Raw genomic sequence first — 56,044 nt, 5'->3', positions numbered from 1 at the left:
TCAATGTCGGCGGATACATCAATGGCGTATTCTGCGACGGTTGGCGCGAGCCCAAGCCCGGCGAGCCAGAGATTATCTACATCGACGATCGGCAGCAGTCGGCACAGCAGCCCGCGAAACCGGCGCCGCAGGACGCTAACAGCCCGTCCAACAGCGAACCGATGCTTGAGCCGCTGTTTAACATTGGCGGTTTCGTCAACGGCTGGATGCGCGACGGCTGGCGCGAGCCCAAGCCGGGCGAGCCAGAAATCATCTACATCGACGACACGCAGCAACCCGCACAGCAGCCCGCGAATCAACCCACACAGGGCGACGATTCAGCGCCCGCGCAAGAGCAGTGAGGCAGCCAGCATGGCGGACAAAAACATGGGAGACAACCAAAAGCCCAAGAAACAGCCGCGCCAGCAAACTCCCGAAGAACGCGCCAAGCGGTTCGCCATGCAAAGCGCAGGCGAGATGAGCGTTTGGGACGAACAAGAAAAGCGCTGGGTCAAACTGTCGGAAATGGCCAAGCTCAAGGAAGATCGCAAGGCCAATGGCGACAAACAAGCGGGCCAGGATCAGGCGCAAGCCCCGCCTCCGTCTTGACCAGCAAGACCACCAGCAAGCAAGCGCGTCGGAACCGCCCACCTCCGCGATGCGATGGATCGCGTCGGTGTAGGCGTCGGCGTTGCGGACGGTGCGTTCGGCGACGCCAAAATGCTCGGCGACTGCTTGGGCGACATTGCCGTTCGTGGCGCCATTCGCGACAGAATCGTCAATACTCTGCTCTGCGTTTTCAGCGCGACAATTGGAATCACTTTCGCTGAGCGAACGGCAAGTTTTGCCGTTTGCTTTTTCCTGCGTATTTTCCGTGTTTGGCGCGCTTTTTACCCAAAAATTTCCGAAAATCGACTTGACTTTTTTGCCCGCATTTGGGGCGGCTTTTTGGTTCGCGCGCCGTCAGGTCGGTAGTGTCCTACGACGGTCGTCGCCAGCGCGATTCAGACCACTCTGCTTAGACCACCAAGATGCTTCCGCCTGTCGGTGGTGGCGCGGTGGGCGAGATCGCGCGCAAGGCAATCATCCGCTTGGCCACCATCCCAGCGCCTTGATAGGCGTTGCTGTCGGGCGCGGTGTTGGGATGCGTGAAGTCTTGCCAGAAGCCGCCGCTGCCTCCCGTGTTCGGATAGTAGCTCGGATTGTCGCTCGCGTCCTGCGCAACGTCCGACAGGCTCACTAGCCCCCGCTCGCCGTTGGCGTAAATCGCGGCTTTGAGGTTCGCGTTGAACGTGGTGATGGCGGCTAGCTCTTGCGTGCTGAATCCCGTCACCGTGCCGGCGGTGTAGCTGCCGGTTCCGCTCGCGCCGGTGATTTGAAAACTGTTGGCGTTGGGGATCGACACGCCAGAAAGCCACAGCCCGTCGATGTTGCCGCCGAAACCGGCCAGGAACAACCGCCCCGCGACCGCCACGCCATGCGCGGTCGAGGTGAGCGTGATGGTTCCCGTGCCGCTGGCGGTGGCGCTGGCGCTGCGCCCGCGCGGAAGCATGGTCCCGAACCAGATAGCGCAATCGTTCTCCATCGCGGTCTTGATGAAGCGGCTAATCGCCGCCTTGCAAAACGACAAGGTGGGGCCGCTGTCGCCCGTTTGCACTTGGGCAATGTCGTTGATGCTGCCGCCGTCCAGGCAGAGATATTCCACGCCGGCGGTATGCTCCAGGCCGCTGGTCGCGACCGGCATGACCTGCCACCGCGCCGCCCCGCTCGCCCCGAGCGGACAGACGATAACCCGCCGCTTCAGGCCAAACTCTTGCCCCGGCCAGTAGCCCCCCGGAATGATCGTCGTTTCTTCGCCGCAGGGAAACGACGCGGCGACGCAACTGGCGGTGCGAATGTTCGGCGTCGCCGCCGTGTAGCTGGTGGCCGTCAACGAATCCATCAGGCTAAACGTCGGTCGGCGACAGACCAGCACTTGCCCCACTTCGATGTTGCTGGCGGTCGTGGTCGCGGTCAGCGTGACCTGCCCGATGATTTGCGGAGTCCAAGACGGCAGCGGAAAACTGAACACGGTCTTGGTGCTGGCGTCGTAGGGCGCCTTGGTGAGATTGACCAGCGTGCCTCTGGCGCGGCCGTCCATGCCCAGATGCACGACCAACAGGTAGCGGTTCGTCTCCGTCCAGTCGGCCAACCCCAGCGGCGCGCTGCCATCGTAGTAGACGTACAGTTTGCCGCCGGTCACGTAGAACGTGTATAGCTCACTGGCGTTGTCGCTCTTGTTGAGCCGCATCCGCAGCGTGGTGCCCGCTGGGGCCGACACGTCCTGAAAAACAATGCTCGCCCAGTCATGGTCGTCGAACGGCAAGCCGCCAATTTGCGGTATGCTGGTGGCAATCGGCGTGCTGCCGTTGCCGGAGAACACCAACCGCGAGCGGAGCGGCGAACTACCGGTGAGGTTGTACTGGGTCGAGGTGACGGCGCCCGTGCCGCTGGTCAGCCAGCAGCGGCCTTGCTGGCGGGCCGTGTCGTTGGTCGCGCCGACGCAACTGAAAACGCGCGTGACCAGATTGCCGGCGTCCGCTTCGTCCAGCGACCACATCGGCGCGAGCGAGAAGTCGGTCCCCTTCCAACTTTGGATGTTGGCGACGCGCCATTGCACGCCCGCGCCCCAGGCGGGAAACCGCAGTTGCATCGCCTGCGCGCTCCAGCCGCCGCTCACGGTCGTGGTGTCCGCCGCCGCGCTCGTGACCAGCATCCCGTTGACATAGACTTCGTACACGCCCGGATTGCCGTACAGGACGTGAAACGTCACGCGACACCACTTGCCCCAAGGGACATGCACCGTGCCGGCGCTCGATCCGCTCATGGTCATTTCGGAGAGGGTGGCCGCTGGCTGGCCATTGGCGTAGAAGGCGAAGCCGGGCGGGTCGTAACCGCTCGCCGAATTGAGGTACAGCTTGGAATAGAGATAGGGTCCGCCGCCGCACAGGATATGAAAATCGCTCTGCGCCGCCCCGAGCGGAGTGACGCCATCCCAAACCCCCATGAGCCAGTAATCGAGCCAGTAATCGAGATTGTCTCCCGTCGGCGGGCCGCCCGCTAGCGCCGTGCCGGTGGGATCGAGTTGAATGTTGATGGGGTCCGTGCCGCCGTTGTTCGCCGCGCCTTCCAGGTAGCCGGTCGCTATCATGTCGGCGGGCATCGCGGCCAGCACAGCAGAGTCGGCGCGCACGGTCCATTTGGCGTCGGTCACGGTCGCAAGGCCCAGCGCGCTGGCGTTGACTTCGCCCGCGCCAGCGCCGCTGGCCTTGACCAGCTTGCCGGCCTGCGCGCTCCAGTTGGCGCCAATGGGATTGGTGATGACTGGCATGCGGTGACTCCGTTATTTTTGGGTTCTGTTCTTGGTCATTCAGGGCTGTTTTCAGAGCCGTTTTCGCCGATCAAGAGGAAAGTTTTTCCTCTTGATTTTTCGTGCGTATTTCCCGTGTTTGGCGCGTTTTTGTCCTGAAAATTCGCAAACCGCGCGAGGGCGGAAAATCGGCGGTTTTACATCGACCGCGCCGGCACGATTCGCGCCGAGTAACCTTCTCCCGCAACGCAATTCAGGAACGAATCCACGAGCGATTTCGCTTCCCGCTCGGAATGGATGGCGGCGGTGGTTTCGATGACGCGCTGGCCGCGCTGGATTTCAACCGCAAAGCGCGGCGCGTCATGGGCTGTGTCATAGGCAGCGCCATGAGCAGCGTCGGCCAACAGGGCCAACAGGTAGTCCAGTTGCGCGCGAGTGAAGTGCAACGCCGTGGCTGAAACTGGTTGCTGGTCGCTCGAATCATGGTCGCGCATGCCGGCGAAGAACTCATGATCGGCCACCAAGAAGCGACCGCGTTTGCAAGACTCAAGCATCCTCTGGAGCACGCTACGAACGTGCTGGGAATGATTGCTCGAAACGCCGCGCTTCTCGACTGGAGTTGCGGTTGCCATGTTGGTCATGCCTTTCGTTGGGGGTTCAGCCTTCTTCAACCTTCGTGCTTCAACCATCGTGCCGCCGAACGTCGGCGCACGGACTTGCTAGCAACTAGCCGCTCGGATCATCGCCAGGATGCCCGCTCGGATTGCATCGGGCAGGGCCGGCCACGCCTCGACCACGCGCGTTAGGTCCGCGTCGATGGGCTTGTCGATAGACAGGTCGATGCCGCTGTCGCTGTTGGCTTCGGTGGGCGTGCCGATGCTGGCTTCGATGGGCGTGCCAGCCGCCTCAATGGGGATCGTCGCTGCGGCCTTCGATGTTGGCTTCGATGGGCCGGCTTGTGGGCCACGGACGGGGCCGGAATTGACCGTCGCCGAGTCGCTGGAATGTCCCCCTGACTGCGCCGCGCCGTGCGCCGCGTGCGCCGCATTTTGCGCCGCTTCGGTGGAGACACCCACTATTTCTCGCGTTTGGCGCACAGGTTCGAGTCCTGTGTTGCCCATTCCGGCGTCTCGCAACGAGGCGCACGTTTCAGAAAACCCCGGAATATCCGGGGTTTTCTGTTGCGCCTCTAAATCGGGTTTCTTCCCATTTCTCCCAGTTCCGTGCATTGCGTGCGTCGCTTTTTGCGTCGCTTTTTCGGAAGCGTCGTTTGACGCCGCGACGTTCCCTCGAGCTGCCGCCTCGAAATCGCCATCGGTTACTTGCCAGTAATGCTTGTTGGCCACAATGACCGAATAGCCAAGCCACGCCGCCGCGACATGGGCCGGGTATTCGTTGGCCAGATCGGTCGCTCGGCTGGCGCGAAGATTTTGGAACATCTTGGGCCAGGCCGGCACGACAGCCCGATGGAGTGTGCGGCCGTGCTACGATCGCAGATTGGCGCTGATCGACGTGACGCCGTGCGCCTCGTCATGCGCTCTTGGGGCCGCGGCGTCAGGCCAAGATCTGGCGAATGACGCGCCCCTCGACGTTCGTCAGCCGCCGCTGAAAGCCGTTGTGCGTGAACGTCAGCCGTTCGTGGTCCAGGCCCAATAGGTGCAAGATCGTGGCGTTGAAATCGTAGAGTGGATGAATGTCCTCAACCGCCTTCTGACCAAAGGGGTCGGTCACGCCGTGGCTGATGCCGTGGCGAACGCCGGCCCCCGTCATCCAGCAGGTGAAGCCGTCTGGATTGTGGTCGCGTCCCTGGGCGCCCTTTTGGAAAAACGGCATGCGGCCGAATTCCGTGCACCACACCACCAGAGTCTGGTCCAACAGGCCTCGTTGTTTGAGGTCGCGAATCAGCGCCGCTGCTGGCTGATCCAAGATGGCGGCATGCACATCGTACTGTTCCCGCAACGCGTTGTGGCCATCCCAATTGAGCTTACCGCCGCTGGCATACGCGCCATTGAAGAGTTGCACGAAGCGCACGCCGCGCTCGATCAGCCGTCGCGCCAGCAGACAGTTCCGCGCGAAAGCCGCTTTATGCGGATTCGACTGGTCATCGGCGCCGTACGCCCGCCACACGTGCGCCGGCTCGCCGCTCAAATCGCTGATTTCTGGCACGCTCAACTGCATCCGCGCCGCCAACTCGTAACTGGCGATTCGGGCCGCAAATCGCTCGTTGCCCGGATGCGACTCCAAGTGCCGCGCGTTGAGCCGCTGCAACAGCCCGCGAGCGGCACGATCCGCCTCGACCGACACGTCGGGCGCGGTCAGATGACGCACGGGCTCCTGGGAACTGAGCGTCGTGCCTTGAAACGCGGCTGGCAGAAACCCGGGGCCCCAGTTGTTCGATCCATTCTGCGGCACACCGCGTGGATCGGGAATTGCGACGTAAGCCGGCAGGTTGTTGTTCTCGCTCCCTAGCGCGTAGGTCACCCATGAGCCGAGACTCGGAAAACCGTCAAGCACGAACCCGGTCGAAAGAAAGTTCTCCGCCGGTCCGTGGGTGTTCGACTTGCTGGTCAGCGAATGCACGAAGGCGATTTCGTCCGTCAGTTCGGCCAGATGTGGGATCAAGTCGCTCACCCACTTGCCCGTCTCGCCGCGCTGGCGGAACGGGTATCTGGGCCGCGCCAAGTTGCCCGCCGGTCCCTGAAACGTGACCGTCGGTCCACCCGGCAAGGGCTTATCGTCCCAGGCGATCAACTCTGGCTTGTAGTCCCACGTCTCTAGTTGGCTCACGGCGCCCGCGCAAAAGATCACAATCACCTGTTGGGCGGGTCCCGCGAAATGCGGCTGTCGCGGCGCGAAGGGCCGAACCGGGTCGATCACCGGTTCGCCGGTGGCGTCCGCCGGCGCGGATTCCGCCGCCAACAATCGGTCGGTCGACAGCAATTGCGCTAGCGCGATCGCCCCCAGTCCTTCGCCGGCGCACGACAGAAAGCGCCGGCGATCGAGCAGCGCTCGGCCGGCTGGCGACAGGAGTTCGGCGAGGTGTTCCATCGCGGGTTTGTTCTCTCGTTCACGGCAAGTGCAGAAACTCATTGCTGTTCAACAGCGCTCGGCACAGGGTCGCTAGGCTGTGCTCGGCCGCGACTGCCTGCGCGTCATCCAGCTCGGCCGGACTTGGCTCGCGGGAGTAGACCAACTGAAAGGTCCGCCGCACTTGCGCCGCCAATTCGTCCCCCGCATCGCGCCGCGCTCGCTCGGCCAGCGCCGCCGACGCGTCCAGCGTGAAGCGACTGTTCAACAAGTTCAGCGCCTGGATCGGCGTCGTGCTCTCGCGCCGCCGGGCGGCGCTTTGGCCGCCATCGGGACAATCAAAGGCGCCGAACACGGCGTCTCGTTCACGACGCACTTTGTGTGCGTAGATCATCCGCCGCAGCCCCTCGCCGCGAAACGATTCGATCGGCTTGAAGCCGCTTAACCCTCCTCGTTGTTCAAACAAATCGAAGCCCGGTCCGCCCATTTTCAAGTTCAGTTGCCCGCTCACGGCTAGCATCGTGTCGCGAATCGCTTCCGCCTCCAGCCTTCGCGGTGGATAGCGCCACAGTAGTCGAGTGTCGCCATCGCGAGCGGCGGCCTCCGCTTGCGTCTCGCTCGCTTGACGGTACGTCGCCGACAGAACGATCCGCTTGTGCATCCGCTTGAGCGACCAGTCCGAGCGAATCAACTCGACCGCGAGCCAGTCCAATAGCTGCGGGTGCGTTGGCGCCAAGCCACTATGGCCGAAGTCATTCGCGGTCTCCACCAGCCCAGCGCCGAAATGCCCCTGCCAGAGTCGATTTACCATTACCCGCGCGGTGAGCGGGTTGTCCGAGCTGGCGATCCAATCGGCCAGCGCCTGGCGGCGCTGCTGTTCGCCCGCGGTCTCGGGCAACGTCACATTCCCCAGCACGCGGGGCGTCGCCGGGGTCGCGGCCTCGCGTGGCTGCTCTGGATCACCGCGGAACAGCACATGAATCTCATCGGGTTGCCGAAATGTTCCCGCGAACGCCAGCCTCCCGTCCTCAGCCGCTTTGACTCGTCGCTCCAATTCCGCCCGTTCTTGCCGCCAAGTTTCGGCCGCGCGAGTTTCCTCCGGCGTCGCTCCCAATTCGGCCAGCGCCGGCGCAGGTCCTGCCAGCAACGGTTGCCGATCACTCGCGTCGGCCACTAGCCGCCAGCCTCCCGCGGCGTCCTCTACCTCGATGGTGTAGTCTGTCGCCAAGCGATCCGTGAACTCGCCCTGACGATCACGACTCCACGTCACTCGATCGATGGTCTGCTCGGCCGGCCACTCCACGATCAGCCAACCGCGCTCCTTTTCGTTCGACATCCAACTCCGCGAGTTGCCATAGTTGCCATCGTTGGCGAACCGCAGTTCGTGCCGGTCGGCCACCACCGTGTCGCCGGACGAAGTGACCGTCGCTCCCAAGCTGGCTAGCGCCACGTTGACGCCGTCGACATCGAACGCCTCCAACTCGTCAATGCACGGTTCCAGCGAATTGGTCGCGATGATCGTCAGCCGCACGCGCGGCGTGGCCACCGCCGCGAAGCGCTCGCTGTTGCCTCGTGGATTCACTGGCGGTCGCGACGGAGCTCCGGTCGCGCCGGGCCGCGCCAACGGCGCGAGTCGCGCCAGCTCTCGATCGATCTCGGCGATCCGTCGCCGCTGCTGCTCGGCTTCCGCCCGTAGCGCCTCGGCCCGTGGCGTGTGCAGTTCGCGATCGGCGTATTCGACGCCGGCCACAAATGCTTGCATCGCGTAATAGTCGCGCGTGGTGATCGGATCGAACTTATGGTCATGACACCGCGCGCAGCCGATGCTGAGCCCCAAGAACGTCTGACCAATGTTGGTCACGATCTCGTCCAGCGCGTCTTGCCGCGCCAGCCGCTTCGACGCGTCGTCGGCCCCAATCTGGCCCGGCAACAGCACGCTGGCCGTCAACAGAAATCCCGTGGCCGCGTCCTGTCCTAGCGCGTCGCCCACAATCTGCTCGCGAACGAACTGATCGTAAGGCGTGTCGCGGTTCAACGCCTCGATTACATAGTCGCGATAGGGCCAGGCGTGTTCTCGCTCGGTATTCACCTCAAAACCATGCGTGTCGGCGTACCGCGCCACATCCAACCAATGTTGCCCCCAGCGCTCGCCATACCGGGGGGACGCCAACAATTGATCCGCCACTCGCTCGTAAGCAGCGTCGCTAGGATTCTCGGCCAGCGCGGCCGCCTGCTCGGGCGTGGGAGGCAACCCCGTCAAGTCGAAGCACACGCGCCGCAGCCACGTCACCGGCGGCGCTTGCGGCGCGTGGCGCAATTGCTCGCGCTCCAGCCTAGCCAGAATGAAACGGTCCAAATCGTCGCGAGGCCAAGTGGTCTCCCGTACGGCCGGTGGTTCGTGCCGCGTCAGCGGTTTGAAGCTCCAGTGGTCGGCCAGGTCGGGCAGTGTGGCCCGATCCACGCCCTCCGGCCAAATCGCGCCTTGTTCGATCCAGTCCTTGAGCGTGGCAATCTCAGTCGCTGTGAGTCGCGCTCCCTCGGGGGGCATGCGCAGGTCGGCCGTCTCATCGGCCACAAACTTCCACAACGGACTTTCCGCCGCGTTGCCGGTCACCAGCGGCGCTCCGTAGGCTTCGCCGCCGCGTAGCGCGCTGCGTTTGATGTCCAGCCGCAGGCCGCTCTTTTGTTTCTCGGGCCCGTGACACTCGTAACAATGCCGTTCGAAGATCGGTCGCACGTCGCGCACGAAGTCGATCTCGCCGGCCGCCGTCCGTGCGAGGCCACACCACGGCATCGCCGCCAGCAGCGAGATTAGAGTTCGCATTGGCGATCCCATGCACGACCACTCCCTTTAGCGGCGAGAACTGACCCCGGCTAGTTTAACCGACGATTCCCCGGATCGCTCTGCCTGGCGCCGTTCCCGGCACAGTCTGGCGCTCATTTTCACCACCGCGGCGGTTGGAACTCTTCCGCGCGCGAATCGCCTTGGTCTGTTGCCTAGGAAATTGAGGCGGCACTTACGCTGAGTTCGGCGGCTTGATATGGTTGCATCGGCCGCTGAATTTGCCGTCCTGGCCTTTTTGGGGGCCGTCCATTTTTGTTTCCTGTTGAGTAGGGACTCGCAATGAACGTCGCTTCGCGCGCGATCGTGTGCGGATTGGTGTTGCTCGTGGGCTGCGCGGCGCAAGGCTCGGATTGGCCGCAGTTTCGCGGGCCAGGTGGCAGCAGCGTTTCGATGGATACTGGGCTGCCGACCACGGGCGAGTTGGGAAGCCAGGTCGCCTGGAAGCAGGAAGTGCCCGGACGCGCGGTGTCGGGACCGATCGTCGTGCAAGGGCGGGTGATCTGCACCGGCTCGGGGGGCGCAAACGACGATCGGTTGTTCGTGACCTGTCACGACGCCAAGACGGGTGAGCTAGTTTGGCAACGCGAGTTTTGGGCCACGGGGCGCACGCAGCGCCACCCCACCAGCGCGGTGGCGGCGCCCACGGCGGCCAGCGACGGCGAATCGATCTACGCGTTCTTCTCGTCCAACGATCTGGTGTGTCTGAGTCTGGATGGCGACCTGCGCTGGCTGCGCGGGCTGACCGCCGATCATCCGGCTTCTTACAACGACACCGGCATGGCGTCGTCGCCGCTGGTGATGGGTGATACCGTGGTGGTGCAGATGGAATGCCAGGGGGATTCGTTCGCCGCCGGCATCGACAAGCACACCGGCGAGACGCGTTGGCGCCGCGATCGGCTGAAGAGCGCGAATTGGGTTTCGCCGGCCGGCTACTCGCGCGCGGGGCGCAATGTGGCGCTGTTGCAATCGTCTGACCAGCTCACCGCGCACGACGCGCTGACGGGCGAGGAGCTTTGGCGGTTTGGCAAATCGTGTTCGACCATCCCTTCGGTCTGCGTCGGCAGCGACACGCTCTACGTGCCGAGCGACGGCATCACCGCGCTGGCGCTAGGCCAAGGCAATGAGCAACCCAACGAGCGGTGGCAGGTGTCGCGATTGGCGCCCGACAACGCCAGCCCGGTGGTGGCGGGCGATCGCGTGTATGTGATCAATGGCGCGGGCGTACTGGTGGTGGCGTCGGCGGACGATGGCAAGATTGTCTGGCAACTGCGGCTGACGGGCTCGTTTTGGGCCACGCCGGTGGTGGCGGATGGGCACCTGTTCGCGGTGAATCAGGACGGCATGCTGCAGGTGATTCGGCTTGACGACGCCGGGGGCAAAGGAGAGGTCGTGGCCAAACATGAGCTTGGGGAGGCGGTGTTGGGATCGCCCGCTGTGGCGGATGGGGCGCTGTTTATTCGGGGCGATGGCCATTTGTGGAAGTTTGGAAAATAATTGGCGCGGCGCGGCGCGAAGTCGCGGCGGGTGATTGCTTGAAAACGGGACCCGCCTTGAGACTTGAGCGCTGGGGCTTCTTAAATCGATTAACTCCGCAGCGCAACAGGCAAATCGATGACTTCCACACCTAGCATTGCCATGGAGCCGTGTGGCCCCGTTTCTGGTTCGATCCGTCCACCAGGATCGAAATCGATCACCAATCGAGCATTGGTGTGCGCTGCGCTGGCCAAGGGGCGTTCGACGCTGGTCGACGTACTGGACAGCGAGGACACGCGCGTGATGTTCGAGGCGCTAGGGCAGCTTGGCATTGCGATGGCGTTTGATCCGGCTGAGCGCGTGATCACCGCGACCGGTTGCGACGGGCGACTGCCAGCGAATCGGGCCGATGTGTTCGTGGCCAACAGCGGCACCACGGCGCGCTTCTTGGCCGCGATGCTCTGTTTGGGAGAAGGCATCTACCGCCTGGACGGCGTGGAGCGGATGCGCGAACGACCGATTCAGGATTTGATCGACGCGCTGCGGCAGCTTGGCGCCGATGTGTCGAGCGACGCGGACAGCGGTTGCCCGCCGCTGTTGATTCGGGCGCATGGACTGAATGGCGGTCCAGCGCGGATGCGTGGCGCGATATCGAGCCAGTTCTTGAGCGGGCTGTTGATGGCGGCGCCATACGCCAAACAGCCGATCGAGGTGGTGATTGAGGGAGAGCTAGTCTCCAAGCCGTATGTCGCAATGACGTTGGCTGTGATGCGCGCGTTTGGCGCCGAGATCGACGCACGCGACTTGACGCGGTTTCGAGTGCATACCGAGCGAGGCTATGCGGCGCGCGAGTACACGATTGAGCCCGACGCCTCAGCGGCGAGTTATTTTTGGGCGGCGGCGGCAATCACCGGCGGCGAGGTGCGGGTGGAGGGGCTAAATCGCCAAAGCTTGCAAGGAGACGTGCGGTTCGTGGACGTGCTGGCGCAAATGGGATGCAGCGTGCGCGACGATGGCCAATCGATCACGGTGCGCGGCGGCCCGCTGCGCGGCGTGACGGTGGACATGAACGCCATCTCCGACACGGTGCAGACGTTGGCGGCGGTGAGCCTGTTCGCTGAAGGTCCCACGCGGATCACGCATGTGGAGCACATCCGTCACAAGGAAACCGATCGGCTGGCGGCGCTAGCGACCGAACTGCGAAAGCTTGGCGCCGAAGTGCGCGAGAACGCCGATGGCTTGGAGATTACGCCGGGGCCACTGCGCGGAGCGCGAATCGCCACGTACCACGATCACCGGATGGCGATGAGTTTGGCCCTGGTGGGGCTACGGACGGCGGGCGTGGTGATCCTTGATCCGGACTGCACCGCCAAGACCTATCCGCAGTTCTTTAGCGACTTGGCGGCGCTCACTGCGACGTCGCGATAGCGCCGCCTTCAAAACGGCATCAGTCGCGCCAAGCGGCTGTTCTCGGCCAGAGCAAGCAGTTCATCGGCGCGAGCCAAGAGCGAGCTTGGCGTGCCGGTAACCGCGCGGGGGGGCGGGGCCACATTCTCCGCCGCGACAAATTGGCCACGGCAATGGCGGCAAGAAACCGTTCGACCGAGATACTCCACTCGGATTTCCAGGTTGCGTCCGCAGGTCGGGCACTCCTGGACGAAAAAAGTCGGCATTGCCATAGCGGTATCTCCCTCTACCGACAACCAGCCGAAAAATCGGCCGAGCGAAAGTGTACCTATGAAAGGCGCCATTTGACCATCCCCCATACGGGTGGAATTTTCTAGATGGCGGCCGGTTCCTTTGTGCAACTGGCGTGCCTCGGTTTTGAGGCCGGGAGTCGGAATGCCGATAACTCGTTTGGTGGCAAAACGATGTGGCGATATCGGCATCGCCAGCGACCGCTGAGGTATGGTTAAGAAGTTGCCAGTCGTACATGTTCAATGCCATGAGTTACCAACCACTGGAGCCAATCCTCCTGCTCTTCGCTGAGCTCGATCTCGGTCTTGGATTGGCTGTCGAGGGGTGAAACCAGGGTGAACACGCCGTCTTGCAGCCACGTTTGGGCCGCTTGCTGGTCGATCCAATATTCATCGGGACCGAGCAGCGGCACGCCATCGCGACCAGGAATGCTCATGAAGTAGGTGATTTCGTGACGGAACCGCGACGGCATCGGGTAGGCGTCGAGCTCGTCGCGGCCCACGGCTTGGACCAATAGACTCATACAAATGCGTTCCTCAAAGAAGCCGGCGGCGCCAAGGGAATCGACTATGAAAACCATCGCGCTTGTGACATGTCTTCGCGTTCGGCTTGGTGTCATTGTACTGGTTCTGGGCGCCGCGCAAGTCGCCGGCGCTGCCCAGCCCCAGGAGGAACTGCCGACGTACAAAGAGATCGCACAACTGACGCGGCAACAATTCGCCGAGAAAAAGCTTGGCCAGTCGACGTTGATCTCGCGAGGAGACGTGACGCCGCTCTTTGAGCAGTTCGCCAAGTTGGGATGGAAGGTGGCCGACCAGCGCGCGATTTTGGAGGAGGTGCTGCCCGACAATGACTTCATGGTGCGGCAGTTGCGGCGATCGGACGCGGGGCGCTTTGTGCGGAATATCGAAAAAGATCCGCAAGGCTACGACCGCATCGACCGCATGCGGCGTCTGCCGCGAGGGCATATCTTCTTGAGCGACCTGATCACGAACCCCGGCGGCTACAAGCTGATTGACTACATGACCAACTCGCCTGGCGGCTACAACCTGGGCACGATGGTCTCGAAGACGCCGGACGGCAAGAACTTCAACAAAGCGACCGGGCGCATCTACACCGTGGCGCAGTTCGAGGCGCGATTGGCGACGAGCTACCAGCAGGAGTTGGCGCGCCGCAAGCGGCAAGGCCCCAATGCCGGGATTGTGGTGCTACCGTAGCACCTGGGCCGACTGGATCATCACCGCCCGCACCGGCATCATCTCGAAGTCGGCGATCGACTGCACCTCGGCCGAGCCGAGTTGGTCGACCACGTCGAGACCCGACGTCACCTCGCCAAAGACGCAGTAGCCGAAGCCTTCGGGCGTGTTGTCGATGTGATCGAGTTGCGGATTGTCGACCAGGTTGATGAAGAACTGCGAGCCGGCGCTATCGATCGATTCCAGCGGGCGGGCCATGGCGATTGTCCCGCGGCTGTTCGATAGGCGGCAGGTCGCGGCCTCGTTGGGCACTGGCGCCCCGGCGGGCTTCTCTAGTAACTCAGGCGTGAAGGCGCCGCCGAGGATCAAGCAACTATCGACGACTTGATGGAAGATGGTGCCGTTGTAATGTCCTGACTCGACGTATTTGAGAAACTGCGCCACCGTGCGCGGGGCGCGATCGGGGAAGAGTCGCAGGGTGATGTCGCCGGCCGACGTATGCAGCACCACGTTGTTGGCGGCCTGTGGCGCGGCGGGCACTGGCTTGGCCGCCGGGGCGCGCGAGGCAGGACGTTGGGCCGTCCGCCGCACGGCCGAGCGTGAAGGGGATTTTTTCCTGGCAGTGGCGCTCGGCGCCGAATCGCAGCCAATCGCTAGCAATATCAAGAACAGACCGAGCACACGGACCACGCGCATCGTCGATTACCCTCCTTGGCAATCTTGGGTGCAATTTCAATGGTGATTGTTTCTCGCGGCTAACGCTGCGAGGCGCCGTTGGGGCTGGTTTTTGGCCATCTGCTCAACGGCGGTGTTGGTTTCTCGCGACGTTTGCTGGTATTGGGTGGGTATTGCGGCAGGTCAGACGTGGAACTCGTTTCCACGGCGGGGCGGGTATCTTGGACCAGTTCGCGGCATTACGCAAGATCGCTATCGTTAAGATGGGTTGTTGGCGTGGGGTGCGTCGCGTGCGTGCTATCGCGCGATGATTGCTACAATCGGTTTAACTTCAACTGGCATCGACGGGAACAGAGCGGCCATTGGCATGGGAGGAGTTTGGTACAAGTCGGCCGTGGTCGTGTTTTGGCTGGTCTCCATGTCCTGGCTGCTCGGAACCAAGGTGCTGCCGCCATTGATGCTCGGCACGCCGCCAACCTATAGCGCCATTCTCAAGGATCAGCCCGAGCGAAGAGTCGGCTGGGATCTCTTTTGGAACGACCGGCCGGCGGGGACGGCTCTCAGTGAGACCAAGCACACCGACGATGGCATCACCGAGGTGCATAGCCGGGTGCGGATCGACGGATTGACGCTGGCCGATCTGAGTCCGCTGCGGATCAATCTGCTCGGCGGCGCTTTTGATCCAGAGAAGCAAAAAGTTTCGATGCTTGCCGATTCGGAATTCGACATCGATCCGCTGGGTCGACTGTTGTCGTTCGAGGCGACATTGCGCATGAGTCCGCTGCCCGAGCCGATAAGGGTGCTTGGCAACGTCGAAGGCAATCAGATGGTGGTGACAGTGCGGTCGGACGATTTCAGCTATCGTACGACGATGTATATGCCGCCCGACCGCCCCGTGGGGGACACGTTGGCGCCGCAGTTGCGCTTGCCGAGGCTGCGATTAGGACAGACCTGGACCGAGCCGGTATACAATCCTTTCATGCCGGCGACGCAGCCAATGGAATTGGTTCAGGCCACGGTGGAGCGGGAGGACTATTTGAACTGGAACGGAACATTGCAACCGGTGCTACTAGTGACCTATCGGCCCGAACGGGGACTGCGCAGCGACGGCACGCCGCTGGCCGAACCGCGCGGCCGGGCATGGGTGCGACCGCGCGATGGCGAAGTGTTGCAGCAGGAGGCGCGCGTGGGGTCGGCGGTGCTGCGGTTTGTGCGGCAAACTGGCCCTGTTGCTGGCGCGGGGATGCCCGAGAGTTCGGGAGCGGCGCCATGATCGAAATTGACCAGGTGACGCGTCGTTATGGCGCCAAAGTGGCCGTGGAGCAGTTGTCGCTGGCGATCCCCGCCGGAGAGTTGTTCGCCTTTTTGGGGCCCAATGGCGCCGGCAAGACGACCACGATCAAGATGCTGGTCGGTTTGTTGCGCCCCACGACGGGACAGATTCGCCTGTCGGGGCACGATCTGTTGTCGTCGCCGCGCGACGCGCACCGTGAGATGAGCTATGTGCCGGACGTGCCGTATCTGTACGACAAGTTGACCGGGCGCGAGTTTCTGCAGTTCATCGCCGACATGTATGGACTTGCGCCGCGCCTGGCAAGCGAGCGGATTGCGGAAGAGATCGAGCGTTTCGAGTTGTCCGACTTTGTCGACAACCTGGCGGAGAGCTATTCGCATGGTATGAAACAGCGGCTGGTGTTCGCGTCGGCGCTGATCCACGATCCGCGGATCCTGGTGATCGATGAGCCGATGGTGGGACTCGATCCGCGGAGCGCGCGGCTGCTCAAGGACTTGCTGCGCCAGAAGGCGAGCGGCGGCACAACGATCTTCATGTCGACGCATACGTTGGATGTGGTGGAAGAGATCGCCGACCGGATTGGCGTGATCCATCGGGGGCGCTTGCAGTTTTTGGGCACGATTGGCGAACTGAAACAACGATTGCAGCGGCACGACAGTTCGCTCGAACGCTTGTTTCTGGAATTGACCGACTCGGGCGATTTACTGGAAGCGGCCGACCGCCATCACCAATCGCTGCACGAGCCTCAACCGCCGCGAGCCCGCGCCAGCTAATGCAACCGCGCTTGCCCAGCTTGGTGGAACAGACAGCGCGGCGGACCGCGCCGTTATCGCGGCGTTTGACGGCGCTGGAGGAGGCTGCGGCGTTTTATCGTCTGCGGCGCTTTTTGACGCTGAACCTGCTGCGGCAGACCTTTCGCGAGGCGCGACTGAGGCTGCTGCTGGTGGTGGGCTTGTCGGCGCTGTTCTGGTTGGGGCTGTTTTGGCTGTTCGCCGATGGCTTTCATTTCTTGGCAAGCTCTTTGCCGTACGCGGCCACGCGGGCCCAAACCGTGTCGGCGGTGTTCAATTTGTTCTTTCTGTCGCTGCTCACGATGCTGATCTTTTCGTCAGGCATCATCTTGTACAGCGGCTTGTTTCGCTCGCGGGAGACCGAGTTCTTGATGGTGTTGCCGGCCAGCGCCGAGCGCGTGTTTTTGCACAAACTGCAAGAGTCGCTGGTCTTCAGCAGCTGGGGGTTCTTGCTGCTAGGCAGCCCCATGCTCGTGGCGTATGGATTGGTGGATGCGGCGCCGTGGAGCTACTTTCTGATGTTGGCGCCGTTCATGTTGGCGTTCATTCATATTCCGTGCGCGCTGGGAGCGATCGCCTGTTTGGTGATTGTGCGCTGGTCGCCGGCGCGGAAGTTTCATTTGTTGATCTGCGCCGTGCTGGCGGTTGGCGCGCTGGCCGCGCTGGCGGCCGGGTCGCTGTTGAATGGCCCGGCGGGCGACTTGCTCACGCCAGCGTGGTTCAACGACCTGTTGGGAAGATTGGAGTTCAGCGAGCAGCGATTGCTGCCAAGTTGGTGGCTGACGAGTGGACTGTTGAACGCGGCGCAAGGCGAAACCTCGGAGAGTTTTTTGTTCTTGTGCCTGCTGCTCGCCAACGCGCTGTTCTTTCAGCAATTGGCGGTGAGCTTGGCGGGGCGCTTGCTGTGGCCGGCGTATCGCGGATCGCGCGGGGTGAAGAACACCGGCGTCAGCGCGCCGATGGCCTGGCTGGACCGGCTGTTTCAGCGATCGCTATTTTTCTTGCCGCGCAAGCCGCGGTTGCTCATCACCAACGATTTGCGGGTCTTTCGGCGCGATCCGGTGCAGTGGACGCAGTTTTTGATCTTCTTTGGACTGTTGGGACTCTATTTCTTCAACATTCGCCGCTTGAGCTATGATCTTAGCCATGCCACCTGGGTCAACATGGTGAGCTTTTTGAATCTCACGGTCGTGGGGCTGATTCTGTCGACGTTCACCAGCCGGTTCGTGTTTCCGATGATCAGTCTCGAAGGGCGCCGGTTTTGGATCTTGGGGCGATTGCCGATTCGGCGCAGCACGATCTTGTGGAGCAAGTTCGCCTTCGCGGCCATCGGGTCGCTGGCGCCTTGTCTGACGTTGGTTTTGGTGAGCGATTGGATGTTGGAGGTGCTGCCAATGATTCTGGCGCTGCATCTGGTGACGTGCGCCATGTTATGCGTTGGCCTGGCGGCGCTGGCGGTGGGGATGGGCGCGCGGATGCCGAACCTGCGCGAAGATTCGCCCTCGAAGATCGCCGCGGGCTTTGGCGGAACGCTGAATTTGGTGGCGAGCACGATCTACATCGTCGCGATAGTGTTGTTGACCGCGCTGCCATGCCATTTTTACCTGGGAGCATTGGAGGCCGACCCGCACGGCGCGCTGTTCAATCTGGAACGGCTACGCCTATGGATCGCGCTAGGGGCGGCGGGGAGCGTGGTATTGTGCCTGATTGCCACGATCGTGCCCTTGACGATGGGGATCCGCGCGTTCAATCGCCTGGAGTTTTGAGCGATTAATTGGCGATCTGATCACGGCGCCGTTGCCGAATCGGCGCGCCTCTCGTATGATTCTGTGAAAGATTTCACAAGGTTATCTGGCGTGGCTTTCGGCGAGTGTGCACCGCGCGGCGGCCGCGCAAGAAGGGCGCTATGGCGGGGAATCGCAATACGATTCGCGTCGGGGCGGTCAACTATCTCAATACCAAGCCATTGGTTCACCAGTTTGAATCGCTGGCCGCCAATGCCGAGTTGGTGTTCGACCTGCCCAGCCGATTGGCCGACGGCCTGGCGGCGGGGCGCTTCGATGTGGCGCTGATTCCCTCGGTCGAGTTTTTTCAAGACGCCGGCTACACCATTGTTTCCAACGCCTGCATCGCCTGCCGTGGCCCAGTGCTGAGCGTCAAGCTGTTCAGCCGCGTGCCGGTGGCGGAGATTCGTACGCTGGCGCTCGACGAGGGATCGCGCACCAGCGTGGCGCTGTCGCGGGTGCTTTTGGCTGAGCGATTCAGCGTCGAGCCGCGGTTGCAATCGTTGCCGATTGGAGCGGATCCGTTGAGCGTGGAGGCCGACGCGGTGTTGCTGATCGGCGATCGGGCGATCCACTCTCCGCTGTCGCCGTGGGTCGAGGTTTGGGATCTGGGAGACGAATGGGTGCGATGGACCGGGCTGCCGTTTGTGTTTGCCGTATGGACAGCTCGCGCCGGCGCCGATTTGGCGGGGATTGATGCCGCGCTGGTCGAGGCTCGCGATCGAGGCGTCGCCGGTCTGGTCGAAATAGCGGCCCGCGAGGCGGCCCCGCTGGGGCTGACTCAGCCCGAGTGCCTGTCGTACTTGCGCGACAACTTGTATTTTTATCTTGGTCCGCGCGAGTTGCGCGGCTTGGGACTTTTCCAACAAATGGCTGCCCGGCATGGCCTGGCGCCAGGAGACTCGCGCCTTGAGCAGTTCGATAGCGCCTATTTTGGATAAAGCGGTCGCAGGCGAGCGCATCTCAGCGGCGGAAGGTCTGCGGTTGCTGGAGTCGCGCGATCTGGCGGCGCTGGGCCGGGCGGCGGACGCCGTGACGCGGCGCTTGCACCCCGAGTCGTATCGCACCTACAACATCGACCGCAACATCAACTACACCAATATCTGCACGGCGGTGTGCGACTTTTGCGCGTTCTATCGCAAGCCGAAGCACGCCGAGGGATATGTGCTGGAGCGGGAGGAACTGTACGACAAGGTGCGCGAGACCATCGAACTGGGGGGCGAACAAATATTGATGCAGGGAGGACTGCATCCCGAGTTCAAGCTCGAGTGGTACGAAGAATTGCTACGCGACATCAAGAGCCGCTTTCCGCAGGTCAATATCCACGGCTTCAGTCCGCCCGAGATTCATCACTTCACCAAAGTGAGCAAGTTATCGCTGCGCGAGGTGCTGACGCGGCTACAGGCGGCTGGACTCGGGAGCCTGCCCGGCGGTGGGGGCGAGATTTTGGTGGACCGTGTGCGGCGCGAGATCACGCGCGGCAAGGTGCTGACCGACGACTGGTTGAACGTGTGCCGGGTGTGGCACGAACTGGGGGGCCGCGGCACGGCGACGATGATGTTCGGGCATGTAGAAACGCTGGCCGAGCGCATCGAGAGTCTCGAACGATTGCGTCAATTACAAGACGAAACGGGAGGCTTCACGGCGTTCATCTGTTGGACCTTTCAGCCGGAACACACGGACCTCGCGCATCTGCCGCCGGCCGGCGCGTTCGAGTATCTCAAAACGCAGGCGGTCAGCCGGTTGTATTTGGACAACTTCACAAACATTCAGTCGAGCTGGGTGACGCAAGGGCTCAAGGTAGGGCAACTGGCGCTGCTTTACGGCGCCAACGACATGGGCAGCCTGATGATCGAAGAAAACGTGGTGGCGTCGGCCGGCACGGTGCATTGTCTGTCGCTCGAACAGATGAAAGACGCGATTCGCGAAGTGGGATACACGCCGCGGCGCCGCAACGTCTTTTACGAGCTGATGGACGCCGAGCCCGCCACCGAGACGGTGTTGGCTTAGCAGTCTTGGGGAAGAAAGCCGTCGTGGCTTTCTTCCCACTTGCCGCGACCGCAGCTACGCTGCTGCGGCTTGCTTCCTGCAATTCACGCAGCCCGGCGAATAATTCCCCGGACTGTCAGCCGCTGGCGTCGTCGGCAATCGCGAAAGCTGGCGGGGCGCCTTGGTTCCGATGGCGCCGGCCGTAACGATCGCGCGGAATTACTGGTCCACGATGCGCGCCTGCACGCGCTATGCGAACCAGGCGATTGGCGTTAGAACGAAAGTCGGCCGCGCGAAGGCTGGGGTGAGCTAGGTTTTGGGGTAGGTTCTCGCGCGCCGTGCCCCCGCCGCTCCGCCGGTTGGAGAGGTGGCCAAGCGGTATCTTGTCGTGGCATTGGTCGGCGCATGATTCATGTTCGCGAATTGACGAAGACCTACAGCGACCTGCGTCGCGGACGATTTGTGGCGCTCGATCGACTCAGCTTCTATGCGATGCCCGGCGAGATCTTTGGCCTGCTGGGCCCCAATGGCGCTGGCAAAACGACGGCGCTGCGAATCTTGAGCACGGTGCTACGGCCCACCAGCGGCAGCGCCACGGTCAACGGTTACGACGTGGTGACGCAATCGGGGGACGTGCGGCACCAGATTGGCTTTGTCTCGGCCAACACGGGCGTCTACGACCGCATGACCGCCTGGGAGATGGTCGAATATTTTGGCCGCCTGTACGGGTTGCAGGGAGATCGCCTGACCGAGCGTATGGAAGACGTCTTCACGCGACTGAAGATGAACGAAATGCGCGATCTGTTGGGCGCGAAGATGTCGACCGGCATGCGGCAGAAGGTGTCGATCGCCCGGGCGATTGTTCACGACCCGCCGGTGCTGGTGTTCGACGAGCCGACCAACGGGCTGGACGTGCTCGTGTCGCGGGCGCTATTGCGAACGGTGCAGGAGCTTTCGGATCACGGCAAGTGCGTCATTTTCTCCACGCACATCATGCGCGAGGTGGAAAAGCTGTGCGATCGCGTGGCCATCATGCACCGCGGCCGCATTCTGGCCGAGGGAAGCTTGGACACGCTACGCGACCAGCACAGCGAAGCGGACCTGGAAGAACTGTTCTTTCAGTTGATCTCGCGCGACGGCGATCTGGACCCGATCGAAGCATTGGACGTGCTGGGCAACACGCCCGTTGAGTGAAGCGATGAGCTGGACGAACGTCAAACTGATCTGCCAGCGCGAGATTCGCGATCAACTGCGCGATCGCCGCACGCTGTTCATGATCTTCGTCCTGCCGGTGCTGCTCTATCCTTTGTTGGGATTGAGCTTTTTTCAGGTGGCGCAGTTTGTGCGCGAGCAGCCAACCAAGGTGTTGATTCTCGGCGCCGACGAGGCGCCCAAGTCGCCTCCCTTAATCGAAGACCAACGTTTCGCCGACGAGCTGTTTTTCGACGAGCACGACGCTCACCTGCTGGAGCTGGAACTGCGGTCGACCGCCGCGGTGAACAAGCAATTGCCGGGCGGCGGCGCCGCGGACGAGGGGGCGGTGGTCGAGCATGCGCAATCGCTGATCCGCAATGGTCAGCAGCAAGTGGTGATCTGGTTTCCGCCAGGGTTCGCCAAGCAACTGGCGGAGCACAATAGCGGTCTACTGAGCCACGATGGCGAAGCACGCGGCGATTACCCGCGACCGTTGGTGTTTCACAACTCGGCTCAAGAGAAGTCGCGGCTCGCCTATCTGCGAGTCAGCGAGGTGCTCGACCGCTGGCGCAAGGCGATCGCCAGCCAGAACCTGGAATTGGCGGGCATCGACCCCAGCGTGGTCAAACCGTTCGATTTACGCTCGGAGGATCTGGCGGATCAGGAAGAGCGCGAAGCGGCGATGTGGTCGAAGATTTTCCCGTTCTTGCTGTTGATCTGGGCGCTGACGGGGGCGTTTTATCCGGCTATCGACTTGTGCGCGGGCGAGAAGGAACGCGGCACGCTGGAGACGCTGCTCAGCAGCCCAGCCACGCGCAGCGAGATTGTGTGGGGCAAGCTGCTGACGGTGATGAGCTTCAGCATCGCCACGGTGGTGCTGAACATCGTGAGCATGGGGGTGTCTGGCATGTTCATCCTGAGCCAGTTGCCGCAGTTTGGTCCGCCACCACTGGCTGCGTTGTTTTGGTTGGTGATTGCGGTCGTGCCGGTGTCGGCCATGTTCAGCGCGCTGTGCCTGGCGCTGGCGGCGTTTGCGCGCAGCACCAAGGAGGGGCAGTATTATCTGATGCCGCTCATTTTGGTGACAATGCCGCTGGTGGTGATCCCGATGGCGCCGGGCGTGGAGATGAGCCTTGGGAACAGTCTGATTCCGATCACGGGCATCGTGCTCTTGCTGCGCTATCTGGTCGAGGGCAATTACGCGCAGGTGTTGCCGTATGTGGCGCCGGTGGTGTTGGTGACGCTCTTGTGCTGTCTGTTCAGCATTCGCTGGGCTGTGGATCAGTTCAATACCGAGGGAGTGTTGTTTCGCGAGAGCGAGCGGTTGGACATCGGTCTGTGGGTGCGGCATCTACGGCGCGATCGCGATGATCTGCCGACTGTGTCGCAGGCGCTGTTGTGCGGCGTATTGATCCTGGTGATTCGGTTCTTCATGAGCTTCGCCTTGGCGCCGCCGACCGATTTTGCCGGCTTTGCGCGGATGGCGGTCATCACGCAATTGGTGGTGATCTTGACCCCCGTCTTGTTGATGACGGCGCTATTCACGCGCAGTCCGCGGCGCACGCTGTTGCTGACGCCGCCGGTCTGGTGGGGGCTGCCGGTGGCTGCCTTACTGGCGTGCTTGATGCACCCCGTCTCCGATGTATTGCAGCGACTCGTGCTGCGGCTATATCCAATCAGCGACGAAATCTCTGGCCAGTTGAATCAACTGCTGACGGGGGACAAGAACCTGGCCCTGATGATCTTGGTGATCGCCGTCGTGCCGGCGATTTGCGAAGAACTGGCCTTCCGCGGCTTTGTGCTGTCGGGCTTTCGGCGCATGGGACACAAATGGCGGGCCATCGCGATGGCCAGCGTGTTTTTTGGTTTGTCGCACGCCATTTTCCAGCAATCATTGATTGCGGCCATGGTGGGCATGGTGATCGGCTATTTGGCCGTGCAGACCGGCAGCATTGGGCCGGCGATGTTGTTTCATATGCTGCACAACTCGATCGCGCTGTTGTCAACGCGCGTGACCAGCGAATTCGTCGCCGAACACCCAGCGTTTGAATGGCTGGGGCAGTTCAACAACGAAGGAGCGTTCTTGTATCATTGGCCGGTGGTGCTCGGCTGTGCGGGACTGATCGCGGCCATTATGTATTGGATGCATCGTCAACCGTACCGGCGGACGGTGGAAGAGGCGCTGCAGGAAGCGATCGACCATCGCACGGCGAGTAGTTTGGCGCGATAAGGCCCGATCGATTGGCGCTGTGGACTATGAACGAAAACTGCTTTGCCTTGCGCGCGCGCTGGGTGTTGCCGATCGACGCGCCGCCGATCGCGCAAGGGGTGGTGACGATCGAGCAAGGGCGCATCGCCGGGGTGGGGCGCCGCGCGATCGGCGACGCCGCGATCACCGATTTGGGAGACGTTGCGCTCTTGCCGGGGCTGGTCAACGCGCACACGCATCTGGAATTCAGCGATTGCGCGCGGCCGCTGGGCGAGCGGGGGACGCTGTTCGCAAGCTGGATCGGCCTAGTTACCCGGTATCGCCACGAGCGCGAGGCGGCTGATCCTTTGGCGGCGCAGCGGGCCATCGCGCTGGGGCTACGCGAGTCGATTGCCGCCGGCACAACGACCTTGGGAGAGATCACCACGCGCGCGCCGGCGCTCGACCCGGCGATGACCCACCCGATCGACGTGACCAGCTTTTGGGAGGTGATCGCGCTCGATCCGGCGCGGTTCAACCATTCGATCGACGCGGCCAACGCGCATTGGCAAGCGGCGTCGGGTTACCGGCCGGGGGTGTCGCCCCACGCCCCTTACACGGTGCATCCAGAGCTTTTCGGTCGATTGGTCGATTTGGCGCGCGACAGACGGGCGCCAGTGGCCTTTCACCTGGCGGAGTCGCCGGCGGAATTGGAATTGCTCGATTCGCAAAGTGGGCCCTTGTTCGATTACTTGAGCGAGCGAGGGTTTTGGCGACACGGCGCGATAGCCCCCCGTACGCGGCCGATGGACTATTTGCGCAAGTTGGCCACTGCGCAGCGTTCGCTGGTGGTGCACGGCAATTATCTGAGCGCTGCGGAGATTGAATTCGCCGCCGAGCACGCCGAACGCCTGAGTGTGATCTATTGTCCGCGGACACACGATTATTTCGGACACGAGCGGCACCCGCTGGTCAGGCTACTAGCGCGCGGGGCGACCGTGGCGCTGGGGACCGACAGTCGCGCGTCGACACCCGACTTGAGCCTGTGGGCCGAGATGCGGATGGTGGCCGCGAAGTTCCCAGACCTCGATCCGGCGCAGATCATTGAACTGGGAACACTGGCCGGCGCGCGGGCGCTGGGGCTGGATCAGGAGACGGGCAGTTTGATGGCCGGTAAGCGGGCCGATCTGGTGGCGATTCCGCTGGTCGACGGCAGTACCAAAGAACCAGCGGCGGAGCTGCTAGCGAGTCAGTGGCCGGTGACGCGGACGATGTTCGCGGGGCGTTGGATTGACGCGGAAGCGGGAAGCGGTGCGGATACCGACTAAGGATCGTCGGCGGGGACGAGGGGGAGATCGAAGGCGGCCATTTCGAGATGGTTGCGGACAAAGAGGCGATTGCCCCGCAGCGTGGGATTGTTCCACGTGCGCCCCTCAATCGCCGGCAAGATGCCTAGCTCGGTGAACTTGGCTGGTGTCGCCTCGACCAGGGCCAGTTCTCCTTTCTCGGTGAGCACGACGAACAGATCGCCGCGGAGCAACATTTGGCCGTGGCCATAACGGCCCCCCTTCCAAAGCTGCTTGCCGGTGGCCAGTTCCACACAGGCGAGAATGCCATCGTCGAGTCCGTAGATATGGTCGCCATACGCGATGGGACACGAGTAACCACATTTGAGCTTGCGATTCTTCCAAAGCTCGTCGGCCGACCATTTGCCGTCGCTGGCTTTGATTTGATAGAGCGCCGCGCCGCTGGCGGAAGAAATCAAAACGCGGTCCTCTGCCAGAACAACCGGTTGGACGGCGTTTATGTCGAAGTCGCTCTCCCAGGGAGTGCGCCATAGTTCAGCGCCGCCATCGGCGTCGTAGCTCGCCAGCGCATTGCCCTCGAAGCTGAGAATCTGCCGCTTGCCGGCCAATGTGGCCAACATGGGTGAGGCGTAGCCCGCCTTGCCTTGGCCTTGCTTCCAGGCGATCTCGCCAGTGTCCGCGTGGTAGGCGACCAGCGCGCGACTGTCGGCGCCCCCTTCCTGCGAGCCAGGATTAACGACCACCAAGCCATCGTAAACCAGCGGCGAGCCCGACATGCCCCAATCGAGATTCTTGGCGCCGTCGTCGGCCAGAATGTTCTTGGCCCAGACCGGCTTGCCCGTCGTGAGTTCGAGGCAGCTCAACATGCCTTTGGCGCCAAGAGCATAGACCTTGTCGCCGACGACGGTGGGGGTGGCGCGGGGGCCGTCGCCGCCGAGCGCCTCGCTGAATAGGGTCTCGTAGCTATGCACCCAGGTCTCGGCGCCGGTTTCGGCAAGGTAGGCGACAATCGCCTCCTTGTCGCGGCGCTGCTCGATGGTGACCAGCAGCGGGCCGGCAGTGACAAACGCGGCATAGCCGCCGCCGACCGGTTGACGCCACACCTGTTTAGGCGCGGTGGGCGACCACGAGCGAGCCAGCGGCGGCCCGGGCATGATGCCGGTGCGGTCGGCGCCGCGATATTCCAGCACGTCGTCAGGCGCGAGCGCGATTTGGTCCAGGGCAGGCCCCGCGGCGGGAGCTTGCGCCTGACGATGCTGTTCCACGGCCAGATCGCGATCGAGGTTCCAGCGCCAATCGACGGTGGGGGTCATGTAGCCATCGAACTCCACGCGGCGCACCGCGCCGGCGGCGCCGCCGAGCGCCAGGATCGCGATGAGAAAGACGATGAGCCGCGTGGTCCCGCGCGCGTGCGAGAATAGCTCGAACCAGAGAAAAACGAGCAGTACGGCAATGGCCGCCACCACAACCGAGATGATGCGTCGCGAGCCCAAATCGGGGCGGTCGCCCGGCAACAGGCGGACGACGGCCACGACCAGCGCGGCGACGGTCAGCACAATGACTGGAAAGCGAACACGCCGCCACGACCAGGTGGCGGGGGCGGGTACCGACTCGGCCGTCGCCATGACGCATTCCTCGCTTGGCGCCAAACAGGCCGGCCGAATGGCCAGCGCGATGGAAGCATTATTACCATTCGCGCCGCTGTTGCCATCCTCTCCTCGAATAACGAGGAGAGGAAATGGCAACGCTGGTTTCCGAGCTATTTGCCCGCGCTGAGCAGTTCTTGCAACTTGTCCTGGTGGGGCAGCACGTCGGGGACGACGCGGACCCCGGTGGTGAACTTGAAGGGAAACTTGAATCCACTTTCAAATTCCAGCTCGACAAAATAGGCGGTGAAGCCTTTTTCTGGAGGCTGGACGTTGCCGACGAAAACGCCATCGCCTTGATCCTCGAGCGGGGTGCTCTTGTATGCCCTGCCGATCGTCGTGACGCGAAAGTCGCGGGCGTCAGGATTGGTGGCCTGCCAAAGGAGCACCTTTTTGGGCTTGTCGGGCGTGACGACCCGAATGGCGCCGTCGGATTCAAAGGTCCAGTCGAGCTTGGGACGCGGGGTTCCTTGGACCACCGACATATAGAAGGCGGCGATCGACATGGGAGCGTCGGTGCCCCCTAGCGAATGTTCCGCGTTGGCGACGTAGCGCAGATACTTCTCTCCCTTGAGCTTGTCCCAATAGAACTGCGACGAGTCGGGCAGAAAGAACTGGTCGCCCGCCGCGTTGACCACGAACTTGGGCATCGTCAGGCGGTCGACGTAATTGATGGGGTCTTCGAACTGAATCAGCAGTTTGTAGCCGGGATGGTTCTGCTTCTCCATCACCTTATGCTGCACGTAGTCGCCGACCGCTTCGGCCCAGAAGCCGTAGGCAGCGTAGTGGTGCTGCATCGACTCTTTCATATTCAGCACGTCGATCACCGCGGGGATGATCGCCACCACGCGCTTGTCGACCGCGCCGGTGAGCCAGGTTGTCCAGCCGCGCTTGGAACCACCGGCGACGACAAACTTGTTGACGGTGAATTTGCCCCCCTCATCGCTGGCCAGCATGGCCTGCACGGTGTCCATGGCGCGAACGGCCGCCTTGACCATTGGCAGGCGGGCCGACCAGGTGGGGTCGCCGGTGGTGATGACTTTGTCCCAGGTGTAGCCGATCAGGTCGTCTTCCTTACGCGGTTTGCCGTCTTTGAGGAACGTCATCGGCTGATTAGGAATCTGCTTCAATTCCGCGATGATGGTCTTGGACTCGCGGGCGATCATCATCGAAAGCACGTCGGGGTTGTTGGAGAACTCGCGATCGTTGCCGCCGCCAGAGATGAAGAGAAACGCGGTGTCGGACTGAACATCATCGGGTTTGACGATGATCAGTCGATGCTTCCACTGGGGACGATCGGTGTCTTCGGGCCGCCAGGTTTGCGAGGTGAGGTCGATCGCGTAGTTGGTGACTCCGGGCTTCTTGCTGGTTTCGACCAGCTTCCACTCGTAGGAGGGATCGACCTTTTCGACGTATTCATCGAGCGCGGTGCGCCCTTTGGCGTTGGGGTCCTTGGCCACAGCAGCCATCGGCGCGGCGAGGCAGAAAATCAGCACGCAAATGCGGAGCAGGGGAGAGGGCATGAAATGAATCTCCAAATGGCGGCGGGGATTTGAGGTGGGAAGGTCAGAAAGGTGAGAACGCTATCTTAAACCGAAGCGAGCCCATCTCGCAATTTGCGCGCATTTGGTATGAAAGGGACATGATTTGGCCAATGTATTGATTCGCTGGCGAACTGATCTCGCATGAATGATTTCGCGTGGCGTCGGTTATATCCCTTTGCCGATCAAGAATTGCGCGTCGGCGGCTGGCGATATCACTATTTCGACGAAGGGTCCGGCGAGCCCTTGCTGTGCGTGCATGGGAATCCGACCTGGTCGTTTTACTGGCGGCGTTTGCCGCGAGCGTTTGGCGAGCGCTATCGCGTGGTCGCGCCCGACCATTTGGGTTGTGGTCTGTCAGACAAGCCCGCTGAGTTTTCATATACGCTGGCGGGGCACATCGACAATCTGGTGGAACTGGTTGAGCGGCTCGACCTGCGCCAAGTGACGCTGGTGGCGCACGATTGGGGAGGGGCGATCGGCATGGGGGCGGCACTGCGGCTGCCGGAGCGGTTCAGCCGATTTGTCTTGATGAACACGGCGGCCTTTCGCGCGCCGTGGATGCCGTGGCGGATTCGCGCGTGCCGCGCGCCAGTTCTCGGCACGCTGGCCATTCGAGGAATGAACGCGTTTGCGCGGGCGGCACTGCACATGGCCACCGAGCGCGGATTGGACGCCGATATTCGCGCGGGACTCATCGCGCCGTATGGAAATTGGCGTGAGCGTATCGCGATCGACCGGTTTGTGAAGGACATACCGATGACGCCCGCGCATCAGTCATATGCCACTTTGATGAAGATTGAGCAGGGGCTGGCGCGATTTCGGAATCACCCCATGTTGTTGGTGTGGGGCATGAAGGATTGGTGCTTTTCGCCGCACTTCTTGCGGCGGTTTCAAGAGTTCTTTCCGGCGGCGGAAACGCTCGAAATCGCCGATGCGGGACACTACGTGATGGAAGACTCGCACGAGACGATTTTGCCGGCGCTCGTTGATTTTTTGGAGCGGCATCCGGTAACGGCCGACTCTACTTGCGCGTCGACCGGTGAGGCGAGTGGCGCGTGATGGACCAGTCGCCGCGACTCTCGATTGGTCAATGCGCCACGCTTGCCACACTGTTGGAGGCGAGCGCGCCGAAGCCGGGCAACGTGAATCGCGGCGCCGATTTCGGCGACCTGACTTTTTATGATTTTCAGGCCTGCGCCGTGGCGGTGGCGCCCGCCATGGAAGCGGCCGCCGCCGGAACGCGCTTGGGGCCAACGGTGCTGGCGGCAGTGCAGGCGACCCGCAGCCTCATCGCCACCAACGCGAACCTGGGAACCATCCTGCTCGTGGCGCCAATGGCGATGAGTGAGCGCGGAGCGCCACTGGCCAGCGGCGTGCCGCGAGTCTTGGCGAGCCTCGACTCGGAAGACGCCCGCCTGGTCTACGAGGCCATTCGCCTGGCAACGCCCGGCGGCATGGGAAAAGTTGACAAGGCCGATGTGGCGGGGCCTCCGCCCGCGTGCCTGATCGCGGCGATGCGACTGGCCGAAGATCGTGACGCGGTCGCCCGGCAATATACGCGCGATTTTGAGGACGTATTCACGCTGGTGTTGCCCGCCTTGCTGGAGGGAATCGAGCAGGGATGGACGATCGCCGATTCGATCGTGCGAACGCAACTGACGGTGCTGGCGCGGATTCCCGACTCGCTGATTGCCCGCAAGTGCGGCTGGGAGACAGCGCGGCAGGCATCGACGCGCGCCGCGGCGGCGCTAGCTAGCGGCCGGCCGGAGGACGAGGCGTATCACGAGGCGTTGGCCGATTTCGATTTTTGGCTGCGCAGCGACGGCCACCGGCGCAATCCGGGGACCACGGCCGACTTGATCGCGGCTGGATTGTTCGCGGCGCTACGCGACGGGCAGCTTGGTCGAGTATCGTAGTAAACTGGGATGGCGCGATTCGCGAGAACGATCATGAGCGAGCAGTATTCGGTTCGGCTGGAAAAAGAGCGATTTGTCTTTTCGGCGGCGCACTTCATCACCTATGCCGACAACATCTGCGAACCGCTGCACGGCCACAACTACGCCGTGGCGGCCGAGGTATTTAGCCCCTTGGACGCGAATCACTACGTGGTCGATTTCATCGCGCTGCGCGACGCGCTGGTGGGCATCACACGCGAACTCGATCACCGCATGTTGCTGCCGACTGAGCACCCGCGGATTCGCGTCGAGGCGAGCGATCGCGAGGTCGAGGCGCGATTTGAGGATCGCCGCTGGGTCTTTCCGCGGGCCGATTGCGTGCTGCTGCCGGTGGCGAACACCACGGCGGAACTTTTGGCGCGCTGGATTGGCGAGCGTTTGCTCGTCGAGCTTGCCGCCAAACTACGATTTCGTCCGCAGCAAATGAAGATCGAGGTCGACGAATGCGCCGGTCAGCAAGGCATTTGGGATTGGCGGAACGATTAACGCTCCGCCGCTCGCCGGTCGGTCGATAACGTTGGCCGTGGCGATAGTTGCCTGACTAGGGAGCGCAGTTCAATCAGTGATGGGGCCATGTCGCCGGCAAGCGATTCGAGTTCCGTTGTGAGTCGCTCCAAATCAGTGGCATCGTCAATATCGTGCCACCGCGGCAAGACGGAATAGGGGATGCCGGCGGATTGTAGTTGGTTCACCGTTTGAGACCAGACGCGCGGCGTGCTCCAGTCGATGTTGGCAAAGACGGGCGGAGTCTCGCGACTTGCGCCGATCAGGTAGTAGCCGCCATCATCGCTGGGTCCAAGCACCACTGCCGCCTTGGCAAGCCGGCGAAACGCATCCTCGACATTGGCGACTGGCAGCGTGGGACTGTCGGCGCCAATCACCACGACTTTCTCGACACCCGTCGCGAACGCGCCATCAAAATGGTTAGCTAGCCGCTGGCCGAGGTCGCCAGTCGATTGAGGCGTCAACCGCCAGCGGTCTCCGACCAGCGACTGAAAATCGCGGAGCGTTTCTGGCGGATCACAGGCGACGGTTGGTCGGCTGCTTGCGGCTGCGAAACGGTCGAGCGTGCAGATGAGCATCGCGCGGGCCAGCGCAGCCGCCTGCTCGGCGCCGATCGCGGTGGACAAACGAGTTTTTACCATGCCCGGCGCGGGGTATTTCGCGAAGACGGTGAGTTGATTCATGCGCGCCTTCCGCGCAGCAACCGCCGGAGCAGCACCTCGTCGACGCGTCCGCGGAATCGCTCGCGACCGTCGATCACCACCACCGGAACGCAGGTGTTGTAGCGATCGCGCCATTCGGGAACCTGGTCGATGTCGATCTCTTCGGGCGTCAGCCCATGCTTAATCAATAGCGCCTTGGCGTCGTCGCAGAGATGACAGCCGCAGCGGGTATAAAGCACGACTGCCGGTGGGGTTTTGGCGGCGAATGGCCACATGACGCGGTTCGCAGGGGTTGAGTGGTTCGCTAGGACGAGCTTATCCAAAACGGAGCGCAAGTCGAAGTAGCCCAAATCAAACCAACGGTCCCGCAATTGCGTAGAATGAGTCCATTGCGACCCTTGGTGCCCAGATAAAAATACAGGCAACGAATATGGAAGTCTTAAAAGATGTCTTGGTGTTTCTGCTCGCCATGGCTGGCGTGGCGGCAATCACCAGCGCTGTGCTATTGGCGGTCATGATCCGTCGTATGCGTAAGCTTTCGATACCGCCCGAAGCCGGATTTTGGGATACGCTGCGGCGGGTGCCGCTGGGATTTGTTGTCGCCCTGGATTTGATGGATTTTGGGCTCGATATCTTCGCGGCCCCAGTCATCTGGTTTGTGCTCAAGCACGCCAAATTGGAGCCGCTTCGCAACGTGGCGGTGATCGAGGCGCTTATCCCCGGCACGCAGTTTCTGCCTACGCTCACACTGGCTTGGGCGGCGGCACGTGCACTGCCGCCCGGGATGGAGCCTGGCTGGCCAACGCGCCCAGATCCAGATACGGCGAGCGGGCGAGGTTATAGAACGATCGACGCGGAGTTTCGCGCGCCCAGCTAGCGCGTGCGATCCAATCAGAACGTGACCTTCTGCTCATTCTGAGAGTCGTAGTCGGTTAGCTCCGCGTTGTCGCCATGGAGGAACCAGTCGAGATCGAGTCCCCCGGCAACGCTGTCGATCAGGCTGTCGTGAAGGAGATTGACGCCGGGCGTGAGAAAGGTATCGCCGTTATTGCGAGGACCGACACCCATTCCGCTGAGATTGGCGATCCGGGTGGCATAGTCGCGCTCGGAGGTCCATTCGCTGTAGACAGCTTCGAGCACCTGCTGTTCCTGGGCGCGGGGGACGGCAAGTTGCTCGCTCATCAGGAGGTCCTCGCCAAGTTCGCCATCCAGGATGTCGTTGCCGAAGATCGCGCCTAGACTGGCGATTAGCACATCGTTGCCTGATCCTCCAATCAATGTGTCGTCGGTGCCCTCGGCGCCGTCGCCCCCGGCCAGCAGATCGTGATCGGCGCCTCCGTCCACCTGATCGTTGCCGCCGCCAGCGAAAATACGATCGTGGCCATCGCCGCCGGTGATGATGTCGTTTCCTCCCTCGGCGCCATCGGTGACGAAGGCGTTGCCATCGCCAAAGATCAGATCGTCGCCGGATTCACCGTGCAGCGTGTCGGCGGCTCCTTCGGCGCCATCCTCGCCATAGAGGACGTCGTTGCCTGCGCCGCCAAAGATCAGATCCGCGCCTCCCTCGGCGCCGTCGTCGCCGTGCAGCTCGTCGTCCGCATCGCCGCCCGTCAGCGTGTCGCCTCCTTTGCCGCCATTGAGCATGACGGCCAGGGTGGTGAGTCCTGCGGCAGAAAGCTGATCATTGCCGGCCTGGCCAAATCCCTTGACGCGTCCGGTGACGCCGCTGGCATCGAACGTGAGATCGACGGCGGCGCCATTGAGCTGAGCGGCATGGACGCGCACAGTGTCGGGCGCCAGTTGAGTAAAGGTCGCCACATCGCTGCCAGTGGTGCCTCCCCAAACGAGATTGACCAGGCTGGGATTGATTTCGTCGGTGAGCAGCGCCCACTCGACTGTGGTAAACGTGATCGTCGCGGCGTTTTGGGCGCCGTGCTGATCGGTGGCCCAGACACGGACGGTATTGCCGCCCAGATTGGGAAGCGCGTGCGTGACCACTGCACCGCTGGTGACATTGGTCAGCGTTTCATCCACCGTCCCATTATTGTCCCAGTCGATCGCGAAGGTGAACGGGGCAGCCTGATCCGCGCTGGAGGGATCGTCGGCGGAGAGCACGAACGGGGCCGGCGCGCCGCGCACGATGACCGCTGGGCCAGCAATGCCGGCCTGCGGCGCCGAGTTGCCAATCGAAAGGGAGGCCGCCGCGGAGTCGGTGAATCCGCCATAGGTGTTGGTCACACGGACCGTCACCTCGCGCGTGCCCGGCCCATCATTGATTCCCAAGGCGCCAAGCTGCGCCCAGGTGAGCGTGGGACTGGCGCCAGTGGCGTCGCCATAGACGCTGTCGCCGTTGACGTCCCACGAAAAGCTCAATGGTCCGGCCACGCCGGACGGATCGGTGGCCAGCGCTGCCAGCGTCAATGTGTCGCCCTCGCTGATTCCGGGCACTTGAAGTAGATCGATGACCGGCAGCGCAGGGCTCACTACCTGGGCGCCAAGGGCGATGCTGAACTGTTGGCCGGTGGCGCCAACGGCCGTGTCTTGATCGGTGACAAGGATAAGTTGCGCGCTGTATTGACGCTCGCCGTCCGTGCCGTTGAATTGGACCGTGAGATTCTGCAGTTGCGCAGCGGTGAGCACCGTGCCCGGCGTGAACGTGGGCAGCGAGAAATAGGCGGCGTCGGGACCGATAATGGCGGCTGACGCGAGCGTAAGATTGGTAAGCGCGCCGAGGTCGCCATCGGTGGTGATGTTCTGAATCGATAGATTCTGCTGAAGGATGGCGCCCGGCAGCGCCGTGCCGAAACTCAAACTGTCGCTGCTGGAGTAGACCGGGCCGACACCATTGCCCGACAGTGCGAGTGCGCGGTTTCCGCTATCGCTGGTGACCGTGAGATTGGCGGTGTCGGCGCCGCGCGCGGCCGGAGTATAGGCATAGGCGACAGTGGCGGTGTCGCTGCCGAGGCTAGGATCTTGAAAGAGTGGATTGAACGACTGGGCGCCGCCGGAGAAATCTCCCGACGCTGCTGGAAACAGCAGGTTCTTGACCTTGGTGTAGTTGCCGCCGATGTTGCTGCCAGTCGCCGATCCGCCCGCCGACGTGCCGACGCGTACATTGCCGAAATTCAGCGTGTTAGTGCTCAGCGACAGATTGGCCGCCGAGAGCGCGCTGCCGATAAAGTATTGCTCCGCGCGCAGCGCGAGCGTGGCGTAGCCCGTGTTGTTGAGGTGAATTGGATCGGTGTTGTTCATCCGATTGGCGGGGGTGGGGAGCGCCGGATAGAGATCGGGCGGAAATACGCCCGAGGCGGGAAAACTCCCAAAGTAGCCTGAGTATCCACCAACGGAGTTGTTCAGGCCGTAGTTGTCGATGTGGGCGACTCTGCGGCTGGCGTTGGCGATCGCCGCCTTACCGCTCTCGGCGTCTTTGAAGCCTTGATTGACAGCGGCGTTTTGCACGAAGCCATCGTAGAAGACGTTGCCGGTCTTTATCACGCCGAGATTGAGTCGATAGGCGTCGGCCTGCGAACCGCTGATGGTGTCCCAAATGTTGAGGTAGTCGTAGCCCTCGATCACGACTTGAATATCGGGGCGGATGGCCAGGATCGCGCTGACCAGCGTTTGGACGTTGGATTGAATTGCCGCATAGACGGCTGCATTGCCGGGATTGTTGACATAGAAACCGCCGCCAAGTTGGCCCAACAGCATGTCGTTGCCGCCGGAGCTCAGCCAGACGATGTCTGCGTCGGGGTGCGCGTTGACGCGGTCGATGATGCCGCCGGGCGAATAGAGCTGTGACACATGCTGCGCGGCGGTGCCGCCGCCAAACGATTCGTTGTAGACCGGAGCGCCGGGATGAAACGAGTCGACCACATTCCCCAGACTGTTGTTGAAACCGGGCGCGGGAGGCGCCGAGCCAGGGGCGTTGGCGGCGATAAGCCAAGCCCAGCTATCGCCAATAGTGATGATGCCGGCAAGCAAATCGCGTGGTTCAAGCGATTCAAATTTCAGACGGTTTCTTCGACGTGACGCCTGCCAAGCTTGGAGGTTTCCGCTAAACGCCATTTTGACTCCTCAGCAGGTTAGAAAGCACTGCAAGTGCATCGCCGAAGGACAACAATTACGCGAGCTTGGTTGTTACTCGTTCTAAGGTCAGGTGAGACTGCCATTGTAGATGCGGTGGATTGTGGATTCGACGGCTCCACTGATTCCGCGCCTGCTTAGGTATATGGATCGTGCCATTGAATTGGCGTGCGCGACCATCCAAACGCGCGATTCGATTGGCGTGTGCGAAAATGAAACGCTTGTCGGATCGCGATATGTGCGGCACAATCATCGCACTTTCTCTAAATCCCCAATCTGCCCTTCGGCCTAGCGAACGGATGACGCCATGAAACTTACCCGCTCGGTAAGTTATGCCGTGGGCGTGTTGCTCAATGTCGCGCCGTCGGGCCCGCGCCAAACGATGACGGCGGCGCGCATCTCAGAGGGTTGTGAGTTTCCGCCGCGATTCTTGTATCGCATCCTGCGGCGACTGGTGGACTCGGGTTTATTGAAAGGAGTCTCTGGTCCGGGGGGCGGCTATCAGTTGGCCCGCCCCGCAAGCAAGATCACGCTCTTGCAAATCGTGGAAGCGGTGGAAGGCGAGCAGAAGGGGAGTCGATTGCCGCCGGTTTGCAAAGGGCATGCGCCGGCCATGCGACTGGTCAATGCGGTTTGCGCAAGCGCGGCCAAACGATTTAGCGATGAGCTGTCCCAGGTCACGTTGGCCAAACTATCGAGCGCGAATCGAAGTGCCAAGAAAAAGGGGTCGTCGGCCGCCGCAGCCAAACAAAAACCCAAAACGGCGCGCGCTGGCAAAAAGTCGCGAAGCTGATTTGCCGTCGCTGTATGGCCGCTGAGCGAAGCCGCGCCCGATGGATAATTGGGCTTTCAAATTTGCTGTGGAGCGGTTGGTTCACAGCGCGCGTCGCGAACCTGGCGCCACTGGGCGGCAAGCGTTTTTTTTTTACCGGAGACGCGAATCGGGACCGATCGGACGTACGATTGACCGGCGCACAAACCGTACGCCCGACCAGTCACAGATTCGTAAATTGCAAGCGGTGCTAAGTTCGGCTAGCCGGGAGCGCGGCTATTAGCGCCGAATGTCGTCCCGCCGGTTGGTTCAGACCATGCCCTTGAGGTTCTTGAGGGCGCGGACCTTGACCTTGCTGTACGCGGCCTTGGCCGGGCGGTCCATCAACTCCCCTGGCTTGAACGGATTGGGCACGTTCTTTTGGGCAGGGCGGGCCGCAACCTGTTGCTTGGTGATTTTCACCAGGCCAGGAATCTGGAACACGCCATTCCCTTTTTTGCCGAGAGCCTTTTCGATTTCGCTGGTTAGCGCGTCGAGGACGGCGCTAACTTCCTTCTTGGCCAAGCCAGTGGCCTCGGCAATGTTGTTGAGAACCTCACTCTTCGACGGCGCCTTGGCGCTCGGTTTCTTCGCTGGGGCCTTCGCCATAGCTGCAAAATCCTCCCTGCACAACGGCATGGAAATAGGGTGGGAATCGAAACACGACTCATCCGCTAGCGGACGGGATGATTAGAAACAGTCAAATCGAAAAAGCAAGCGTAAAACCCCTGAAAAACCGGCAAAAACGGCCTGATCCTCGCGCGATGGCGGCCGAATTCGCTGGTCCAGGAGTACGCGACGCCGTTTCGACAGAGCCGCCACTCGACAAAAAGCTAGCTCCGAGAAACGCCAAGTGCGGTGAAAAAGCTGGAAAAACACGAGAAACTTTGCCGCCTCGCCCGCGCGAGCCTGCCGAATATGCGGTCCCAGACCGGTCGGGACACGCTCCTGTCGATTGCCGCTGGTTGTCAAGCTTTGCGGACTGCGCGTAAGATAAAACTCAGACGGCCTTTAACGTCGCGCGTGCGGATCGGATACGGCACGCGGCTGAGTGGATTCGCGCCCAGGAGTCGTGCTGTGGATCTTCGATCGGTTGCTGGGCGTTCTGCCCTGCTTTGGCTGTCGGTCTGTTGTTGCCAAGCGCCCGCGCTGTGCCAGGCCGAGCCTCCGCCGGCTCAGGCCGCGGATGAAGCGCCCGCCAAAGAACAGCCCAACGCTCCGCCAGCGCAACCAAAGAATCAGATCCGACTCAATGTGCAGGTCCAGCCCGGGCGGGGTTTTGTGCCGGGACGCAACTTGCAAATGAATGTCATGTCGGCCGGCGAGGGACAGGAGTCGGTCGTGTTCGCCAAGGATCGCGAGTCGGAGCAACTACTCAAGAAGGCGCAGCGCTTTCTGGAAGAGAAGCGCTACAGCGAGGCGGTCCGCTCCTTGGGGACGCTGATCGGCGCGCCGGAAGACTTCTTTTATCAGGCCGATAGCGAGGCCGCGCTGCATCGCAGCCTGAAGGCCGAAGCGCAATCGATCCTGGCCCGCATGCCGCGCGAGGCGCGCGAAGTGTACGAGTTGCAATACGGCGCCGAAGCCGAGCAACTGTTGAACGACGCGCTCGAGCGGCGCGACTGGCAAGCGCTGGCCGATGTGTCGCGACGCTTCTTTCACACCAAAGCTGGTCGCAGCGCCACGTATTTGCTCGGCGCGTATCACTTCGATCACGATCGACCGCTCGCCGCCGCGCTCTGCTTTCGCCGGCTTGCCGATTCGGGAGACACCGCCGCGCTGGAACCGGGCCTGTCGCTACAGGCCGCCGCGGCGTGGGCGCGGGCAGGCATGGAGGATGCCGCGCGAGAGACTCTACTGCGCGCGAAGCAAAGATACGCAGGGGGCAAGGTCGCAATCGGCGGCGAAGAGATCGAGTGGTTTGACGCAGACGATCAGGCGCTGGCGTGGCTCAACCGCCAGATCGGCGACGACGGGCACATTGCGACGACCGCCAAGGATCAGTGGACCATGTACCGCGGCGACCCGGCGCGCAACGCCAAGACACACGGCGGCTCGCCTCTGTTGGACCATGAGGGGAACACCTGGTGGATTCCGGTCGCCGAGGAGCCAGGCGTCGAAAAGCTGGTGCGTCAACTGCGGCATACTTATCTCGACGCGAGTTTTACGGCGCTGCCCGCCTTGCATCCCTTGGTGGTGAACGATGTGGTGCTGATGCGCACCGTGACGACGTTGTTAGCAGTTGACTTCAAGAGCGGGAAGCGGCTGTGGAACGTGCCGGTGGAAGACGAGTGGGAAGAAGTGACCGACTTGCAAGGCGCCATCGCGCAGCAGGGGAACGCGGCGCAAGTGGTGTCGCTAGTTGATCAACGGTTGTGGGACGATCTGACCTATGGATGCTTGTCGAGCGACGGCGAGTATGTCTTCAGCGTCGAGGACTTGAATTTTCATCTGCCCGGCGCCGCGCACTTGAAAATGGTGGTGCTGCCCAATGGTAGGCGGGTGCCGGCGCCGGCCTGGCCACGGAGCTTCAATCGATTGGCGGCTCACGATATTCGCACCGGCAAGTTGAAATGGGAGCTGGGGGGCCCGCGCGGGGAATACGAACTGGAGATGGCGGGCGCGTTCTTTTTGGGTCCGCCATTGCCGTTGCAGGACAACGTGTACGCACTGGCTGAGCTGAACGGCGAAATTCGGCTGGTCGCGATCGACGCGCGCACCGGCAAAGTCGAATGGGCGCAGCAGTTGGCGGTGGTGGAACTTGATGTGCTGCAAGATCCCGCGCGGCGGTTTAGCGGCGTCTCTCCGTCGTACGCCGATGGCGTGTTGATTTGCCCCACCGGTTCGGGCGCCGTGGTGGCAATTGACCTGACGACGCGGACCCTGCTGTGGGGGCATCTGTATCCGAACCAACTGGCCAGCCAACCCAACGGAATCGGGCGCAGGATTGGCGCGGTGATGATGTTTGCCGGCAGGCCGCGCGACGAGGCGGATCGCTGGATGGACAGCGCCGCCACCATCGCCGACGGACGTGTGATTGTCACGCCGCTAGAGTCGGGAGAAATCCATTGCCTGAACCTCTTGGATGGGACATTGGCCTGGAAGCAGCCGCGCGGAGAGAACTTGTATGTGGCGGGCGTACATGACGGGCGCGTGTTGTTGGTCGGACGGAGCGGCATGCAAGCGCTGCGTTTGGAAGATGGCCAACCTGCGTGGGTTGAGCCGCTGCGGTTGCCCGGCGGCGCCAGTCCCAGCGGGCGCGGTTTCCTGTCGGGAGATCGGTATTATTTGCCGGTCACCAGCGCCGAAGTGCTCACGATCGACGTAACCACCGGCAAATTGATTGAGCGGTCGCGGTCGCGCAAGGGAGAAGCGCCCGGCAACCTGGTCGCCCATCAAGGGATGATCTTGTCGCAATCCGCGGAGGCATTGGAAGTCTTCTTTGAATTGGAGACGCTGCAGCAGCAAGTGGCCGCGGCGCTGGAGAAGAATCCGGCCGATGCCGAGGCTTTGGCGCAGCGCGGGGCGTTGGCGCTGCATCATGGCGACACGGCCGCCGCGGTGGTCGATCTGCGCAAGGCCCACCAGATAGCGCAGACGCCGCGCATTCGCAATCTATTGGTCGACGCGCTGTTTGACGCGATTGGCGAAGACTTTGAAAAGTACGCCGATGCCGGCCCCGAACTTCAATCGCTGGTCAGCACGCCGGAGGAGAAGAGCCGCTACTTGCGCTTGATGGCCGAGGGGATGCAGAAGAAGGGCAATGCGCGCGCGGCATTTGACCTCTATGCCCAATTGGCCGATCAGCCCGTGGCCGAGGGGTTGGAAAAGGTGAGCGACATCTTGCGCGCGCGGCGCGATCGCTGGGCGCAGGCCGGATTGGCGTCGATGTACGCTTCGCTGGCCGGCGCCGATCGGGCGGCCGTGGATCAACTCATTACGGACCGAGTCGCCGTGGCCTTGGCCACACGCAATGCCGACGAACTGAAACGCGTGTCGCGCTACTTTGGATTCCACCCCAGCACCGAACGCGCGCGGGCAGAACTGGCCGATCGCTTGGGCACGGCCGGAGATTGGTTGGCGGCGGAACTTACATGGCGACAGGTGGCCGCCGGCGGCGACGCCGTCTTGTCGCGACAAGCGACGGTTCGCCTCGCCCAATTGATGTTGCAGGCGGGGCGTCCTGAATCGGCGGCCAGCTATGCGCGTCGGCTGTCTGGCGAGCTAGCGGATGCGGTATGCCTGGAGGGCAAGACGGGGCGCCAATGGCGAGAGACGCTGTCGCAAGATGAGCGATTGCAGCACGTTGACCAAGACATATGGCCGCGCGGACGGATTATCAAGGAGCGCGATGATCGACAGGCGGCGACCGCACGATATTTCCAAGCGGAGCTGTTGGGAGGCAGCGACATTTATCCGCAGGAAATGACCATCGAAATGTCGCAAGATCGGCAAACCCTGGTGGGCCGCGATGGCCACGGCCGCGAACGCTGGAAGGCGTCGCTTGCCGAGTCGATGATGCGACAGAACTTGAATCCGAGCGTGTTGCAGGCGCGGGCCGTCGGCAATTTGGTGATGGTTTCGCTGGGACAACAGATTTTGGCGATCGACACTTTGGCCACGGGACCGGCCGGCATGGCCCGGGTGTTGTGGACGCAAGACTTATCTGAGGGCTTGCCTGGCATCGCCAACAACGTGGGGGTCCACGTTCGCCAAATTGAGTTGCAATGGGGCCAGCGGCGCAACTTGGTTAGCGATGGCTTTGGTCGACCGGTCGCGGTGTTGGGAGAATTGACCGCGAGCTACTTTTGCTTTCAACGAGCGCGCGAGCTGGTGGTGGTCGATCCGCTCAGCGGCGACACGCTATGGACGCGCGGCGATGTGGAGCCGGCCAGCGAGGTGTTCGGCGACGACGAACTGCTGTTCATTGTGCCGCCCAACGCCATGGAGGCGGTGGTGCTCAGCGCGATCGACGGGCACGAATTGGGGCGCCGGCCGGTGATGCCGGTCAATCAGCGCGTGCTCGCGCAGGGACGGCGGCTCATCAGTTGGCAACTGTCGCAGGGCAAGCACGTGTTCGAGATGACCGATCTGTGGGAGCAAAAGCCGATCTGGCGGCGCGAGTTTTCGTTTCATGCCAAAGCGTATCAGCTCGATCAGGAACTGCTGGGGATCGTCGATCCCAAGGGACAGTTCACGCTCATTTCACTAGTCGATGGCAAGACGCTGGTCGATTGCGAAATCGAGGCCGAGCCGCGGCTGTCCGAGATCTATCTGCTCGGTTCGCGCGAGCGGGTGTTGTTGTTCACCAACCGCGCGTGGGCCCATGGTCAAGATGGCATTTCGGTTCAAGCCGTGCCGGGAGTGCTCAACAATCCGTTGTTGAATGGCATGGCCTACGCGTTCGATCGTAAGACCGGACAGAAGCTGTGGCAGGCGTCCATTGACAAGCAAGGGCTGACGCTCGACCAGCCGCGCGAATTGCCAGTGCTGGTCTTCGCATCGCGTGTCTACGAGCGGCAGGCGGCGCAGGGCAACGTGAACACGCAGCCCTACACTTCGGTCATGTGCCTCGACAAGCGAACCGGCAAGGTGGCGTATCAAGAAAAAATGGCCGGTCATATCGGAATTTTCGAAATTGATTCGCGTCCGGAAGAACAGATCGTTGAACTAAAGCTGCTGCGCCATAGCGTGCGCATGAAGTTCACCGACGAGCCAATGCGGCCCGAGGAGGAAGCGGCCGCGGCAGACGCGGCGGAAAAGCCGGGCGAACCGGCAGATACCCTACCGCCGCAAGAGGCTGGTGAGGCGGCAGCGGCGGAGCCGGCAGAAGCGCCGCCGGCGGAAGCGAAGCAGGAGCCATCGCCCGAGGACCAGGGCCACTTGTGGCCACGGCGAAGCGCAATCAGAGTGGATAGTTTGGGATGGATCGAACCTCTAGCGGTGGAGCGCATTGTTTGAGCAAGTTCTGTTGGCTCGTGGCGATGTTGGCGCTTGTTTGTGCCGGCGGCATGCGGGCGCCGATTTGCTGCGCGGCCGATCTTGATCCGCGGTTGGAGCGATCGGTGTCGCGCGGGCTCGATTGGCTGGCGACCACGCAATCGCGCCTTGGCCATTGGGGCGCCAACAATGGACAGTATCCCACCGCCATGACAGCGTTGGCGGGCATGGCCTTGTTGGCCGAAGGCTCGACCACCACGCAAGGCAAGTATGCTGAGAACATTCGTCGAGCGGTCGACTACATCGTTAGCCGCAGCCGATCGAATGGGTTGATCGGCGATCCGACCCGTGACAATCGTTATACGTATGGGCATGGTTTTTCCATGCTGTTCTTGTCGCAGGTATTGGGAGACGAAGAAGACCTTGACCGTCGGCAGACCTTGGTCGATGTGCTCACGCGCGCGGCGCAGTTCAGCGGCGAAGCGCAGACGCCGGCCGGAGGCTGGGGGTATGTCAGCGCCAAAGACGGCGGGGACCGCGACGAAGGCTCGACCACCATCACCCAGGTGCAGGCGCTGCGCGGTTGTCGCAACGCCGGCATCCCGGTGCCGAAGGAGGTGATCGACAAGGCGATTGGCTATATCAAGCGCTGCACGCTGCCGGACGGCGGCGTGCAATACAGTTCGCAGGGGGGCGGCGCGCGACCAGCGATCACGGCAGCGGCCATTTCCTGTCTGTTCAACGCCGGAGAGTACGACGACGAATTTGTGCCGAAGCTGATGGATTACTGCCAGAAAAATTTGGCGAACATCAACAATCAAGGTTTTGGCCACTGGCATTACGCGCACTACTACTATTCGCAGGTGTTGTACCGCGAGGGGGGAAACACCTGGGATGACTACCGCGATAAAGTCGTCGCGAAGTTGATCAACGAACAATCGCCCGATGGCTCCTGGTCGCAAGGCTACGTGGGGCCGGTTTACACCACGGCGACCAATCTGGTGATCTTGCAACTCGAAAAGGCCTATCTGCCGATCTATCAACGCTGACGCGGCGTTTGCCGCGCACTAGTTTCCCAGCAATCCGAGCACTCAATGACTGAAACGCATCACACCGCGAGCGCGACCAGCATCGACCGCTTGCTGCAGGCGCGCGAACAGATCACCCAGCAACTGACGCAGGTGATCGTGGGGCAAGACTCCGTGATCGAAGAACTGCTGATCTCGCTCTTCAGTCGCGGACACTGCCTGCTGGAGGGTGTGCCCGGCCTTGCCAAGACCTTGATGATCAGCACGCTGGCGCGGACTTTGAACTTGTCGTTCAGCCGCATTCAGTTCACTCCCGACTTGATGCCGGCCGACATTACCGGCACCGAAGTGATCGAGGAGAACCGCACGACCGGCGGGCGCGACTTTCGCTTTCGTGAAGGGCCGTTGTTCGCCAATGTGATTCTGGCGGACGAAATCAATCGCACTCCCCCCAAGACGCAGGCCGCGCTGTTGGAGGCCATGCAGGAGCGCCAGGTGACGGTGGGGCGCCAGCGTCACGGGTTGGCCGATCCGTTCTTCGTGCTGGCGACGCAAAACCCCATCGAGCAAGAAGGAACCTATCTGCTGCCCGAGGCGCAGCAGGACCGCTTCATGTTCAAGGTGTTCGTGCGTTACCCCACGTTCGAGGAGGAATTCGAGGTCGCGCGGCGCACCACGTCGATCATGGCCGATGAGATTCGGCCCGTGCTGACAGCCGAGGAGATTTTGCAATTGCAGCGGATGGTGCGCGAGGTGCCGATCGCCGATCACTTGATCCGCTATACGCTGTCGCTGGTGCGGCAAACGCGGCGCGGCGAGTCGGGCGTGCCCGACTTCGTCGACGAGCAAGTGAGCTGGGGGGCTGGCCCGCGCGCGGTGCAGTTTTTGATCCTCGGCGCCAAGGCGCGAGCGCTGCTGAACGGCCGCGCGCATGTGGCCGCGGCCGATATTCAAGCGCTCGCCAAACCGGTGCTGCGGCATCGACTAGTGCTGAACTTCGCCGCTGAGAGCGAGGGAATCACCGCCGACGACGTGGTTGATCGGCTGGTTTCGATCACGCCCGACAAAGAAGACGAGCTGACCCGCGATGCCCGCTTCCAAAAGATTTTTGCATCCTGAGGCGATTGCCCGGATTGCGCGACTGGAACTGCGCGCGCGGCATATCGTCGAAGGCTTTTTATCGGGAATGCACCGCAGCCCCTACTTTGGGCAGTCGGTGGAGTTTGCGCAGCACCGCGAGTACACGCCGGGCGACGACTTGCGCCATGTCGATTGGAAGGTGTGGGGGCGGCAAGACCGGCTCTATGTCAAGCAATTCGAGGAAGAGACCAACTTGCGCGCGACGCTGTTGGTCGACGCCTCGCAAAGCATGCGCTACGGAACCGGCGCGCTCAACAAATACGACTACGCCTGCACACTGGCCGTGAGCCTCGCTTTTTTGGCGATCTTGCAGCAAGACGCCGTGGGTTGCGTGTCGTTCGACGAGCAGGTGCGCGCTAAAGTGCCGCTGGCGGCCAAACGCAATCATTTGCAATCGATCATCCAATCGCTCGACGTGCATCGGCCGGCCAATAAGACGTCGCTCGGGCCAATATTGGCGGAGGTGGCCGAAAGCTACCCCAAGCGCGGCATGATGATTTTAATTTCCGACCTGCTCACGGATCGCGACAGCCTGTTCAAGGGCCTGCGCATGCTGCGCCAGCGTGGGCACGACGTCATGCTGCTGCACGTCATGGATGACGACGAATTGGACTTTCCCTTCAACGGTCCGACGCGCTTCGAAGGCTTGGAGTCGACCGACTTTTTGAATTGCAATCCACGGGCGCTGCGCGAAGGCTACCTGGAGGCGCTGTCGCGGTTCTTGGACGACGTGCGCCGCCGCGCGGCGCAGCACACCGTCGATTACGCGCTGCTGCGGACCAGCCAGCCGCTCGACGCGGCACTGGCGACTTATTTGAGCAACCGATTGGGCATGCATCACAGGAATTGATAGGGAACGCTTCGCATCATGCCCGCTTTCGTACATCCCGCGCTGCTCTGGGGGCTAGGGCTCCTGGCGGCGCCCATCCTGATCCACCTGATCAACCTCTGGCGACATCGCCGGGTGGAGTGGGCGGCGATGGAGTTTTTGCTGGAGAGCCAGCGCAAGAATCGCCGTTGGGTGGTTTTGCGGCAGTTGTTGCTGTTGGCCGCGCGGATGGCGATTCTGGCCGCCTTGGTGTTAACACTGGCACAGCCGATCTTGGCCAATCGCTGGGGTTCCATCGTCGGGGGCGCGCGAACGCATCATGTTGTCCTATTGGACGACAGTTATTCGATGAGCGATCGTTGGGCCGAGGCGAGCGCATTCGATCGCGGACGCGCGGCGATCGAGCGCATTCTCGAACACGCCAACGCGGCGGGGGGCGGTCAGGTATTGACCTTGCTGCGTTACTCGCGAGCCGGCGGAGCGCGCGCCGCCGCGGCGCCCGATGTGACCGCCGCCCTCATCAACGCGGCGCTGCGCGAGGAATTGGCTGTCAAACTCAAGGCGCTGGCGCCTTCAGAAACTGCAAGCGGCCCGCAAGCTGCCCTGGCGGCCGCCGAGAAGTTGATCGACCGCGCGCGCGGCGAGCAGGTGGTGTTGTATCTGGTTTCGGATTTCCGCGCGAACCAGTGGCGACAGCCGCAGGCGCTGCGCGAGTCGTTGGCGGCGTGGAACGCCCGGGGCGCGCAGGTGCGGCTGGTGCGCTGCGTTGACAAGGAACATGAAAACTTGGCGGTGACCGCGCTGGCGCCGCAGCGCGGCATGTTGGCGGCCGGCGTGCCGTTCTTCATGGAAGCCACCGTGAAGAATCATGGCCGCGAGTCTGCCCGCGAAGTGACGCTCTCATTGCAAGAAGATGGCGCCAATCGCCCCGCCGTGGTGATCGACGAGATACCAGCCGGGCAAAGCGCCCAGCGGCGTTTTTTGGTGAACTTTCCCACCGCGGGCGAGCATGTGGTGCGGGCTTCGTTGGCGTCCGACAGCGTGCTGGCAGACAATCAGCGAGCGGCGGTGGTCAACGTGCCAGTGGGGTCGCCGGTCTTGATCGTGGATGGCGATCCAGAGGCCAGCGGCGCGCGGTTCTTGGCGCTGGCTCTGTCGCCGGGCGGGGCGATTCGCACCGGGGTCGACGCCAAGGTGGAAGCGCCGCGCTATCTGGTCGATCATCCGCTCGATAGTTTCAAAACGATCTTTCTCACCAATGTCGCGCAACTTGACGAGGCAGGAGTGGCCGCGCTAGAGTCGTTTGTGCGCGGCGGCGGAGGTTTGGGCATCTTCTTGGGCGAAGCCTCCGATTCGACGAGCGTGAACGAGCGACTCTATCGCGACGGCCAAGGGTTGATGCCGCTCGCGGTGACCTCGCCCACGCAATTGTTCGCCGACACCGTGGAGAAGCGGCCCGATCTGGAAGTGACCGATCACCCGATGTTTCGGGTGTTCGCCGGCGAGCGGAACAGCTTTTTGAGCGCTGTTTCCGTGGAACGCTATTTCACGGTGGCGAAGGACGCGGAGCAAAAAGCGGGGAGCAAGGCGCGGGTCATCGCGCGGCTGCGTAACGGAGCGCCGCTGGTGATCGAGCAGAAATTTGGCGCGGGGCGGGTGGTGGCCATGCTCACCACCGCGGCGCCCACCTGGAACAACTGGGGGCGCAATCCCAGCTTTGTCGTGGCGATGCTGGAGTTGCAATCGTATTTGGCCGCGCTCGACGAGCGCAAGCCGGCGCGTCTGGTTGGTAGTCCCATTGCGCTGGAGTTTGACGGGACGCGTTTTCAGCCGCGCATGCAGTTTGTAATTCCGGGGGAGGAAAGCGAGACCATCAATCACGACGCGCGGCGCGTGGATGGCAAGCTGCTGGCGGAGTTGGCAGACCCGGCGCAAGGCGGCATTTACGAGGCGCGCTTGACCACCACCGACGGGCGGATGGAGAGCCGCCGGTTTGTCGTGGATGTCGATCCGGAAGAAGGCGATTTGGCGATCGTCGAGCCGGCCGATTTGCAGCGCGCCTTAACGGGACTGCGCATGACCCTGGAGCGGGCCGACGACGTGCATGCCGCCAGCGCCGATCTGGCGGGTTTGCAACTGAGCGACAGTCTGCTCTTGGCGCTGCTCGCGCTACTATTGGGCGAGCAGGCGCTAGCGTATCGCAACAGCTACCACGCGGCGCGATCCGGGGGGCGCGGATGAGCCACGGCATGTTGCTCGCGGCCACGACAAGCCGCACGTACTTTGAGTGGGGACGGGTACACGCCAATAGCGATTGGATTGCGCCGATCCTCGCGCTGGTCGCGACCGCCGCCTATGTGGTGTGGCTGTACCGGCGCGACGCGGCCGAATTGGGACCGGCCGTGCGAACGCTCTTGGTCGGTTTGCGGTTGGCCGCGATCGTTGGGGTGTTGTGGATTTACTTGCAGCCACAATGGCGCACCGAGCACGACGTGACGACGAATTCGCAGGCTGTGCTGCTCGTCGACACCAGCTTGAGCATGGGTTTGGCCGATGAGAGTTTTCCGTCATCAGCCGGCGCTCCCAACCGCGCGCAACGGGTGATGCAGGCGCTCAAGGGCGAAAAGCTGCTCGGCGAATTGCGAAAGACTCACGATGTCACCGTGGCGCGATTCGACGCTTCGGCGAGCGACATCGTTTTGCTGCCGAAGCTGAGCGCGACAAGCACATCGGCCAAGAAGCCATCGCCAGATGCGGAAATAGCAAAGCCAATCGATTGGGCGACGGCGCTGGCGCCGCGCGGCACCGAGACGCGACTTGGTCAGGGGCTGCGTGAGGCGCTGATCGCCCAGCGCGGCGGGCCCATCTCGGGCGTGGTGCTGTTTACCGACGGCGGACAAAACTCGGGCCCCGGCCCCAAGCAGGCGCTGGAGATCGCCCAACAGCTTGGCGCGCGGATTCATGCCGTGGGGCTAGGGTCTGATCGGCAGCCAATCAACCTGCGGATCGCCGATCTGACCGCGCCGGCCCGAGCTTATCCAGGCGACAGCTACACGGTGACCGTGTTTGTGCAGGCCCAGGGAATGGCGGGCCGGTCAGTGCGTTTGGAGCTTTTGACCTCCGCTAGCGCAACGGGCGATCGCGCGGCGGAAGCGGGAGTCATTGAAGCCGCCAGCGAGTTGCGATTGGGCGCTGATGGCGAAACCGTGCCGGTGCGGTTCGACCTGACGCCGACCGAGCCCGGCAGACGCACGCTTACCGCGCGTGTGGTCGCGCCGGCGGACGACAGTAATCCCAACGACAATCAGCAGCAGGCCGAGGTCGAGGTGGTCGACGAGAAGACCCGCGTGCTGTTGTTCGCAAGCGGACCGACGCGCGAGTACCGATTTTTGCATACGCTATTGTTTCGCGACGATCATGTGGAGGTCGACGTGCTGCTCGGCACGGCGCAGGAGGGCATTTCGCAGGAAGCCCGGCGAATTCTCGACACGTTTCCGGCAACCCGCGAAGAGCTAGACGAATACGATTGCATTGTGGCGTTCGATCCCGATTGGCAATCGCTGCCAGCGGCGACAATCGACGCGCTGGAGCATTGGGTCGCCGATCAAGCGGGCGGACTGGTGCTGGTTGCCGGTCCGGTGCATTCCGATACGTGGGTAGAGAAGCCGGAACTGACGAAGATTCGAGATTTGTATCCGGTCGAGTTTCGGCGTCGATTCGCATTGTCGGAAACCTCGACGCCGACGGCCAACGACGCCTGGCCTTTGGAGTTCACGCGGGAAGGACTGGAGGCCGACTTTCTGTGGCTTGGCGATTCGGCCGGCGCCAGCCGCGAGGCCTGGACGGGGTTTGGCGGCGTCTATCAATGTCTGGAAGTGCGCGGGCCCAAGCCGGGCGCCACGATTTATGCAAGATTCGCTGAACCAAACACCGAGCCCGATGGGGGGCGACCCTACTTTTGCGGGCAGTTTTATGGCGCCGGACGGGTTTTCTACCTGGGCAGCGGCGAAATGTGGCGTTTGCGCTCGCTCGATCCGGCGCATTTCGAGCAGTTTTATACCAAGCTGGTTCGGCATGTTTCGCAGGGACGCTTGATGCGTGGCTCGAGCCGGGGTGTGCTGCTCGCGGATCGAGAGCGTTATTTCCTGGGGCAAACGGTTGAAGTTCGCGCTCAGTTGACCACTCCGCAACTAGAACCACTCGAAGCGGCGTCAGTGTCGCTGGCTGTCGCTCGACCGGACGGAACGACGGAGAACGTGGTGCTTTCGGCTGATGGGGTGCGGGTGGGGAACTTTAGCGGTCAATTTGTCGTCTCACAGGAAGGCGCCTACGAATTGGAGTTGCCGTTGCCGGGCGGCGGCGAGCAGAGTTTGACGCGGCGGATTCAATCGCGCGTGCCCGACCTGGAGCGAGAGAATCCCAGCCGCAACGACGCGCTCTTGACGGAAATTACCAAGACGGGGGGAGGACGCTATTACATTGGTGTCGAGGACGCACTCGGTATGCGACAGTCGCCGGCGGTCTGGGCCGAGTTGCCCGATCGCAGCCTGATTCGACCGCAAAGCGAAAAGCCTCGCTCGCTTTGGGATAATTGGCAGGTCATGACGGCGATTGCTGGCTGCCTGTGTCTGGAATGGCTGGTGAGGCGATTTGCGAAGTTGGCGTAATCCGCAAGCGCAGCCAGAGGCTTGGCATGCTGAGCGAGGGGGCGGCTAGGCATTTTGCCGACCGATAGAATGAAGCAACTTCAAAACAACAACGAGATCGGCGACGCGAGAACGGGCAGATACGAACGTCCAAACTCACCAGTTATTGATGGCTGAACAACTCGCCACAACCGAGACTGCGCCGATCGAGCGGGTGCTTAGCGCGCTGGCTGCGCGAGTGCGGCGCTATGTCATTGCGCGAGGAGTGGCCCAATGGTTGGCCGCGGTCGCGGTGGCCGCCTGGATCAGTCTGGCGATCGATTGGCTCTTCGAACCGTCGCGCGGCGTGCGAATCGCATTGATCGGTGTCGCGGTCGGCGTCCTGACCTATTTGCTTTATCGATTTCTGCTACGCGACGCGCTGACGAGGCTATCGCGCCGTAACATGGCGATTGTACTGGAGCGGCGATTCCCCGAACTCGGTGATCGACTGCTGACGGTGGTTGATCCGGTACCGGTCGACTTGCCCGAGGGAGACGAGCAGCACGCGGCCATGCTGTCGGCGACGGAAGCGGCCGTGACAGAGGCGGTCGGCCGGCTTGATCTGGACAAGGTGTTCAATCCGGCGCCGCTGGCGCGCAGCGCGCTAGTTTGCGCGCTGTTATTGGTGTCGCTAGTGGGTCTGGGACTGTCGGCGTCCGAGGTGATGCGCGTTTGGGGGCGGCGAGCGCTGGGCCTCTCCGACGAGCTCTATCCGCGCAAGACGCGATTGGTGGCGCCGGGCTTCCAGAACGGTCCGGTGAAGGTGGCTCGCGGCGCCGATTTTCAGGTGGTGGCGCAGGCCGATACCGGTATGTTGGTGCCCGACTCGGTGCAGATTCAATACCGGACCGCGGGGGTGCGCGAGCGCTCCTCGATGGATCGCGAGGGGAACGCCGATCCCGGCAAGGAGCCGTTCCAAAAATTCTCCTATACCTTCAATGTGCTCGCTCCGATCGAGTTCGACCTGGTGGGGGGGGACGATCGGGTTGACGACTTGCAGATCGTGGTGGTTGAGGCGCCGGCCGTCGATGTGCATCAAACGGCGCTGGCCGTGCGATTTCCCGAATATCTGGGACGCAGTCCGCACGATGTGCCGGTGACCGGGGTGGTGCAATTACCGCGGGGAACCGAGTTTGTGGTGCGCGGTCAGGCGAACAAGCTGTTGACGCGCGTGGCGATGACCCTGGCCGACGCTCCCGATGCGCAGCCGACGGAGATTGTGCCGAGCGCCGACGATCGACGGCGATTTGAGACGGCGCCGCAGCCGGTCGACGGAAATCGGACCTATTTGTTTACGCTGCACGACGCCGATGGCATTCAAAGCCGGGAGCCGTGGCGATTGACGGTCGAGGCAATTCCCGACGAACCGCCGAAGTTGTCATTGCGTTTGCGCGGAATTGGCGCCGCGATCACGCCCGCGGCCCGCATACCGCTGACAGGCACAGTGACAGACGACCACGCGCTAGCGCGAATCTGGTTCGAGCAGAGCATTGCCAGCGCGGCCGATGGCGAAGATGAAAAGGGCGAGGCCGCTGCCAAGGATGCGACGGCAAAGATTGTCGAGCGCGACGCGACGGTCGACGCGCGCGGCCAGTTGGAACAACCCATCGACGAAGCGCTGGAAGCGCGTGAGCTGAATTTGCGGCCCGGTCAGCGCCTGACATTGGTCGCCAAGGCTCAGGACAATTGTGCGCTGGATCAAGGGGTTGGCGTGTCGGCGAGCGAGGCGTTTGCCTTGGAGGTTGTCACCGCGGAGCAATTGCGGGCGATGTTGGAGTCGCGCGAGCTGAATCTGCGCCGGCGCTTCGAACAACTGATTGGCGAGGTGAGCGAGACTCGCGACGCGATCAGTCAGGTCCGCGTCGAGAAGCCGGCGCAGACTGGCGATCCGGCGTCAGACGATCGGGTTGATGAGCGTTTGCTGGCTGTGGAACGCGCCGCGCAGAATGCGCGGAAGAACGCCGACGAGACATTGGGGGTGGCGGTTTCGTTCGACGAGATTCACGATGAGTTGGTGAACAATCGCGTCGACACCGAGGAGCTGAAACTGCGTTTGAAGCAAGGCATCGCCGAGCCGCTGCGACAACTTGCCGCGGCTGCCTTTCCGGAACTGGATCGACGATTTACCGTGCTGCGGCAGGCGATTACCGCGGATTCGCAGGCCGCCGAGGTGGCCCGGGCAGGCGCCCAGCAGCAACTCGATGTTATTCTGGTACAGATGCAGGGCGTGCTCGGAAAGATGATGGAGATGGAGACGTTCAACGAGGTGGTCGACATGCTGCGCTCGATCATCGACTCCCAGGAAAAGCTCAACGACGACACCAAGTCGCAGCGCAAACGTTCGGTCCGAGAGTTACTGGAAGAGTGATCCCCCAGGGTTCCATGAGCGCGAAGTCGCTTAGCGAATCTCGATTTGCGTTTGGCACGCGGCGCCTGCTGCGCGTGGCAGCATGGCTGCTGGCGCCTGTTGTTTGCGCGGGGATGGCTTGGGGGGCGCCGGAGGATGCGCCAGCCCCCGATGTCGAGACGGCCCCAGGAGAGACGGCGAAGGAAGAGTCGCCATTGGGTTCTGCCGAAGAGCAACTGGCCAAACAGTATCAACGATTTGAAGAAGTGTTGCTTCGAATGGCCGAACTGACGGCCAGCGAAGATCCGCAGCGCGCGGCGTTGCTTCGGCAGGCGGTTACTCGCAGCAAGAAGCGATTAATCGCCGGGCAGTTCGACAAGTTGGTCGAACTATTGCAACAAGACCGTCTGGCCGTGGCGGTCAACCAGCAGAAAGACCTGACGGGCGACCTCAAGGGCCTGTTGGAGCTATTGTTGAGCGAGGATCGCGCCAAGCGATTGGAGTCGGAACAAGCCCGCGTGCGGGCATACCTCAAAGAACTCAATCAACTCATTCAGCAGCAGGAGGGAGTTCAGGCGCAGACGCGCAGGGCGGGTGAAGCCACGGAGCAGGTCGCCGAACGACAAGCCAAGCTGGAAGATCGCACCGGCAAGCTGGCCGACCAGATGAAGAAGGACAACGACGCCTCGCGCGAGGCCGAGGAAGAAACCAAGGACGAATCGGAAGACACGCCACAGGCCGCTGAGTCCGACGACGCGCCTGCGAAAGAAGGCCAGTCGAGCAGGCCGAGCGGCGAAGACTCGAAGGAAAAGAAGCCGTCCGCCGACGAACAGAAGCCCAGCGACTCGCCGGGCGAAAGCGAATCGAAAGAAAAGCCGGCCGATGCCGGGGGAGAGCCAAAGCCGGGTGGGCAAGCGCCGATGCCGGGTGGGGAGTCGCCGATGCCGCCATCGGCAGGCGACGCCAGCCAGAGCCAATCGCAGCAACCCCGCGACTCAGCCCAACAGCGATTGGACGCCGCGCGCAAACGCATGCAGCAGGCCCAAGAAAACCTAAAGCAGGCCCAACGCGATGATGCGCTGCAGCAGCAGAGCAAAGCGCTGGAGGAACTGGAACAGGCCAAGGCCGACCTGGAGAAGATTCTACGTCAGTTGCGCGAGGAAGAACTGGCGCGGATGCTGACCATGCTCGAAGCGCGATTTCGCAAGATGCTCGATGAGCAAAACAAGGTGTACGACGCGACAATCCGCCTGGCCAGTGTCCCCGAGCCAGAACGTGGGCGTAGCGTGGAGATCGAGTCGGGCCGACTCGGTCGACAGGAGTCGATGATCGCGCTCGACGCCGATCGGGCGCTGCAACTGTTGCGCGACGACGGCACCGCGATCGCCATGCCCGAGGCCGTACGCGAAATTCGCGACGATATGCAGCAGGTGGCCGAGCGATTGGGGCAGACGCGAATCGACGACCTGACGCGCGGCATCGAGGAGGACATCATCGCCGGACTGGAAGAAATTCTGGCGGCGCTCGAAAAGGCGAAGAAGGATCTGGAGCAGCAACAGCAGGAGGGTCAACCACCCCCGCCCGGCGAAATGCAAGAGCCCCCGCTAGTCGACCGATTGGCGGAGATTAAAGTGATTCGGGCGCTGCAAATGCGGGTCAATCGCCGCACCCAAAGTTATGCGAAACTAGTGGAAGGAGAGCAGACCGCGGACGCCGAGATCCTCAGGGCGCTCGCCGAACTGGCCGAACGCCAAGAGCGGATCTTTCGCACCACGCGCGACTTGGCCCAAGAAAGGAATCGATGACAAAGCAAGCGCGACTGATGATCTTGCTGGCGGCGCTGATATGCGGCGCCAGGTGTTCGCTGGCCGAGGGCGTGCGCGATCCATTTGATCGCGAGCCGCAGCTCAAGTCGTTGACTACCGCGGAGGCGCGGCAGCGTTTCGATGCCTGGCTTGATGCGCACGACGCTTCGGAAACCGCGCGCGCGGACGCAGCGGAATTGTGGGCCAATGGCGACGACCCGCGGGGCGCCGAACTGCTGGAACGGGTGGCGCGCAGCTTTGCCGTGGTCGACGAGCGCGCGGCGCGGATTGTCGCTACCTGCGACAGCGACGCTGTTCTGGCCCTACCAGACGCGGCCTGGCTGACGGAATCCGCGGAAAAAGATTTCGAGCGCGCTAACCTGCGGCTGTTGTATGGTCGGTGGCTGGCGAAGCATCAGCTTTACGAAGAAGCTCGTCAGCAATTAGAAGGATTGACGCCGGACGATGTAATTGATCCGGCGACGTTGTTGTTTTATCAGGCGGTGAGTTATCACCGGCTCTTGGATCAGGAGCAGGGTCTGAGTGTCCTCAAGCGATTGCAGCACGACGTGGCGGACAGCCCCGAGCGCTATCTGGCGGTGGCCACGTTGATGCAAAGTGACCTCGAAGCCCTGGAGGAGGAATCGCTCGATCATATTTCGCGTCGGATGGACGATATTCGCCGCCGGCTCGACCTGGGACGCGCGGGACCAAAGACGCGCGAGGTCGAAGACGGGGTGATCGCTTCGCTCGACAAGATGATCGAGGAGATGGAGCAGCAACAGCAACAACAGCAGCAGCAACAACACAGCGGAGGAGGATCGAACACACCTGCTATGCCGATGCCCGACAGCCGCATTGCCGGGGGCGCTGGCCCCGGCGAGACGAAGCGCCGCGATCTGGGCGACACGTCAGGCTGGGGAGCGTTGCCCCCCAAAGAACGTGAGGCGGCGTTGCAGCAAATCGGCAAGGATTTTCCCTCGCATTATCGCGACGTAGTGGAGGAGTATTTCCGCCGCTTGGCCAGTCAACGCCCTGCCGGCGCCGGAGAATAACGCATGTTGTCACTGCTGTTGATTTCGATCGTCGCCGCGACGAACTGGGAAGTGGAGTTGCAGACCGTGGATGGCCGCGCGGTGCGCGGCGCTGTGGAGCGGATCGGCGCGACGGAACTGGTCGTGCGGACCGTCGACGCGACGGTGACGCTGCCCGCTGCTGACTTGCTGCAATTAGCGCCGGCAAGCGGCGTGCAGGCGGCCAAGAATCATGATGCGAAGTTCGTGGTCGAGCTAGCAGGCGGCAGCCGCTTGCGGGCCGCTGGCTATTTGGTGGACGGCGATGCGGCGCAAGTGGAGTTAAAGGATGCGCCGCCGCTCAAGGCCGCGGTCCGTAGCGTCCAGTCGGTGTATGACGCCGATGCCACTGAGGCCGAGTTGCAACAATGGCGCAAAATCAATGAGGGAGAGGCCGTCGCCGATGTGCTGGTGGTGCGTAAAAAGGACGCGCTCGATTTTCTTGAAGGCGTGCTGCACCGCGTAACCGGGGAGCATGTCGAATTCGAGGTGGATGGCGAAACAATCCCCGTGAAATGGAGCAAGGTGTTTGGCTTTGTATATCAACCGCGCGCGCGGGACATCCCCGCAGCGAGCTGCCGCATCTTTGCTAGTGGCGGCGCGGAGTTCGCCGCGCGCGAGTTGCAATTGGCGGGCGACGCGCTGCAAGTGGTCCTGACCACAGGCGACGCCATGTCGATTCCGCTTGGACGAGTCGAGCGTATCGACTTCTCGCACGGCAAGGTGCTTTACCTCAGCGACTTGGATTGGGATGCGAAGCAATCGGAGCGTCAATCATTTTTTGGCGCGACGACGCCAATCGATGCGCCTCATGATCTGTTTACGCCGCAGCGCGACCGCGCGCTGGATGGCGGCGAACTACTGTTAGCCGGCAAATCGCATGCGCGTGGCGTTGCGCTGCACAGCCGCACGCGGTTGGTTTATCGCCTGCCGGATGGATACCAGCGATTCACCGCGCTAGCGGGCATCGACGATCGCATGGATCGGCGGGGGGATGTCGTCGTGGCGATTGAAGGCGATGGCCGCCGGTTGCTGCAGTTCGAAGCGCGCGGCGGGCAGCCGCCGACGCCGATCGACCTGGACATCACCGGCGTGCAGCGGTTGGCCATTGTGGTCGACTTTGGCGAGAATCAGGACGTGGCCGATCATCTCAATCTTTGCGAGGCCAAGTTGATGCGATGAAGCACATGCTCTTGTGGT

43 protein-coding genes are annotated in these 56,044 nt (G+C 62.4%); 29 read left to right on the top strand and 14 right to left on the bottom strand.

What is annotated here, in order from left to right; translation table 11 throughout:
* From K1X71_13670 to K1X71_13660, 3 genes are all read left to right on the top strand, one after another.
* A partial coding sequence (locus K1X71_13670) for a hypothetical protein (GenBank protein ID MBX7074188.1) occupies nucleotides 1–341 on the top strand: 341 nt, incomplete at its 5' end.
* Between the two features lie 10 nt (nucleotides 342–351).
* On the top strand, nucleotides 352–588 hold the full coding sequence (locus K1X71_13665) for a hypothetical protein (protein ID MBX7074187.1): 237 nt from the start codon (nucleotides 352–354) through the stop codon (nucleotides 586–588).
* A gap of 54 nt (nucleotides 589–642) precedes the next feature.
* Nucleotides 643–954, top strand: coding sequence for a hypothetical protein (locus K1X71_13660; protein ID MBX7074186.1), 312 nt, complete (start codon nucleotides 643–645; stop codon nucleotides 952–954).
* A gap of 43 nt (nucleotides 955–997) precedes the next feature.
* Here the strand turns inward: K1X71_13660 and K1X71_13655 are convergent, their stop codons facing one another.
* From K1X71_13655 to K1X71_13635, 5 genes are all read right to left on the bottom strand, one after another.
* Entirely contained in the window at nucleotides 998–3,349 is a 2,352-nt protein-coding gene (locus tag K1X71_13655) for a hypothetical protein (GenBank protein ID MBX7074185.1), read from the bottom strand.
* A 176-nt stretch (nucleotides 3,350–3,525) separates the two neighbouring features.
* Nucleotides 3,526–3,960, bottom strand: a complete 435-nt coding sequence (locus K1X71_13650) for a hypothetical protein (protein MBX7074184.1) — start codon at nucleotides 3,958–3,960, stop codon at nucleotides 3,526–3,528.
* 87 nt (nucleotides 3,961–4,047) lie between these two features.
* On the bottom strand, nucleotides 4,048–4,425 hold the full coding sequence (locus K1X71_13645; GenBank protein MBX7074183.1) for a hypothetical protein: 378 nt from the start codon (nucleotides 4,423–4,425) through the stop codon (nucleotides 4,048–4,050).
* Between the two features lie 457 nt (nucleotides 4,426–4,882).
* Nucleotides 4,883–6,376 (bottom strand): DUF1501 domain-containing protein, encoded by a 1,494-nt coding sequence (locus K1X71_13640; protein ID MBX7074182.1) that lies wholly within the window; start codon nucleotides 6,374–6,376, stop codon nucleotides 4,883–4,885.
* A 19-nt stretch (nucleotides 6,377–6,395) separates the two neighbouring features.
* Nucleotides 6,396–9,149 (bottom strand): PSD1 and planctomycete cytochrome C domain-containing protein, encoded by a 2,754-nt coding sequence (locus K1X71_13635; GenBank protein MBX7074181.1) that lies wholly within the window; start codon nucleotides 9,147–9,149, stop codon nucleotides 6,396–6,398.
* 330 nt (nucleotides 9,150–9,479) lie between these two features.
* Between K1X71_13635 and K1X71_13630 the strand changes: the two genes are divergently transcribed.
* The gene (locus K1X71_13630; protein MBX7074180.1) at nucleotides 9,480–10,694 is read left to right on the top strand and encodes a PQQ-binding-like beta-propeller repeat protein; all 1,215 of its coding nucleotides are present in this window, start codon (nucleotides 9,480–9,482) and stop codon (nucleotides 10,692–10,694) included.
* Nucleotides 10,695–10,811: 117 nt separating this feature from the next.
* On the top strand, nucleotides 10,812–12,101 hold the full coding sequence (gene aroA / locus K1X71_13625; GenBank protein ID MBX7074179.1) for a 3-phosphoshikimate 1-carboxyvinyltransferase: 1,290 nt from the start codon (nucleotides 10,812–10,814) through the stop codon (nucleotides 12,099–12,101).
* 8 nt (nucleotides 12,102–12,109) lie between these two features.
* Here aroA and K1X71_13620 read toward each other — a convergent pair whose 3' ends face one another.
* Together K1X71_13620 and K1X71_13615 are read right to left on the bottom strand one after the other, a co-directional pair.
* Entirely contained in the window at nucleotides 12,110–12,352 is a 243-nt protein-coding gene (locus tag K1X71_13620; GenBank protein ID MBX7074178.1) for a transposase, read from the bottom strand.
* A gap of 233 nt (nucleotides 12,353–12,585) precedes the next feature.
* A complete protein-coding gene (locus K1X71_13615; GenBank protein MBX7074177.1) occupies nucleotides 12,586–12,894 on the bottom strand; it encodes a hypothetical protein in 309 nt (102 codons plus the stop codon).
* A 46-nt stretch (nucleotides 12,895–12,940) separates the two neighbouring features.
* Between K1X71_13615 and K1X71_13610 the strand changes: the two genes are divergently transcribed.
* Entirely contained in the window at nucleotides 12,941–13,588 is a 648-nt protein-coding gene (locus K1X71_13610) for a hypothetical protein (GenBank protein ID MBX7074176.1), read from the top strand.
* Here the strand turns inward: K1X71_13610 and K1X71_13605 are convergent.
* Complete coding sequence (locus K1X71_13605) at nucleotides 13,580–14,263, bottom strand: peptidylprolyl isomerase (GenBank protein MBX7074175.1); 684 nt, start codon at nucleotides 14,261–14,263, stop codon at nucleotides 13,580–13,582. The two genes, K1X71_13610 and K1X71_13605, sit on opposite strands and share 9 nt — an antisense overlap.
* Before the next feature lie 346 nt (nucleotides 14,264–14,609).
* Here K1X71_13605 and K1X71_13600 point away from each other — a divergent pair, with 346 nt between their 5' ends.
* From K1X71_13600 to K1X71_13565, 8 genes are all read left to right on the top strand, one after another.
* Nucleotides 14,610–15,515 (top strand): hypothetical protein, encoded by a 906-nt coding sequence (locus K1X71_13600; protein MBX7074174.1) that lies wholly within the window; start codon nucleotides 14,610–14,612, stop codon nucleotides 15,513–15,515.
* Nucleotides 15,512–16,309 (top strand): ABC transporter ATP-binding protein, encoded by a 798-nt coding sequence (locus tag K1X71_13595; protein MBX7074173.1) that lies wholly within the window; start codon nucleotides 15,512–15,514, stop codon nucleotides 16,307–16,309. Before K1X71_13600 ends, K1X71_13595 begins: the two co-directional genes overlap by 4 nt.
* Entirely contained in the window at nucleotides 16,309–18,093 is a 1,785-nt protein-coding gene (locus K1X71_13590; protein MBX7074172.1) for a hypothetical protein, read from the top strand. Before K1X71_13595 ends, K1X71_13590 begins: the two co-directional genes overlap by 1 nt.
* A 140-nt stretch (nucleotides 18,094–18,233) precedes the next feature.
* Nucleotides 18,234–19,052 carry a menaquinone biosynthesis protein gene (locus tag K1X71_13585; protein ID MBX7074171.1) on the top strand — a complete coding sequence of 273 codons (819 nt, stop codon included), beginning with the start codon at nucleotides 18,234–18,236 and terminating at the stop codon, nucleotides 19,050–19,052.
* On the top strand, nucleotides 18,994–20,121 hold the full coding sequence (gene mqnC, locus K1X71_13580) for a dehypoxanthine futalosine cyclase (GenBank protein ID MBX7074170.1): 1,128 nt from the start codon (nucleotides 18,994–18,996) through the stop codon (nucleotides 20,119–20,121). Before K1X71_13585 ends, mqnC begins: the two co-directional genes overlap by 59 nt.
* Nucleotides 20,122–20,505: 384 nt before the next feature.
* Complete coding sequence (locus K1X71_13575; protein MBX7074169.1) at nucleotides 20,506–21,294, top strand: ATP-binding cassette domain-containing protein; 789 nt, start codon at nucleotides 20,506–20,508, stop codon at nucleotides 21,292–21,294.
* Nucleotides 21,295–21,298: 4 nt separating this feature from the next.
* Nucleotides 21,299–23,524, top strand: a complete 2,226-nt coding sequence (locus K1X71_13570; protein ID MBX7074168.1) for an ABC transporter permease subunit — start codon at nucleotides 21,299–21,301, stop codon at nucleotides 23,522–23,524.
* Between the two features lie 26 nt (nucleotides 23,525–23,550).
* Complete coding sequence (locus K1X71_13565; protein MBX7074167.1) at nucleotides 23,551–24,810, top strand: amidohydrolase family protein; 1,260 nt, start codon at nucleotides 23,551–23,553, stop codon at nucleotides 24,808–24,810.
* Here the strand turns inward: K1X71_13565 and K1X71_13560 are convergent.
* Nucleotides 24,807–26,414, bottom strand: coding sequence for a PQQ-like beta-propeller repeat protein (locus tag K1X71_13560; protein MBX7074166.1), 1,608 nt, complete (start codon nucleotides 26,412–26,414; stop codon nucleotides 24,807–24,809). The genes K1X71_13565 and K1X71_13560 overlap by 4 nt on opposite strands.
* Before the next feature lie 134 nt (nucleotides 26,415–26,548).
* Complete coding sequence (locus K1X71_13555; protein ID MBX7074165.1) at nucleotides 26,549–27,958, bottom strand: PhoPQ-activated pathogenicity-related family protein; 1,410 nt, start codon at nucleotides 27,956–27,958, stop codon at nucleotides 26,549–26,551.
* A 162-nt stretch (nucleotides 27,959–28,120) separates the two neighbouring features.
* Here K1X71_13555 and K1X71_13550 point away from each other — a divergent pair, with 162 nt between their 5' ends.
* From K1X71_13550 to K1X71_13540, 3 genes are read left to right on the top strand one after another with little or no spacing between them, the layout of a single operon-like run.
* Complete coding sequence (locus tag K1X71_13550) at nucleotides 28,121–29,038, top strand: alpha/beta fold hydrolase (protein ID MBX7074164.1); 918 nt, start codon at nucleotides 28,121–28,123, stop codon at nucleotides 29,036–29,038.
* A complete protein-coding gene (locus tag K1X71_13545; protein ID MBX7074163.1) occupies nucleotides 29,038–29,895 on the top strand; it encodes a triphosphoribosyl-dephospho-CoA synthase in 858 nt (285 codons plus the stop codon). Before K1X71_13550 ends, K1X71_13545 begins: the two co-directional genes overlap by 1 nt.
* 33 nt (nucleotides 29,896–29,928) lie before the next feature.
* Nucleotides 29,929–30,420 (top strand): 6-carboxytetrahydropterin synthase, encoded by a 492-nt coding sequence (locus tag K1X71_13540; protein ID MBX7074162.1) that lies wholly within the window; start codon nucleotides 29,929–29,931, stop codon nucleotides 30,418–30,420.
* Here K1X71_13540 and K1X71_13535 read toward each other — a convergent pair.
* Nucleotides 30,417–31,121 (bottom strand): TIGR04282 family arsenosugar biosynthesis glycosyltransferase, encoded by a 705-nt coding sequence (locus K1X71_13535; GenBank protein ID MBX7074161.1) that lies wholly within the window; start codon nucleotides 31,119–31,121, stop codon nucleotides 30,417–30,419. The two genes, K1X71_13540 and K1X71_13535, sit on opposite strands and share 4 nt — an antisense overlap.
* Nucleotides 31,118–31,375 carry a glutaredoxin family protein gene (locus K1X71_13530; GenBank protein MBX7074160.1) on the bottom strand — a complete coding sequence of 86 codons (258 nt, stop codon included), beginning with the start codon at nucleotides 31,373–31,375 and terminating at the stop codon, nucleotides 31,118–31,120. Before K1X71_13530 ends, K1X71_13535 begins: the two co-directional genes overlap by 4 nt.
* A gap of 155 nt (nucleotides 31,376–31,530) precedes the next feature.
* Between K1X71_13530 and K1X71_13525 the strand changes: the two genes are divergently transcribed.
* Nucleotides 31,531–31,977, top strand: coding sequence for a hypothetical protein (locus K1X71_13525; protein MBX7074159.1), 447 nt, complete (start codon nucleotides 31,531–31,533; stop codon nucleotides 31,975–31,977).
* Nucleotides 31,978–31,991: 14 nt separating this feature from the next.
* On the opposite strand, the gene K1X71_13520 is transcribed toward K1X71_13525, so the two are convergent.
* A complete protein-coding gene (locus K1X71_13520) occupies nucleotides 31,992–35,081 on the bottom strand; it encodes a PKD domain-containing protein (GenBank protein MBX7074158.1) in 3,090 nt (1,029 codons plus the stop codon).
* A 409-nt stretch (nucleotides 35,082–35,490) separates the two neighbouring features.
* Between K1X71_13520 and K1X71_13515 the strand changes: the two genes are divergently transcribed.
* Nucleotides 35,491–35,976, top strand: coding sequence for an Rrf2 family transcriptional regulator (locus K1X71_13515; protein MBX7074157.1), 486 nt, complete (start codon nucleotides 35,491–35,493; stop codon nucleotides 35,974–35,976).
* 288 nt (nucleotides 35,977–36,264) lie between these two features.
* Here K1X71_13515 and K1X71_13510 read toward each other — a convergent pair whose 3' ends face one another.
* Nucleotides 36,265–36,603: an HU family DNA-binding protein gene (locus tag K1X71_13510; protein ID MBX7074156.1), complete on the bottom strand. Its 339-nt coding sequence runs from the start codon at nucleotides 36,601–36,603 to the stop codon at nucleotides 36,265–36,267.
* A 468-nt stretch (nucleotides 36,604–37,071) separates the two neighbouring features.
* Here K1X71_13510 and K1X71_13505 point away from each other — a divergent pair, with 468 nt between their 5' ends.
* The 10 genes from K1X71_13505 (at nucleotide 37,072) to K1X71_13460 (ending at nucleotide 56,026) form a co-directional block, all read left to right on the top strand.
* Nucleotides 37,072–41,955 (top strand): PQQ-binding-like beta-propeller repeat protein, encoded by a 4,884-nt coding sequence (locus K1X71_13505; GenBank protein MBX7074155.1) that lies wholly within the window; start codon nucleotides 37,072–37,074, stop codon nucleotides 41,953–41,955.
* Nucleotides 41,919–42,983 carry a terpene cyclase/mutase family protein gene (locus tag K1X71_13500; protein ID MBX7074154.1) on the top strand — a complete coding sequence of 355 codons (1,065 nt, stop codon included), beginning with the start codon at nucleotides 41,919–41,921 and terminating at the stop codon, nucleotides 42,981–42,983. Before K1X71_13505 ends, K1X71_13500 begins: the two co-directional genes overlap by 37 nt.
* 45 nt (nucleotides 42,984–43,028) lie before the next feature.
* Nucleotides 43,029–44,081 carry a MoxR family ATPase gene (locus K1X71_13495; GenBank protein MBX7074153.1) on the top strand — a complete coding sequence of 351 codons (1,053 nt, stop codon included), beginning with the start codon at nucleotides 43,029–43,031 and terminating at the stop codon, nucleotides 44,079–44,081.
* Entirely contained in the window at nucleotides 44,050–44,952 is a 903-nt protein-coding gene (locus tag K1X71_13490; protein MBX7074152.1) for a DUF58 domain-containing protein, read from the top strand. Before K1X71_13495 ends, K1X71_13490 begins: the two co-directional genes overlap by 32 nt.
* Before the next feature lie 18 nt (nucleotides 44,953–44,970).
* Entirely contained in the window at nucleotides 44,971–47,172 is a 2,202-nt protein-coding gene (locus tag K1X71_13485) for a BatA domain-containing protein (protein MBX7074151.1), read from the top strand.
* 8 nt (nucleotides 47,173–47,180) lie between these two features.
* Nucleotides 47,181–49,598, top strand: a complete 2,418-nt coding sequence (locus K1X71_13480) for a hypothetical protein (protein MBX7074150.1) — start codon at nucleotides 47,181–47,183, stop codon at nucleotides 49,596–49,598.
* Between the two features lie 148 nt (nucleotides 49,599–49,746).
* Nucleotides 49,747–51,987, top strand: a complete 2,241-nt coding sequence (locus K1X71_13475) for a hypothetical protein (protein MBX7074149.1) — start codon at nucleotides 49,747–49,749, stop codon at nucleotides 51,985–51,987.
* A gap of 14 nt (nucleotides 51,988–52,001) precedes the next feature.
* Nucleotides 52,002–53,771: a hypothetical protein gene (locus K1X71_13470; GenBank protein MBX7074148.1), complete on the top strand. Its 1,770-nt coding sequence runs from the start codon at nucleotides 52,002–52,004 to the stop codon at nucleotides 53,769–53,771.
* A complete protein-coding gene (locus tag K1X71_13465; protein ID MBX7074147.1) occupies nucleotides 53,768–54,826 on the top strand; it encodes a hypothetical protein in 1,059 nt (352 codons plus the stop codon). Before K1X71_13470 ends, K1X71_13465 begins: the two co-directional genes overlap by 4 nt.
* Nucleotides 54,827–54,829: 3 nt before the next feature.
* Nucleotides 54,830–56,026, top strand: coding sequence for an NPCBM/NEW2 domain-containing protein (locus K1X71_13460; protein MBX7074146.1), 1,197 nt, complete (start codon nucleotides 54,830–54,832; stop codon nucleotides 56,024–56,026).
* Nucleotides 56,027–56,044: the final 18 nt, after the last annotated feature.

The organism is Pirellulales bacterium (genome assembly GCA_019694455.1).
Lineage (GTDB): Bacteria > Planctomycetota > Planctomycetia > Pirellulales > JAEUIK01 > JAIBBY01.
Note: the sequence above shows the minus strand (reverse complement) of the source record. Positions and strands in the feature narration are given on the sequence as shown.

Excerpts from the sequence above, each read along its gene's own strand:
- K1X71_13665 (MBX7074187.1), top strand. The coding sequence starts at position 352 with ATGGCGGACAAAAACATGGGAGACAACCAAAAGCCCAAGAAACAGCCG.
- K1X71_13660 (MBX7074186.1), top strand. The coding sequence starts at position 643 with ATGGATCGCGTCGGTGTAGGCGTCGGCGTTGCGGACGGTGCGTTCGGC.
- K1X71_13655 (MBX7074185.1), bottom strand. The coding sequence starts at position 3,349 with ATGCCAGTCATCACCAATCCCATTGGCGCCAACTGGAGCGCGCAGGCC.
- K1X71_13650 (MBX7074184.1), bottom strand. The coding sequence starts at position 3,960 with ATGGCAACCGCAACTCCAGTCGAGAAGCGCGGCGTTTCGAGCAATCAT.
- K1X71_13640 (MBX7074182.1), bottom strand. The coding sequence starts at position 6,376 with ATGGAACACCTCGCCGAACTCCTGTCGCCAGCCGGCCGAGCGCTGCTC.
- K1X71_13635 (MBX7074181.1), bottom strand. The coding sequence starts at position 9,149 with ATGCCGTGGTGTGGCCTCGCACGGACGGCGGCCGGCGAGATCGACTTC.
- K1X71_13630 (MBX7074180.1), top strand. The coding sequence starts at position 9,480 with ATGAACGTCGCTTCGCGCGCGATCGTGTGCGGATTGGTGTTGCTCGTG.
- aroA (MBX7074179.1), top strand. The coding sequence starts at position 10,812 with ATGACTTCCACACCTAGCATTGCCATGGAGCCGTGTGGCCCCGTTTCT.
- K1X71_13620 (MBX7074178.1), bottom strand. The coding sequence starts at position 12,352 with ATGGCAATGCCGACTTTTTTCGTCCAGGAGTGCCCGACCTGCGGACGC.
- K1X71_13615 (MBX7074177.1), bottom strand. The coding sequence starts at position 12,894 with ATGAGTCTATTGGTCCAAGCCGTGGGCCGCGACGAGCTCGACGCCTAC.
- K1X71_13610 (MBX7074176.1), top strand. The coding sequence starts at position 12,941 with ATGAAAACCATCGCGCTTGTGACATGTCTTCGCGTTCGGCTTGGTGTC.
- K1X71_13605 (MBX7074175.1), bottom strand. The coding sequence starts at position 14,263 with ATGCGCGTGGTCCGTGTGCTCGGTCTGTTCTTGATATTGCTAGCGATT.
- K1X71_13600 (MBX7074174.1), top strand. The coding sequence starts at position 14,610 with ATGGGAGGAGTTTGGTACAAGTCGGCCGTGGTCGTGTTTTGGCTGGTC.
- K1X71_13595 (MBX7074173.1), top strand. The coding sequence starts at position 15,512 with ATGATCGAAATTGACCAGGTGACGCGTCGTTATGGCGCCAAAGTGGCC.
- K1X71_13590 (MBX7074172.1), top strand. The coding sequence starts at position 16,309 with ATGCAACCGCGCTTGCCCAGCTTGGTGGAACAGACAGCGCGGCGGACC.
- K1X71_13585 (MBX7074171.1), top strand. The coding sequence starts at position 18,234 with ATGGCGGGGAATCGCAATACGATTCGCGTCGGGGCGGTCAACTATCTC.
- mqnC (MBX7074170.1), top strand. The coding sequence starts at position 18,994 with ATGGCCTGGCGCCAGGAGACTCGCGCCTTGAGCAGTTCGATAGCGCCT.
- K1X71_13575 (MBX7074169.1), top strand. The coding sequence starts at position 20,506 with ATGATTCATGTTCGCGAATTGACGAAGACCTACAGCGACCTGCGTCGC.
- K1X71_13570 (MBX7074168.1), top strand. The coding sequence starts at position 21,299 with ATGAGCTGGACGAACGTCAAACTGATCTGCCAGCGCGAGATTCGCGAT.
- K1X71_13565 (MBX7074167.1), top strand. The coding sequence starts at position 23,551 with ATGAACGAAAACTGCTTTGCCTTGCGCGCGCGCTGGGTGTTGCCGATC.
- K1X71_13560 (MBX7074166.1), bottom strand. The coding sequence starts at position 26,414 with ATGGCGACGGCCGAGTCGGTACCCGCCCCCGCCACCTGGTCGTGGCGG.
- K1X71_13555 (MBX7074165.1), bottom strand. The coding sequence starts at position 27,958 with ATGCCCTCTCCCCTGCTCCGCATTTGCGTGCTGATTTTCTGCCTCGCC.
- K1X71_13550 (MBX7074164.1), top strand. The coding sequence starts at position 28,121 with ATGAATGATTTCGCGTGGCGTCGGTTATATCCCTTTGCCGATCAAGAA.
- K1X71_13545 (MBX7074163.1), top strand. The coding sequence starts at position 29,038 with ATGGACCAGTCGCCGCGACTCTCGATTGGTCAATGCGCCACGCTTGCC.
- K1X71_13540 (MBX7074162.1), top strand. The coding sequence starts at position 29,929 with ATGAGCGAGCAGTATTCGGTTCGGCTGGAAAAAGAGCGATTTGTCTTT.
- K1X71_13535 (MBX7074161.1), bottom strand. The coding sequence starts at position 31,121 with ATGAATCAACTCACCGTCTTCGCGAAATACCCCGCGCCGGGCATGGTA.
- K1X71_13530 (MBX7074160.1), bottom strand. The coding sequence starts at position 31,375 with ATGTGGCCATTCGCCGCCAAAACCCCACCGGCAGTCGTGCTTTATACC.
- K1X71_13525 (MBX7074159.1), top strand. The coding sequence starts at position 31,531 with ATGGAAGTCTTAAAAGATGTCTTGGTGTTTCTGCTCGCCATGGCTGGC.
- K1X71_13515 (MBX7074157.1), top strand. The coding sequence starts at position 35,491 with ATGAAACTTACCCGCTCGGTAAGTTATGCCGTGGGCGTGTTGCTCAAT.
- K1X71_13510 (MBX7074156.1), bottom strand. The coding sequence starts at position 36,603 with ATGGCGAAGGCCCCAGCGAAGAAACCGAGCGCCAAGGCGCCGTCGAAG.
- K1X71_13500 (MBX7074154.1), top strand. The coding sequence starts at position 41,919 with ATGGATCGAACCTCTAGCGGTGGAGCGCATTGTTTGAGCAAGTTCTGT.
- K1X71_13495 (MBX7074153.1), top strand. The coding sequence starts at position 43,029 with ATGACTGAAACGCATCACACCGCGAGCGCGACCAGCATCGACCGCTTG.
- K1X71_13490 (MBX7074152.1), top strand. The coding sequence starts at position 44,050 with ATGCCCGCTTCCAAAAGATTTTTGCATCCTGAGGCGATTGCCCGGATT.
- K1X71_13485 (MBX7074151.1), top strand. The coding sequence starts at position 44,971 with ATGCCCGCTTTCGTACATCCCGCGCTGCTCTGGGGGCTAGGGCTCCTG.
- K1X71_13480 (MBX7074150.1), top strand. The coding sequence starts at position 47,181 with ATGTTGCTCGCGGCCACGACAAGCCGCACGTACTTTGAGTGGGGACGG.
- K1X71_13475 (MBX7074149.1), top strand. The coding sequence starts at position 49,747 with ATGGCTGAACAACTCGCCACAACCGAGACTGCGCCGATCGAGCGGGTG.
- K1X71_13470 (MBX7074148.1), top strand. The coding sequence starts at position 52,002 with ATGAGCGCGAAGTCGCTTAGCGAATCTCGATTTGCGTTTGGCACGCGG.
- K1X71_13465 (MBX7074147.1), top strand. The coding sequence starts at position 53,768 with ATGACAAAGCAAGCGCGACTGATGATCTTGCTGGCGGCGCTGATATGC.
- K1X71_13460 (MBX7074146.1), top strand. The coding sequence starts at position 54,830 with ATGTTGTCACTGCTGTTGATTTCGATCGTCGCCGCGACGAACTGGGAA.